Annotated in this window: 46 protein-coding genes and 1 pseudogene; 21 read left to right on the top strand and 26 right to left on the bottom strand. The window is 60.2% G+C overall.

Annotated features, from left to right (window positions below; genetic code table 11):
• Positions 1–543: substrate-binding domain-containing protein (locus AWB69_RS34965; protein ID WP_156529066.1), on the bottom strand; the 543-nt coding region annotated here is incomplete at its 3' end.
• Positions 544–834: 291 nt separating this feature from the next.
• Here AWB69_RS34965 and AWB69_RS34960 point away from each other — a divergent pair.
• Both AWB69_RS34960 and AWB69_RS34955 read left to right on the top strand, forming a co-directional pair.
• Positions 835–1,707, top strand: a complete 873-nt coding sequence (locus AWB69_RS34960) for a LysR family transcriptional regulator (RefSeq protein WP_062091362.1) — start codon at positions 835–837, stop codon at positions 1,705–1,707.
• 168 nt (positions 1,708–1,875) lie between these two features.
• Complete coding sequence (locus AWB69_RS34955; RefSeq protein ID WP_082913722.1) at positions 1,876–2,601, top strand: DUF2968 domain-containing protein; 726 nt, start codon at positions 1,876–1,878, stop codon at positions 2,599–2,601.
• 70 nt (positions 2,602–2,671) lie between these two features.
• Here the strand turns inward: AWB69_RS34955 and AWB69_RS34950 are convergent, their stop codons facing one another.
• The 5 genes from AWB69_RS34950 to AWB69_RS34930 all read right to left on the bottom strand — a co-directional run bounded on the left by AWB69_RS34950 (position 2,672) and on the right by AWB69_RS34930 (position 10,809).
• A complete protein-coding gene (locus AWB69_RS34950; protein WP_062091360.1) occupies positions 2,672–3,823 on the bottom strand; it encodes an MFS transporter in 1,152 nt (383 codons plus the stop codon).
• A complete protein-coding gene (locus tag AWB69_RS34945) occupies positions 3,820–4,626 on the bottom strand; it encodes a DeoR/GlpR family DNA-binding transcription regulator (protein WP_062091371.1) in 807 nt (268 codons plus the stop codon). Before AWB69_RS34945 ends, AWB69_RS34950 begins: the two co-directional genes overlap by 4 nt.
• 302 nt (positions 4,627–4,928) lie before the next feature.
• Complete coding sequence (gene katG / locus AWB69_RS34940) at positions 4,929–7,184, bottom strand: catalase/peroxidase HPI (protein WP_062091359.1); 2,256 nt, start codon at positions 7,182–7,184, stop codon at positions 4,929–4,931.
• A 533-nt stretch (positions 7,185–7,717) separates the two neighbouring features.
• The gene (locus AWB69_RS34935) at positions 7,718–9,652 is read right to left on the bottom strand and encodes an SMP-30/gluconolactonase/LRE family protein (protein ID WP_062091370.1); all 1,935 of its coding nucleotides are present in this window, start codon (positions 9,650–9,652) and stop codon (positions 7,718–7,720) included.
• A gap of 860 nt (positions 9,653–10,512) precedes the next feature.
• The gene (locus tag AWB69_RS34930) at positions 10,513–10,809 is read right to left on the bottom strand and encodes a hypothetical protein (protein WP_062091369.1); all 297 of its coding nucleotides are present in this window, start codon (positions 10,807–10,809) and stop codon (positions 10,513–10,515) included.
• 1,179 nt (positions 10,810–11,988) lie between these two features.
• On the opposite strand from AWB69_RS34930, the pseudogene AWB69_RS49810 reads away from it, so the two are divergent.
• The 5 genes and pseudogenes from AWB69_RS49810 to AWB69_RS34905 form a co-directional block, all read left to right on the top strand.
• Positions 11,989–12,159 (top strand): annotated as a pseudogene (locus tag AWB69_RS49810) (EamA family transporter); the annotation flags it as partial.
• Between the two features lie 116 nt (positions 12,160–12,275).
• Positions 12,276–13,256 (top strand): chromate resistance protein ChrB domain-containing protein, encoded by a 981-nt coding sequence (locus AWB69_RS34920; RefSeq protein WP_062091357.1) that lies wholly within the window; start codon positions 12,276–12,278, stop codon positions 13,254–13,256.
• Complete coding sequence (locus tag AWB69_RS34915; protein ID WP_062091356.1) at positions 13,253–14,437, top strand: chromate transporter; 1,185 nt, start codon at positions 13,253–13,255, stop codon at positions 14,435–14,437. The genes AWB69_RS34920 and AWB69_RS34915 overlap by 4 nt, the downstream gene beginning before the upstream one ends.
• A 36-nt stretch (positions 14,438–14,473) precedes the next feature.
• Complete coding sequence (locus AWB69_RS34910) at positions 14,474–15,208, top strand: superoxide dismutase (RefSeq protein WP_231937330.1); 735 nt, start codon at positions 14,474–14,476, stop codon at positions 15,206–15,208.
• 137 nt (positions 15,209–15,345) lie between these two features.
• Complete coding sequence (locus AWB69_RS34905) at positions 15,346–16,389, top strand: YncE family protein (RefSeq protein ID WP_062091355.1); 1,044 nt, start codon at positions 15,346–15,348, stop codon at positions 16,387–16,389.
• Between the two features lie 298 nt (positions 16,390–16,687).
• On the opposite strand, the gene AWB69_RS34900 is transcribed toward AWB69_RS34905, so the two are convergent.
• Entirely contained in the window at positions 16,688–17,020 is a 333-nt protein-coding gene (locus AWB69_RS34900) for a hypothetical protein (protein ID WP_062091354.1), read from the bottom strand.
• Between the two features lie 336 nt (positions 17,021–17,356).
• Here AWB69_RS34900 and AWB69_RS34895 point away from each other — a divergent pair, with 336 nt between their 5' ends.
• Together AWB69_RS34895 and AWB69_RS34890 are read left to right on the top strand one after the other, a co-directional pair.
• The gene (locus AWB69_RS34895; RefSeq protein WP_062091353.1) at positions 17,357–17,581 is read left to right on the top strand and encodes a hypothetical protein; all 225 of its coding nucleotides are present in this window, start codon (positions 17,357–17,359) and stop codon (positions 17,579–17,581) included.
• A gap of 24 nt (positions 17,582–17,605) precedes the next feature.
• A complete protein-coding gene (locus AWB69_RS34890; RefSeq protein WP_231937329.1) occupies positions 17,606–17,998 on the top strand; it encodes a DUF4260 domain-containing protein in 393 nt (130 codons plus the stop codon).
• 103 nt (positions 17,999–18,101) lie between these two features.
• Here AWB69_RS34890 and dmeF read toward each other — a convergent pair whose 3' ends face one another.
• From dmeF to AWB69_RS34850, 8 genes are all read right to left on the bottom strand, one after another.
• On the bottom strand, positions 18,102–19,397 hold the full coding sequence (gene dmeF, locus AWB69_RS34885; protein WP_062091351.1) for a CDF family Co(II)/Ni(II) efflux transporter DmeF: 1,296 nt from the start codon (positions 19,395–19,397) through the stop codon (positions 18,102–18,104).
• A gap of 8 nt (positions 19,398–19,405) precedes the next feature.
• Positions 19,406–19,681 (bottom strand): metal/formaldehyde-sensitive transcriptional repressor, encoded by a 276-nt coding sequence (locus AWB69_RS34880; RefSeq protein ID WP_062091350.1) that lies wholly within the window; start codon positions 19,679–19,681, stop codon positions 19,406–19,408.
• A gap of 396 nt (positions 19,682–20,077) precedes the next feature.
• Positions 20,078–20,473: a hypothetical protein gene (locus AWB69_RS34875; RefSeq protein ID WP_062091349.1), complete on the bottom strand. Its 396-nt coding sequence runs from the start codon at positions 20,471–20,473 to the stop codon at positions 20,078–20,080.
• Positions 20,474–20,630: 157 nt separating this feature from the next.
• Positions 20,631–21,053, bottom strand: a complete 423-nt coding sequence (locus AWB69_RS34870; RefSeq protein ID WP_062091348.1) for an alpha/beta fold hydrolase — start codon at positions 21,051–21,053, stop codon at positions 20,631–20,633.
• On the bottom strand, positions 21,035–22,936 hold the full coding sequence (locus AWB69_RS34865; RefSeq protein ID WP_062091347.1) for a putative bifunctional diguanylate cyclase/phosphodiesterase: 1,902 nt from the start codon (positions 22,934–22,936) through the stop codon (positions 21,035–21,037). The genes AWB69_RS34870 and AWB69_RS34865 overlap by 19 nt, the downstream gene beginning before the upstream one ends.
• A 685-nt stretch (positions 22,937–23,621) precedes the next feature.
• Complete coding sequence (locus AWB69_RS34860) at positions 23,622–24,833, bottom strand: porin (RefSeq protein ID WP_062091346.1); 1,212 nt, start codon at positions 24,831–24,833, stop codon at positions 23,622–23,624.
• Positions 24,834–25,020: 187 nt separating this feature from the next.
• The gene (locus AWB69_RS34855) at positions 25,021–25,929 is read right to left on the bottom strand and encodes an SMP-30/gluconolactonase/LRE family protein (RefSeq protein WP_062091367.1); all 909 of its coding nucleotides are present in this window, start codon (positions 25,927–25,929) and stop codon (positions 25,021–25,023) included.
• A gap of 179 nt (positions 25,930–26,108) precedes the next feature.
• Positions 26,109–27,404: an MFS transporter gene (locus AWB69_RS34850; RefSeq protein WP_062091345.1), complete on the bottom strand. Its 1,296-nt coding sequence runs from the start codon at positions 27,402–27,404 to the stop codon at positions 26,109–26,111.
• Between the two features lie 674 nt (positions 27,405–28,078).
• Between AWB69_RS34850 and AWB69_RS34845 the strand changes: the two genes are divergently transcribed.
• On the top strand, positions 28,079–28,819 hold the full coding sequence (locus AWB69_RS34845; RefSeq protein WP_197500385.1) for a DNA alkylation repair protein: 741 nt from the start codon (positions 28,079–28,081) through the stop codon (positions 28,817–28,819).
• Between the two features lie 75 nt (positions 28,820–28,894).
• On the opposite strand, the gene AWB69_RS34840 is transcribed toward AWB69_RS34845, so the two are convergent.
• The 7 genes from AWB69_RS34840 to AWB69_RS34810 all read right to left on the bottom strand — a co-directional run bounded on the left by AWB69_RS34840 (position 28,895) and on the right by AWB69_RS34810 (position 36,448).
• Entirely contained in the window at positions 28,895–29,686 is a 792-nt protein-coding gene (locus AWB69_RS34840; RefSeq protein WP_062091343.1) for a phytanoyl-CoA dioxygenase family protein, read from the bottom strand.
• 120 nt (positions 29,687–29,806) lie between these two features.
• Entirely contained in the window at positions 29,807–30,634 is an 828-nt protein-coding gene (locus AWB69_RS34835; RefSeq protein ID WP_062091342.1) for an ABC transporter permease, read from the bottom strand.
• A 12-nt stretch (positions 30,635–30,646) separates the two neighbouring features.
• Positions 30,647–31,915, bottom strand: coding sequence for an ABC transporter permease (locus tag AWB69_RS34830; RefSeq protein WP_407923073.1), 1,269 nt, complete (start codon positions 31,913–31,915; stop codon positions 30,647–30,649).
• Positions 31,916–31,929: 14 nt separating this feature from the next.
• Positions 31,930–32,994 (bottom strand): ABC transporter substrate-binding protein, encoded by a 1,065-nt coding sequence (locus tag AWB69_RS34825; RefSeq protein ID WP_062091341.1) that lies wholly within the window; start codon positions 32,992–32,994, stop codon positions 31,930–31,932.
• Position 32,995: 1 nt separating this feature from the next.
• Entirely contained in the window at positions 32,996–34,153 is a 1,158-nt protein-coding gene (locus AWB69_RS34820; RefSeq protein ID WP_062091340.1) for an ABC transporter ATP-binding protein, read from the bottom strand.
• A 27-nt stretch (positions 34,154–34,180) separates the two neighbouring features.
• Complete coding sequence (locus tag AWB69_RS34815) at positions 34,181–35,359, bottom strand: SRPBCC family protein (RefSeq protein ID WP_082913721.1); 1,179 nt, start codon at positions 35,357–35,359, stop codon at positions 34,181–34,183.
• 165 nt (positions 35,360–35,524) lie between these two features.
• On the bottom strand, positions 35,525–36,448 hold the full coding sequence (locus tag AWB69_RS34810) for a LysR family transcriptional regulator (protein WP_062091339.1): 924 nt from the start codon (positions 36,446–36,448) through the stop codon (positions 35,525–35,527).
• Positions 36,449–36,605: 157 nt separating this feature from the next.
• Here AWB69_RS34810 and AWB69_RS34805 point away from each other — a divergent pair, with 157 nt between their 5' ends.
• The 6 genes from AWB69_RS34805 to AWB69_RS34780 all read left to right on the top strand — a co-directional run bounded on the left by AWB69_RS34805 (position 36,606) and on the right by AWB69_RS34780 (position 41,994).
• Positions 36,606–37,163, top strand: coding sequence for a flavin reductase family protein (locus AWB69_RS34805; RefSeq protein WP_063977973.1), 558 nt, complete (start codon positions 36,606–36,608; stop codon positions 37,161–37,163).
• Positions 37,164–37,213: 50 nt separating this feature from the next.
• Positions 37,214–38,698, top strand: coding sequence for a 4-hydroxyphenylacetate 3-hydroxylase family protein (locus tag AWB69_RS34800; RefSeq protein ID WP_062091337.1), 1,485 nt, complete (start codon positions 37,214–37,216; stop codon positions 38,696–38,698).
• A 7-nt stretch (positions 38,699–38,705) separates the two neighbouring features.
• Positions 38,706–39,119 (top strand): RidA family protein, encoded by a 414-nt coding sequence (locus AWB69_RS34795; RefSeq protein ID WP_062091336.1) that lies wholly within the window; start codon positions 38,706–38,708, stop codon positions 39,117–39,119.
• A 13-nt stretch (positions 39,120–39,132) separates the two neighbouring features.
• Positions 39,133–39,804 carry a DUF1028 domain-containing protein gene (locus AWB69_RS34790; RefSeq protein ID WP_062091335.1) on the top strand — a complete coding sequence of 224 codons (672 nt, stop codon included), beginning with the start codon at positions 39,133–39,135 and terminating at the stop codon, positions 39,802–39,804.
• Between the two features lie 376 nt (positions 39,805–40,180).
• Positions 40,181–41,308, top strand: a complete 1,128-nt coding sequence (locus AWB69_RS34785; RefSeq protein ID WP_062091334.1) for a VIT1/CCC1 transporter family protein — start codon at positions 40,181–40,183, stop codon at positions 41,306–41,308.
• 65 nt (positions 41,309–41,373) lie between these two features.
• Positions 41,374–41,994, top strand: a complete 621-nt coding sequence (locus AWB69_RS34780) for a hypothetical protein (RefSeq protein ID WP_062091333.1) — start codon at positions 41,374–41,376, stop codon at positions 41,992–41,994.
• Positions 41,995–42,032: 38 nt separating this feature from the next.
• Here the strand turns inward: AWB69_RS34780 and AWB69_RS34775 are convergent, their stop codons facing one another.
• Genes AWB69_RS34775 through hpnJ form a run of 3 tightly spaced genes read right to left on the bottom strand, consistent with a single transcriptional unit; the run spans position 42,033 to position 45,813 of the window.
• A complete protein-coding gene (locus tag AWB69_RS34775) occupies positions 42,033–43,058 on the bottom strand; it encodes a lysylphosphatidylglycerol synthase domain-containing protein (RefSeq protein WP_063977972.1) in 1,026 nt (341 codons plus the stop codon).
• 32 nt (positions 43,059–43,090) lie between these two features.
• A complete protein-coding gene (gene hpnI / locus AWB69_RS34770; protein ID WP_231937327.1) occupies positions 43,091–44,395 on the bottom strand; it encodes a bacteriohopanetetrol glucosamine biosynthesis glycosyltransferase HpnI in 1,305 nt (434 codons plus the stop codon).
• Positions 44,392–45,813: a hopanoid biosynthesis associated radical SAM protein HpnJ gene (hpnJ, locus tag AWB69_RS34765; protein ID WP_062091332.1), complete on the bottom strand. Its 1,422-nt coding sequence runs from the start codon at positions 45,811–45,813 to the stop codon at positions 44,392–44,394. The genes hpnI and hpnJ overlap by 4 nt, the downstream gene beginning before the upstream one ends.
• Before the next feature lie 414 nt (positions 45,814–46,227).
• On the opposite strand from hpnJ, the gene AWB69_RS34760 reads away from it, so the two are divergent.
• From AWB69_RS34760 to AWB69_RS34745, 4 genes are all read left to right on the top strand, one after another.
• The gene (locus AWB69_RS34760) at positions 46,228–46,902 is read left to right on the top strand and encodes a response regulator transcription factor (RefSeq protein ID WP_062091331.1); all 675 of its coding nucleotides are present in this window, start codon (positions 46,228–46,230) and stop codon (positions 46,900–46,902) included.
• Positions 46,866–48,191, top strand: a complete 1,326-nt coding sequence (locus tag AWB69_RS34755) for an ATP-binding protein (RefSeq protein WP_062091330.1) — start codon at positions 46,866–46,868, stop codon at positions 48,189–48,191. Before AWB69_RS34760 ends, AWB69_RS34755 begins: the two co-directional genes overlap by 37 nt.
• A 166-nt stretch (positions 48,192–48,357) precedes the next feature.
• Positions 48,358–48,912: a cytochrome b gene (locus AWB69_RS34750; protein WP_062091329.1), complete on the top strand. Its 555-nt coding sequence runs from the start codon at positions 48,358–48,360 to the stop codon at positions 48,910–48,912.
• A 329-nt stretch (positions 48,913–49,241) separates the two neighbouring features.
• On the top strand, positions 49,242–50,807 hold the full coding sequence (locus AWB69_RS34745) for an alkaline phosphatase family protein (RefSeq protein ID WP_231937331.1): 1,566 nt from the start codon (positions 49,242–49,244) through the stop codon (positions 50,805–50,807).
• A gap of 147 nt (positions 50,808–50,954) precedes the next feature.
• On the opposite strand, the gene AWB69_RS34740 is transcribed toward AWB69_RS34745, so the two are convergent.
• Positions 50,955–51,551: an undecaprenyl-diphosphatase gene (locus AWB69_RS34740; RefSeq protein ID WP_062091328.1), complete on the bottom strand. Its 597-nt coding sequence runs from the start codon at positions 51,549–51,551 to the stop codon at positions 50,955–50,957.
• A gap of 284 nt (positions 51,552–51,835) precedes the next feature.
• Between AWB69_RS34740 and AWB69_RS34735 the strand changes: the two genes are divergently transcribed.
• On the top strand, positions 51,836–52,495 hold the full coding sequence (locus AWB69_RS34735; protein ID WP_062091327.1) for a winged helix-turn-helix domain-containing protein: 660 nt from the start codon (positions 51,836–51,838) through the stop codon (positions 52,493–52,495).
• Positions 52,496–52,656 lie beyond the last annotated feature (161 nt).

The following is a 52,656-nucleotide window of genomic DNA, read 5'->3' as shown; positions in this document are numbered from 1 at the left end:
CGTGGTCGACACGCCTTCGATAATGCCGACTTCATCGCCAGCCTTGAGTCGCTTGGCCAGATAATCGCCGACCAGCCTCGCACCCTTCCGGTTGTCCGGACCGACGAACGGCACGTTCAGGTCCTTCGACTTGAGCACATCCGGATCAAGCTGGTTGTCGATGTTCACCACAATGATCCCTGCATCCACGGCCTTCTTGATCACCGGGACAAGCGCTTTCGAATCAGCCGGAGCGATCACGAGGGCGTCGACCTTCGAGACGATCATCTGCTCGACAATGCGAATCTGGTTGGCGGTATCGGTTTCGTCCTTGATGCCATTGGAAATGAGCGTGAACTTGCTCGCGTTATGCGCCTGATAGTCCTTCGCGCCGGTTTCCATGGTGAGGAAGAACTCGTTGGCGAGTGACTTCATCACGAGGGCGACGACGGGTTTTTTCGCCGCTTGAGCGAATGCCGACGAGACTGGCAACAGCGAGAATGCAGCAAATACCGCGGTTGCAGCGAGTACACGGCGCCTTGCTGGGTTGGCCTTGCGGGTCATAAAGTCTCCATTAGTTTGCTCTTCGGTCTACTGAGGAGTAGCCGGCGAGTCGTTTAGTCGGTCAGGCAGTTAGCCGGATAATCAATTTGAAAGGACCTTCTTGTTGCCGCCTTGCTTTAACGCTGAAACGCGAAAACCCGATGCATGAGCCGCGGCGTGTATCGAGCCACAATCTGCGAGCCGCAATTTACGAACGGCGACCACGTGCGGCAAACCGGCCCATCGGGGTCTAATGCTATCCTCGCGATTCGCGATAATCTACCTCTAAAATCGAAAGCGAGCGTTTCAAAAATGGAACACGTTGACTGGGACGACCTGCGGCTTTTACTCGCCATCGCCCGCGAGGGAACCATGAGATCGGCCGCTGCGGCGTGCGATCTTAGTGCGGCCACGCTGTCGCGCCGCTTGACCGAGCTTGAAAGAAGATTAGGTGAACCCCTGATTGACCGCGTGCCTTCCGGCTGCGCAGTCACGGCGTTCGGGCAGCGTGTGCTTGCATGGGCCGAGCAGATGGAGGCGCTGGCGCACCAGATTGAGCGGGCAGGAGATGTCACGGGGTCTCATGGTCTTGAAGGCACGGTCAGGATCAATGCAGTCGAGTGGATGTCCTACATCCTGATGAAGCTGCTGGGCTCCTTCCAGGAAAGGTTTCCGGGACTGGCCATTGAAGTGCTGACCTCGCAGCAACCGTATAACCTTGCCCGGCGCGAAGCGGACATTGCCATCTGGTCGGAATGCCCGGACGAGGGTGACCTGTATGTACGCCGGATCGGCAAGGTCCGCTTTGGTTTATATGCGTCGCGAGACTATTACCTTCGCCACAAGGTAGCCATCAAGAAGAAGGAATGGAGCAAGCTGTCCTTTGTCGGTTATGACGAGCGCCGGGGCGATCATCCCGCGGCGCGCTGGCTCAGGACACTGCCGGGCGCGCCTGCGCCGAGCCTTCGGAGCAGTTATGTGCTGGGCGTGTTCGATGGCGTGCTGGGCGGCTCGGGCCTGGGTGTGCTCGCGCAACTGGCGGGCGACACGACCAGCGATCTTGTCTGCATCGAACCGCATATCAGGGAGCTGGACCAGGATGTCTGGATGGTCCTGCATCCGGCGCTGCGCGGGAGCGAGCGCATCAGGGCGGTGTCGAACCTTGTCGCCGATATTTTCAGGTGATTCGGGGCATGGCCCGACGGTTCGGCACACACCGCGACCATGGAGATTATCGGTTGCTTCGATGTCCATTTAGAGAACACGGTTCTTGAACGCAGCTAATAAATATCGGGGCATTCCATCTGCCATAATCCGGTCGGTTTCGCTTTGTTCAAAGAGCTCGGAAATTCCATGAAATCCAATAATAAATGGCGGCACGGGGTAGTTCTATTGGCAGGCGCGGTGGTCTGCACGGCGGCTTGCGCCGCAACCACTGCAACCAATGCGATAGCGGCAGGGGCTGCCGCGCAGGATTCGTCGTCGGCATCGGGGAATGCGCTTGGCGACGCAAGCGCGCGGCGCGGCTTGCTCACCAATGGCGCGGCCGACGAACCGCAAGCTCCGGGGAATGGAAGTATTACAGAGCTGCAGCAGATGATCCGCGATGGCAAGGTAATAGAAATGCGCACCACTTATAACGGCAGCTATGGTGCGAGCATGTTGTTCTATCCCGACCAGATGACGTATTACGTCGCACTGTTTCAGCAAAAGAAATTTTGGCGCGTGATCAAGACGCAGACCGATACCCGCGCTGAAGCGGTGTATGCGGACTTCGCGAAGACCACGGCCCAGCTCGCCGACTCGGAAATCCGCCGCGAGAAGTTGCAGGCTGAGAACGCCTTCTCGGACCGGCTGATTGCACTGCAGCAGAACCGGGCGAACCGCTTGCAAGCGGATGTCGATGTGGCGCGCGCGCAGCAAAGCCAGGTCGTTGATCGTCAGGCACAGCAGCAGGAAGCTATTCGGACGTTGCGGGCGCAGCAGGACGCGGCTCAAGCTGAATTGCGCGCGTTGCAGACCAGGGTGCAGGATCTTCAGCGTCAGGCGGATGGAGATTTGATGCCCGCGTCGCAGTGATTTTTGCGGGGGGGGGAATGGGGGTAGCAGTCGGAGTTGATGCACACCAACCCCGCCCGCTAGCCGGCGTTTAAATCGCCTGTTCGACGCTCGTCCGGCTCACCGCCTTGCCGCCCACCAGACACACAACCAGGGCAGCCAGCAAAAGCGCGCATAACGCCAGCCGCAAACCCAGGAAACCTGCGCCCAGCCCGATCAGCGGCGGTCCCACCAAAAAGCCGGCATAACCCGCCGTGGCTGCCATCGAAACGCCCACCGCCGGCGTCTTCGTCGAACGGCCCGCCGCACTAAAGATCACCGGCACAATGTTGGAAAGGCCAATGCCCACGAGCGCAAACCCCACGCAAGCCGTCACCACGTTTGGATAACCCAGCACCAGCGCCAGACCCAGGGCCGCAATAAGCCCCCCCGACGCAACCACCACGCTAGAGCCCAGACGTCGAACCGATACGTCGCCGACCACGCGGCATGCCGCCATCGCAAAGGCAAACGACGAATAACCGAGCGCCGCCGCGCTTGCTTGCGTGTCGAGTGCGGAGCGCAGGAACACCGCGCTCCAGTCCGCCACCGCGCCTTCCATCAGCATGCAGAGAAAGGCAAGGGCAGCGAGTTTCATGACACCCGCGCTGGGCAATACAAAGCCGCTAGCCGACGCCAATACTCGCGGTCCGATATCCCGTAGCGCCAGTAAGGCGCTTGTCACAATGAGCGCGCCGATCACGAGGTCGGGGAGCAGCAATCCGCCCATCATGCCGATGCCGTTGGCCTGAAGCGCAGCGCCTCCCGCCGCCCCCAACAGACCACCCATGCTCCAGGCCGCATGAAACGACGACATGATCGGTGCCTTCCATTCCCCTTCGATCGCGCTGGCGTGTCCGTTCATCGATACATCCAGCGCACCGTTCGCAGCGCCCAACGCAAACAGCACGGCACATAACAAAGCGAAGTCCGGAACCAGCGCAGGCAAGGGCAGGGCGATAACAAATGCAACACCGAGGAGTGCGGTGAGGCGTCCGCTGCCAAAGCGCGGCGCGAGCCGGCCGGCAAGCGGCATGGCAACAATCGCGCCCAACGCAAAACAAAACAGCGCGATTCCGAGCGATGCATCGCTTAGCGACAAAGCTTCCTTGATCCGCGGGACTTCGACAGCCCACGCGCCTATACCCAGCCCGTTAGCGAGAAACACAGCCGTGGTGGCAATACGTTCGGCAACCGGTTTCATGATCGAGCCCCCGCGTGAGCCACGATCACGCTGCCGCAGATTTTTTCGAACTCGCTTAGCCGTTGCGCGGAGACACCCGGTTCCACGATCAGATGCTCAATGCTGGACGCTCCCACCACGAAGAAGGGTGCGGCGGTCATCAACTTCTCGGACGTCATTGCGATGGCGACCTGGCCGCTTGACTTGACCATCGCACGTTTCAGCTCGGCCTCCTCCGCCTCGAACGCACCCACGCCCTCGTCCGGGTCGATGGCGCACGCGCCAAGGAAACACAGGTCGGCCTTGATCTGCTGGACCTGCAAAAGCGCGGTGGAGCCGATCGACCCCGCGCCACGCGCGCTCATCCTGCCGCCGATCAGAATGACGTCGAAGCCGGGGCGATCGAGCAAGCGCGAGCAGACATCGGGCGAATTCGTCACGACCGTGAGGCCCGCGTTATCGGGAAGCGCCGCCGCGATAGAGACGTTGGTCGACCCGGCATCGAGCAGGATGATCTGCCGCGGCCGGACAATGGACGCCGCCGCAACGGCCAGTTGGGCTTTCCGATCAACCGCTTCGCGCAGGCGGGTAGACCCGGCCGGCGCAGCAGGCGAGATCAGCAGCGCCCCGCCGTACACACGCTCGCAATGACCCGCGTCGGCCAGGTCACGCAGATGGCGGCGAACCGTGTGTTCGGAGGTGTTGAATTCGAGCGCAAGTTCGGCCGCCAGCACGCGGCCGTGCGTTCGCAGCCTGTCGAGAATCAGTTTTGCTCGTTCGTCGGGAAGCAACCCGTCTACGGCATCACGCCGGGTTCGTTGCATGTTGTCGGTCTCCGCCGGGAAATACTCGTTCGTCACTCAATCGATCATAATCGAGCATAAGTTATCGTAAACGAGCGATCGAGAGCAAATTTTTTTGACGCTGTATTTCGTGGCTGACGTGCTCGACCCTGCTGCGCTCAGCAGAATTGGCAGTTTCGGGAGGCGTGATCGATTATTTAGGACGCAAGCAAACGGTGCGGGTCCGATGTAAAGGAGTCGCACCGAGCACTGATAAATGCGTTTTCGTGGTGGCTGGGCAAGGCCCCGTCAGGGACGACAATCCCGGCGGGGCGACGCCACCTTCAGGCGAGGTCAAACCGGTCGAGGTTCATCACCTTGACCCAGGCGGCGACGAAGTCGTGGACGAATTTTTCCTGCGCGTCCTCGGTTGCATAGACTTCACTCAGGGCCCGGAGCTGGGAGTGCGATCCGAAGATCAGATCGACACGGCTGCCGGTCCACTTTTTCGCGCCGGTCTTGCGGTCACGCCCCTCGAACACGTCCCGCGCCGATGAAACCTGCTGCCATTCCGTACCCATATCGAGCAGGTTGCGGAAGAAGTCGTTGGTCAGCGTTCCGGGCCGGTCGGTGAATACGCCATGCGAGTTCTTCCCGCCGACGTTCAGGGCGCGCAAGCCTCCGATGAGCACCGTCATCTCAGGGGCGCTCAGGGTCAGCAATTGCGCCTTGTCGATCAGCAAAGCCTCGGCCGGTACCTTGTACTTGCCCCCAAGGTAATTGCGGAAGCCATCGGCGGCCGGTTCGAGCGCCTTGGCGGATTCCACGTCGGTCTGTTCCTGCGAGGCGTCCATGCGGCCCGGCGTGAAAGGCACGGTTAGCTGATGCCCGGCGTTTTTCGCCGCCTGCTCGATGCCGGCGCTCCCAGCCAGCACAATCAGGTCGGCCAGCGAGACCTTCTTGCCGCCGGACTGTGCGCTGTTGAACTCGCCCTGGATGCCTTCGAGGACCTTCAGCACCTTCGACAGCTGTTCGGGCTCGTTGACCGGCCAGTCCTTCTGCGGCGCGAGGCGAATGCGCGCGCCATTGGCGCCGCCGCGCTTGTCGGAACCACGGAAGGTGGATGCGGACGCCCAGGCGGTCGATACCAGTTCCGGCACAGACAGCCCTGACGCCAGGATCTTCTGTTTGAGCGAAGCGATGTCCGGCTCTCCGACCAGCGGGTGGTTGACCGCCGGAATGGGGTCCTGCCACAGCAGCTCTTCGGCCGGCACTTCCGGTCCAAGGTAGCGCACGCGCGGTCCCATGTCGCGGTGGGTCAGCTTGAACCAGGCGCGGGAGAAGGCGTCCGCCAACTGCTCAGGATGCTCCAGGAAGCGCCGCGAGATCTTCTCGTAGATGGGGTCGAAGCGCAGCGAGAGGTCGGTGGTGAGCATCGTCGGCACCAGCTTCTTCGACGGATCGTGAGCATGCGGGATCGTTGCGCCGGCGTCCTTGGCGACCCACTGATTGGCGCCGGCGGGGCTCTTGGTCAGCTCCCATTCGTGGCCGAACAGGTTCTGGAAGAAGCCGTTGCTCCACTTCGTCGGCGTGCCGGTCCAGGTGACCTCCAGACCGCTGGAGATTGTGTCGCCGCCGTTGCCGGCGCCGAAGCTGCTCTTCCAGCCCAGCCCCTGGTTCTCGATATCGGCGGCCTCGGGTGCGGGACCCACGTTGTCCGCAGGACCTGCTCCGTGCGTTTTCCCGAAAGTGTGGCCACCGGCAATCAGCGCGACGGTTTCCTCGTCGTTCATGGCCATGCGCGCGAAGGTTTCGCGGATATCGTGCGCCGCCGCGAGCGGGTCGGGATTGCCGTCGGGACCTTCCGGGTTGACATAGATCAGGCCCATCTGCACGGCGCCCAACGGATTCTCCAGGTTGCGTCCGCTGTCGGTGCGGCTGGTTTCGCTGCCGTGGAGTTCTGCGTCGGCCACGATTACGCCTTCGTCGTCGCTGCCGGCAGCGCCCTTGCCATAACGGACGTCGCCGCCCAGCCAGGTCTTTTCATTGCCCCAGTAAACGTCCTGATCCGGCTCCCACGTGTCTTCACGACCGCCGCCGAAACCGAAGGTCTTGAAGCCCATGGTCTCGAGCGCGACATTACCGGTGAGGATCATCAGGTCCGCCCAGGAGAGTTTCTGGCCGTACTTCTGCTTGATCGGCCAGAGCAGGCGGCGGGCCTTGTCCAGGCTGACATTGTCCGGCCAGCTGTTGAGCGGAGCGAAACGCTGCTGGCCGCGCCCGGCACCACCGCGGCCGTCGCCAATGCGGTACGTGCCGGCACTGTGCCAGGCCATGCGGATGAATAGCGGACCGTAGTGACCGAAGTCCGCCGGCCACCAGTCCTGAGAATCGGTCATGAGTGCCGCAAGATCCTTCTTCACCGCGGCCAGGTCGAGGCTCTTGAAAGCCTCGGCGTAGTTGAAGCTGTTGTCCAGGGGGTTCGACTTGCTCGAGTGCTGGCTGAGCAGGTCCACCCGCAGTTGTTTCGGCCACCAGTCGCGGTTCGTCGTGCCGCCGCCGGCGGCGTGATTGAACGGGCACTTTGCTTCATTTGACATGCGTTATCTCCTTGAGAGGACATACCCACTACTTATTTTTAGGGGTGTCAGGCTTTCATGGTGCATTGCATCGATAACCCCGCGCCCGCGGGTCTGCCGGGAAATCCCGTGGTGGGCTCTTGCTGTTGATTACCCGAGGCGCAATCCAAAATTCCCGCAAGTGATGTTGTAGCGTACATTGAAAGAGCACTGCTCGCGCTGGCGAGCCTACTCCAGTTAAATATAAGCGCGTGTGACCATCAACAGAATTAGATTCGTGCAATGCCGTTGATAGGTCGCCGCTATATCGTGGCTCGTGGCGAGCGCTTTTTCGTATCGCTTTTTGATAACCATAGGCGCAACAGGGCAGCTTCTGCAACGGCTTCGTGAAGCTCGGCATCTCGCCCACGTTTGTGGTGACGGACTACATCCGGCTGTCTGACACGGTGCAGCAATTGAAGTTGGCCGACGCTCGAACGTTGCTCTCATGGCGGCCCAAGCGTCCTCCCGTCATCTCGCGCGACGAGCTTCAGGGAGTCCAGGTCAATTTCCGCCTATGAACCGGGAGTCCAGCGATGAACAATAATGCTGGACTCGTTGTAGTTATCCTTCGTGACCACGTACTCACCGGTCGATCGCAGGTATGACCTCAGGCCGTACATGGAATCAACGTCACTGCCGACATCCACTGTGGTGGGATTGGCATTGATCAAGGTGGTGTCGAGGTTGCCCGTAGAGAGATTGAAAGCGTCGATGTTGGGCACGGTGTGCACATATCCGACGAACAGATAGTTGCCGGCTGCCGTGATCGATTTCGGATTGGCGCTGGTGAGGTTGATCACCGGATAAGGCGAGTTCTGGTTTCCTGCAAGCCAGCCGTGATACACCTCGACCCTCGTTCCTATCGACGTCCAGTCCGTGCTGCCGACTATGCCTTGCGCGAGGATCATGGTGTCGCTTTCCGGGAGGTAGATGATCCGGGTCAGTGGCAGGATGGACCTTGGCGTGGCGTATGCAATGCCTGCTCCCCAGCTCGGCTTGCCGTTGGCATCGAAGCCGGTCAACGGGTAGTAGTAAATCATGTTCGTCCGGTCCGGGCCGGCCCAGACGTTGCCGTTGCTGTCGAGACAGAATCCACCCGTTATCAATGTAGTCGAATTGAACGCCGTGCCCGGCAGGGACCCGTCCGGGATGGCGATGTAGCCATTGGCGGCGTTGAAGTGGAAGAAGTAGAAGATGCCCGGATTCTGGCCGGCTGCCACAAGGATCCGGTTCGCGCCGACGGTGGCAATTTGCGCGAAGTGCTGACCGCGCTGGGTGTCGTTCATGTTGAGTCGCGGGTCGGACGGATAGTCGATCGGGTCAACGGTGTTTGCCACGAACGTTCCGCCAGCGGTGCCGGTGTAAACGTTGAAGCCCCCATAGAAATACGCGCCGTCTGTCGCAGGGTCAGGTGCGCCGTTGCCTTCAAAATTCAGTGCCTGAAGCTTCCATCGAAGGATGCCCGAGCTGTCGTAGGCGTGGATGTCCGTATTGCCGTTGCGGCCCAGGTCCCAGGTTCCGCCCCACGGGTTGTTGAGTACATAGAGGTTGCCGGTGGAGTCCTTGCCAATGCCGGCAACGCGGGTGAAACGCTTGTCCCCGACCTGGCCTTTGATGCCAGTTGTTGTGTCGAGATATCCGCCCTGAATGCCGAACGTGCCGACCTGGGTTGGCTGAGTTGAGACGCCCGCGATCTGGTAGATCTTGATGTTCATGTCGGGCCCCTCGTCGCCGACCAGAAGCTGTCCAGCCGTTGAGTCGAAATACAGCGCGGACGGGCGGGATGTAGTGGGCATCTGGATCGTGTTCAACGCGGCGCCCGACGGACTGAATTCGGCAATCGTGCCGGCGTTCTCTTGCGCGACCCAGACGTTGCCGGCGCTGTCCAGGGCGAGCGCCCCAGGACCTGCAACATTGATATCGCTCTGCCAGACGCCGTCGGTGCTGTAAGCTCGCACGCGATTTCCAGGGAAGTCGCTTGCATAGAGGAGGGAACCCGATGTTGCGAGTCCGGTGATGACATCACCACGCGTCTGGGTCGTTGTCGCGCTGACAGAGATGGAGAGGTCGCGTGTTTTAGTGGTTCGGTTATATCGTCCTACCCAGCCACTGCCGTTGGTTCTGTCATATTGCAAGGCAGCAAAGATTGAAGTTGCATTGCCCGTAATGGCGCTGCCCTGGAACTCGTTGTGCAAACCGATGGAACCCATGTTTTGGCGATTGCCGTATATGGCGACCCCGCCTTCGTTTTCGTCCCACAGGGAAGCTGTATAAATGATTCCTTCAGGCGCTACCCACATGGAACGGGCACCATTGCCAACGTAGGTGGAACTTGTTCCATATGTGTTCGCTACCCAGTCAGTGGTGTACTGCGCCTGAGATTCCGATGTAATTGCCGCGATCAGCACAGCGGCAGTAAATACGGCACGGATGCATTTTTTTAACATGAGCGATGTTCGCCTGATGGTCGAAGGTGTGGGCGTTTGATTGTCTTTGGCGCGGGTATCAAGCAGCGTCTGGTTCGAGGCCGCGTGGATACCGGGTATGCAAGCGTTATGCGGGCTGTCGGGAGCAGTGATTGCAACGACGCCAATTGCTGCAACCCCTGCGGCGAGCGCATGCGGATTAATTGGAACGGCCGCCGGATAAAGGGAAAATGAACTCGGCGCTTGCGTCCAGCGGTCGTTTTTATTGCTTAGGGTCAACGCAGTTTTGAAGCACATATGCCATGTGCCCATTGTATCTTTCAAAGGGAAAAATTCTCGAAAAAACCATCCAGTAAGAACTTTGTAGCCTCCCGCCAAGGACATGCCGCGATAACTGATCGCAAATCTAAAATAGTCGAAAAACTGTCGATAAAAAATGAAAATAAATGGCTGGCCTTAATCCGATGTCATCGGCGTGAATGAATGCGTCGTAGTCGCCGGGAACCTCAATATCGCAGTTTGCGCAAACACGGCGAATCGATCGAGTCAATTTCACATCGGCAATCTTCAAGGTAGAACGGTCGCAGTTCGATTCACTTCGGTCCTCCGCTTTTCCGCGAAGCGGTGATTCAACGTTGGGAAAATTCTGCCATCTGGCGCGTTATGGCAGGCTAGGCCAGTCGCTGTTATTCGGCTGACCCTACAGGCACGCAATCAGTTGGTGTGCCGCAAGCCGCTGCCAGGAAGAGTCAGGAAGAGGTTAGGGAGAAACAAAAAGCCGCTGTCCGTGAGAACAGCGGCTTTTCTTATGACGGCTGGTGAATGAGACGCGCTTAGTCGTGTTGCGTTTATTTGCGCCTGGTTGTCATCCTTGATTGCTGTTATTGGGCAGCAGGCGATACGGTGCTCGGGGTCGCCAGCGTATTGTTGATCCCGTAAGCGGCGGGGGTGCCGGACGTCGAGCTATTGCTCGTGCTATTCGGCATGCCCGAGTTCGGCGACGCGGCGGCCTTGCCGCTTTCCGAGTTGGTGACGCCAGGCGTGCCGTAGCTGCTCGTTGCAGCGGCGGGCGACACGGTGCTCGGGGTCGCCAGCGTGTTGTTGGCCTGTGCATAAGCACCGCCCGACAGCGTGAGTGCAGCGACGGCCGCGATTAATGTTCTGGTTGCCTTGTTCATGACCCGTTCCTCCTTGATTGGATTGGAATTTCGATGCAAACGATCCATTTGTATTTCTCCATGGCGCTCGTTGTACGTTTGGCTCGTAGCGATCAAACTCGCGCGACCGTTACCAGTGGTGTGGTGCACGTGAAGCAAACCACAGATCGCCGCTCAGGGCTGGCACGAGACACGTACTTCATTCTTGGAAAGAATCTACGCCCACCTATAAGCCCTACCTGGGTGACCGGTACCTCGTTCAGGCACACAATGCCCTCTATGTCTCAATCAACTCAATATCAATCAACTCAAGCGACACGCGATAAGGCTTCTCAGGCCGGTATTGCAAAGTATTGACGCATACACTACGCCAACAGCACGCGATCGAACCCTTAGCAGCTAATACCAATTTTAGGGAAGCGGTCGCTGATAATTAAGCGCATTATTCGCAAGGGTTAATTGCGATTTTTGGCATTATTCCTAATGGGTCCTGGTCCCCAATCTGAGGCCGGCGTGGTTCGGCATTGTGCGGTGCATGATACGTGACCCGCGAGGAAACTGATGAGTGGCGCGCGTTCCGTTCACGCCTCCATTGCCACTTCACTTCGCATCCCGCTAGCGCTCTGTCCGGTATCGCATCAGTGCCCATTCGCATGCGGAACATGAAAGAGTTGACGGTTTTGCTGTCGAGACGGTGGCGAATTAATCGCGATCCACAGAGGTCGACGTAGTGAGTAAGAACGAGGCGTATTCCAGGCATTAAGCAGTGGCGGAATGGCACGGCATATTGCTGAGACATTTGTATTATCGAAAATAATTTCCTATTCTTTCCGAAAATTACAAATCAAGAGCAGATCGGATGGGGCTCTGAAACCTTACCGTTACGGGGGGCGACATAGCATGCGCATCGATTTCCACGTTATTCAGGTTTTTGAAAACGCTACTCTTACTGGAGACGCAGGCGTTCGGTGGTCGTGGTAATTGTCGGGCAGCGGATGAGAGATGGCCCATGGGAATCGCCGAATTGGGCTCGACTCCGGCATTGAGTGGTTAATCCGGGAGGTGAATGTTGGGAAGCTGTTGCCCAAGCCGTTTTTAACTAAGTTCGCAATGCTTGCCAAGCCTTCGAAACGCTAATGTGCGCCACCTCGATCAGTACAGCGGCGCCTGCGAATGTAGGCGATGGAAGAGATCGGTCCACTCTTCAACTGTCATAACCACCGGCACGACGAGCACCACCAGCACGCTCACGACTTTAAGCGGGACGGTGACGAGCCGCACACGCATCCGCATCAACACGCACTGGTTACCCACACGCACGCGCATTTCCCCGACATTCATCACCATCACGCTCACCGAGCCCGCCAGTGAGTTCTTGTTTCGCCCGGCCGACATCAGAATTCAGTTCCATAACGGGCAATGCGGCTACACCGAAGTCAAAACAAAATAATTTGTAAAGTACGCTACATACGTGTAGTTTACTTTACATGAATACTCTAACCACCTGGTCTGTCCTCGTTCTGACGTTCCCCACCGAGAACGCCACCGCGCGGATGCGGGCGTGGCGGGCGCTGAAAGCGAAGGGGTGCGCTGTCCTGCGTGACGGCATCTACCTGTTGCCCCACACCGCGGAGCGCGAGGACATGCTGCGCGAACTTGCCGGCAGCATTGACGAAGCCGGCGGCACCGCACATCTGTTGCGGGCACAAAGCCTGGACTCGTCCCAGGAAGTGGACTTCCGCGCGCTGTTCGATCGGAACGACGATTACGGGACTTTTGTCGCATCGCTGGGCGCTGCGCGGAAGACGCTCGGCGGCCAGGCACCAGCGGAGGTGACCCGCCTGTTACGTCGCCTGCACAAGGACTACAACGCGATCCAGACGATCGACTACTTTCCCGGCGCCGCATCGACCGATGCCGAAGTTGCCTGGGAAGACTTTGTCGCGCTCGCGGATACGGTCCTGTCGCCGGGTGAGCCGCATGCGGCCGAACGGGCCATCCGGCCGTTGCTGCGCGACGAGTACCAGGCCCGTACGTGGGCAACCCGGCAACGGCTATGGGTAGATCGCGTTGCGAGCGCATGGCTGATCCGTCGCTTCATCGACCCGAAGGCGAAGTTCCTCTGGCTGGATTCGCCGCAGGCCTGTCCGCCGGATGCACTCGGTTTCGACTTCGACGGCGCCGCATTTACACACGTCGGTGAGCGCGTGACGTTTGAGGTACTGCTCGTGAGTTTCGGTCTCGACGATGACGCGGCGCTTCTTCGGCTCGGTGAAATGGTGCACGCGCTCGACGTTGGCGGAGCACCAGTGCCCGAGGCGATCGGTTTCGAGGCGGTGATGGCCGGCGCCCGGCAACGCGCGTTGGACGACGATCAACTGCTCGACGAGATGGGTTGCGTGCTCGATTCGATCTACGCGCACTTCGCAACGAGCAAAAAAAATAACAGCGCAGAGGGCCGTTCATGAGCATCGCGACGGCGCCCGCGCCCGGCTACACGCTCGGCCAGATGGTCCTTTACATGCTGCGTCTCGGCACCTTCGGCTTCGGCGGCCCCGTGGCGCTGGTCGGCTATATGCATCGCGACCTCGTCGAGCGCCGGGACTGGATCAGCGAACAGGACTACAAGGAGGGGCTGGCGCTGGCTCAAATGATGCCGGGTCCTCTCGCCGCACAACTCGGCATTTACCTCGGCTACGTCCATTACCGCGTCGTCGGTGCAACGGTGGCCGGTATCGCTTTTGTCTTGCCGTCGTTCCTGATGGTTGTGGCGCTCGGCTGGGCCTACGCGCAGTTTGGCGGCCTCCCCTGGATGCAGGCAGTCTTCTATGGCGTAGGCGCCGCCGTGGTCGGAATCATAGCGATGAGCGCATACAAGCTGACCAGAAAGACCATCGGCAAAGACAGGCTGCTGTGGGCGATATTCCTGGCGCTCGCGGTCGTCACCGTGGTCACTGAATCCGAGATCGCATGGCTGTTTATCGGAGGCGGCCTGCTCAACTGGTTCTGGCGTGCGCCTCCGAAATGGCTCGGCAAGGGCGGACTGAATGCGCTTGCCGTAACACAGGCACCGGGTGTGAGCGGTTTCCTCAGTGGTCTCGACCTGCCGCTGCTCGGCCAGGTCGGCCTTTTCTTCGTCAAGGCCGGCGCGTTTGTGTTCGGCTCGGGACTCGCGATCGTGCCGTTCCTCTATGGCGGCGTGGTGACCGAGCATCACTGGCTTAACGACAAGCAGTTTGTCGATGCGGTGGCCGTGGCGATGATTACGCCGGGGCCGGTCGTGATCACGGTCGGCTTCATCGGTTACCTGGTCGCGGGATTTTGGGGCGCCTGTGTCGCCGCGCTCGGGACTTTCCTGCCTTGCTATCTGTTCACCGTGCTGCCGGCGCCGTACTTCAAGAAATACGGCAAGTTGCCGGCCGTCAAGGCGTTCGTCGATGGCATCACGGCCGCCGCCGTGGGCGCAATCACCGGCTCCGTGATTGTCATCGCGCGGCGCTCCATCGTTGACTGGCCGACTGTCGTGCTTGCTCTTGTGACGGTCGTGTTGCTCTGGCGTTTCAAGAAGCTGCAGGAGCCGGTGATTGTCGTTGCGGCTGCCCTGTTTGGTCTTGCTATCTATCCGCTCATCCATGCTCACGCCGTCTGACGGCACGCGTGCGCGCATTCTACGAGGAACGTAATCATGGCAACACGTCGTACCTTCCTGCACAACACCGCCGCGGTTGGCGCGGGAATCATGCTGGCTCAGGCACAAACGGCACGTGCCGCAGAAGAGCCCGGTTACACCGACAAGCTCACGGACGCGGACGGCAAGTATGCCGCTGGACCGCTGCCATTTGCCTACGACGCGCTTGAACCCGTTATCGATGCGCGCACCGTCGAACTGCACTACAACTTTCACCACAAGCCCGCGGTGGCTGCCGCGAACAAGGCTGAAGACGGCCTGGCGAAAGCCCGGGACTCAAACGACTTCGCGCTCGTGAAGTTCTACGAGAAAGAACTCGCCTTCCAGCTGTCGAGCCACATCCTGCACACCATTTACTGGACCAGCATCTCGGGGAAAGGCGGTGAACCGAAGGGCGAACTCGCCAAGGCAATCGACAGGAGTTTCGGCTCGTACGCGAAGTTCAAGGCCCAACTGGTTGCCGCGACGATTGCAGTGGAAGCATCCGGCTGGGGTGTCGTTGGCTACCATCCGGCGACGGGCAAGCTCATGATCCTGCAGTGCGAGAACCATCAGAAGCTGACCGCCTGGGGCATGCAGCCCATTCTCATCCTCGATGTTTTCGAGCACGCGTACTACCTCAAATACCAGAATCGACGTAACGAATACGTCAATCAGCTGTTTAGCCTCATCAACTGGGACAACGCCGCCATGCGGATGCAGGCAGCGTTGCCAGCGCGGAGGCTGACGTGAACTGGGTGCCGACAGCGGCAGGTGGTCGCTTGATCACTGGCTTCAAGGACATTCAAGGCGATCGGGAACTCTGAGTCCGGTCGTTGAAATGCACAAACACGTTTGATGCAACAGGACACACCCATGAAACCCGCATCATGAACGCACTTTGGACGCGGCCTGCTGCCCGTGGGCTATTTGCTGTCGCGTGCGCTATCGCTGCCGCGCTGGGGGGCGCGGTGTTCTCCGCCTCAGGTGCGGACGACGGTCTTGAAACGGGCAACCTGCCGTTGACACATCTCTCCGACGTTGCGCTGGGCGGACGGCCGACCCGACTCGACTACGCAAGCCTTGACCCGGAGCGCCACCTGCTATTCATCGCCCATCTGGGCGACGGCGAGGTGGTCGCGTTTGACACGCATGCAGCGCGCGTGATCGCCCGGATTCCAGACGTGGCCTCAGCGCACGGCGTGTTAGCGATTCCTGCAATGTCACGGCTGTATGCGTCGGCCACCGGTTCAAATGAGATCGTCGCGATCGACGAAACCACGCTAAGGATCACCGCGCGCATGCCGGGCGGCAGCTACCCGGACGGCATGGCCTACGCGCCCGATGCGCACAAACTCTATGTCTCTGACGAAACAGGTGAGACTGAGACGGTGATCGATATTCGCTCGAATACGCGAATTGCGACGATCCCGCTCTCCGGCGAGGTCGGCAATACCCAGTACGATCCGGTCTCCCGACACATCTTTGTGAACGTGCAATCCCGGCAGCAACTGGCCGAAATCGACCCGGCCACTGACTCGGTTATCGCACGGATCGACCTGCCCGGCGCGCGCGGCAATCACGGACTGCTGATCGACCCGGAACTACGTCTCGCCTTCATCGCGTGTGAAGGAAACGACAAGCTGTTGGTACTCGACATGCGCACGATGCGCGTCACGTCGTCCTTCGAGGTCGGCAACGATCCGGACGTCCTGGCCTTCGACCCGCAACTGCATCTGCTCTACGTCGCCGGTGAGGCCGGCATCGTCTCGATGTTCAAAGCCGACGCGGGCAACGTGTCGAAGATTGGTGACGGCCGCGTCGGCCCCAATGCGCACGTCGTCGCGGTGGATGAGTCGACGCATCGTGCCTACTTCCCGCTCAAAAATGTTCAGGGAAAGGCGATGTTGCGCATCATGGCGCCGCAAGGCTGAGGCGGTCGTGACGGACTCGGGGCGGTCAAATACTTCGTCGGAGGGCGGAGTCACTCCCTGCATCCGGAATGACAGGCAAGCGGCCATAAAGACAAATGCGTCGGAATACGTAGTGCCAACCTGCGTTCCTGTCCGAGTTCCCGTCCTCATTGGAGCCTCGTGAAACGGTGACGGCTGCCGTTGGGCAGAATGACCAGGGCAACGTCCGCTCGGGCGCAAATTTCGGTCATTGTCAGGCCCTGATGATCGGCCGCTTCTGGGCCGGTCACTGCCTCATACGACCGCTCCGGCCGGTCCCTCATTGAAGCCACTTCCTCACGTCTTTCTCCCACTCCGGGTCGCCGCAACCTTTCGGGTTCTCGGGCCCAAGTACGGTAATGTAGCCTTTGCTTTTCATACACGACTCGTACGCACGAACTTTCGAGCATTGATCCGGACCCGCCTTCTTCGAGACCGCTTTACATTGTGCGATTGTCCTGTCCATCGGACCGAAGTCCATATCGTTTGCCTGATTGAGCATTGGCGCATCGGCACCCGTCGCGGAAAACTCGACGGGGCTGGTCTGCGCGCAAGCGCTCAACACCAGACCAGCGATTGCGGCAATAAAGAGAAGATAAACGCGCGGTCCCATGGATCGGCTCCTGCTCGAAAGAGGTTGACGAAGCATACCGCCAAGGCGGATGCATATCGGGGGACGGTTGCCATCAGACCCGTACCGCGAACGCCTGTCCCTTGACTGCTCGCCGCCCGGAGGCGCGCCGCGGTGATCGCGGCCACGGCGGCCGCATACGGCTGAAGTTCGTGCAGTCAAAAAGGTGCGGTGCCACGGCCCGGTTCGGTTCGCGTTGGGTCGTGCTATGCATTTTTGTATAGATGCAATTCGACTATAGGCAATTTTCGTATTGATGACTATTGAGCAAACTAGGGCCTTCCGTAGCGGAACCGACCAAAATCCAGGGAGCCAAGCATGAACATCGCAGCCATTGATACCCAGACACCTCCCCACCAGGGCGACTGCGAAGCAGCCGCGTGTGCTACGCAGGTCGGCAAGGTAGTGTTCGCCGCTGCAGTCGCAGCGCTTGAGGCTCGGTTGGGGATGCCAGTTCAACCGTTTCTCGACGGTTACCTGAGGCCTGTGCTTTCTCGTGCTGTTTCGAACTCCGCTGCGATCTTCCGCTTCCGCTCGTTTTGAACTTTCACTCCTGGGAGAACCGTCATGTCCAAAGGAAAGCCAACGATGGTCCGAGCCGTCCTGTGGCAGCGTGTTGAGGGATTCATCATCTTTGCGGTCGGCGTCGCGCTCTTCTGGCACGGGAACAACGCTATGCCGTGGTGGGGCGCACTTCTGATTTTCTTCGCGCCAGATCTCAGCTTCCTGGGCTATCTCCTTGGGCCGAGAATGGGAGCGCTTTGCTACAACACGGTCCATATCTATGCTTTTGGTGCAGCTTCGCTCGCGATTGGGCTGATCATGCCGATCCCACTCCTTGTGGCGCTCGGTGCACTCTGGCTGGCCCATTCAGGATTTGACCGCATGCTTGGCTATGGTCTGAAATCGCCGGAAGGTTTTGCCTTTACGCATCTTGGCGGGATCGGAAAGCAGCCCTGAAGCAATTGGCCCCAAGCGTCAGGGTATTGCCGTCTGTCGGTGATCGACACCACACGACGCACAGCCGCCGTCTTTCTCCTAAGCGGACTCTTACCGCGTTGGCTCACACCTGATACGGTTGGACCTCAACGGTGACGTGAGACAGTCCCTTGAAGCGCGCGAGCACCGCATGATAGAAGCGCGAGTCTCGCTGGGTTTCATCTGTTGCCACCGACACCACGGCGCTCATATGACCGGGACCCACTCGCCACACATGCAGGTCGACAACCTTGTCGCCGCGGTCCTCTATAGCGTGACGCACATTCTCCGCCATGCGCCGGTCGGGGTTCATGTCGAGCAGGATCGCACCCGTGTCGCGCATCAAACCGTACGACCAGTTTGCAATCACCAGCGCACCGATGACACCGGCGAGCGGGTCCATCCAGAGCCAGCCAAATGCGCGTGCCAGTACGAGGCCGATGATAGCCAGCACGGAGACCGCCGCATCTGCCATCACATGGATATACGCAGACCTGATGTTATGGTCGCGGGTCGCTGCGTCATGCGCGTTGTCATGGTGTTCATGTTCTTCGAATTCGACTTCGTATTCGCCGTCCGGCATCCGGACAATGGCTTTGAAGGCGTGCGGCTCAGGAATGTCTTCCTTCGATTCCAGATAGTCGCCACGGTCCGCCAGCGCGAATAGCTGTTGCGTCCCATCGGGCCGCACCGTTGTAACGAACACGGCAGAAGCGTCCAGTCGTGAACCCTCCGTCGCCGGCGCAATGCGGAAAACGGGGGGCACGCCGTCCTCGAAGATGGAAACGGCAAACACGCCGGATGGGGCGAAAATCTTCTGCACTTCCTCTCCGTGAGCGTGGTCATCATGACCATGACCATGACCATGGCCGTGTCCGTGTCCGTGGCTATGACTATGACCGTGGCTGTGTCCATGATCGCCGCCGCTCAGTAGCCACACGCTCGCCAGGTTGACAAGCAGTCCGCCCACCGCGATGGGGATTGCTTCACCGAAATGGATGGGCACCGGCGACAGAAAGCGCGAGACCGCCTCGTAGCCAATCAGCACCGCAATCATCGCGAGCACGATCGCACTCGTGAACCCCGCGAGGTCACCGAGCTTGCCCGTACCGAACACGAAGCGGGAGTCGCTGGCGTGTTTGCGCGCGTAGGTGTACGCGAGGGCCGCAATTAGCATCGCCCCGGCGTGCGTCGACATATGCAAGCCGTCGGCGACAAGCGCAAGCGAACCGAACATGCTGCCGCCAATGATTTCAATCAGCATCATCGCGCTGCACAGCGCAATCACGGCCCACGTCTTGCGCTCATTCTTTTCATGACCGGCACCCAGAAAGATGTGGTCATGTCCCGCGCCGAACGCGGCGTCTTTGAAATCGCTCATTTTTAACTCTACTTGAAATAGCTGTGAACAACTTCGATGAGCTGGTCAGTCGCGCTGCCGGCCGGCTCTTCGTTAGTGTCTGCATCGACGAGGTGGGTGCGAATATGGTCCTCGATCACGACGGCGAGGAGACCGTTCATGGCCCCGCGACAACTCGTGATTTGTTGCAGCACGTCGACGCATCCGTGCTCCTGCTCGAGCGCCCGTTCAATAGCTTCAACCTGTCCTTTAATGCGGCGAACCCGGTTGAGCAGCTTCTGTTTCTCGCGAATGGTGTGGCTCATTGATGAACTCCTCTATACCGTAGGGGAGTATATTTTAATAGAGTAGGGGGGTATACCAATTTCGCTTGACGGAAAGAGAATTGAAAGCCGTTGATTGTGTCCAATCCTGCTTCGTCTTTCGGGGATTACCCTTTGCGGGAGGGATTCTTTGCGCGAAGACGGCGCGTGCGAGCGAATCCACAGCAAGTGGTCGGGCACGCGATGGGGCGTCAGTGTTTGACCGGGACGCGCCAAGCGCGGCAATCATTGCGATTAGCTCCTGCCGCGTTGGTGTCCAGTCACCAGGAGGAAGCAGGCGTTCGGTTTCCTGAAGTAATCGGCTGCCTCTGGCCGATGGCGGCGGTTCGTCCTGGTTCGCTCTCGTCAAGGCGACTTTGCCGGCCGGTTTCGGCCCAGTCAGTTTCGCTCCCCGCGATGTGCGTCGCCGGCATTCGCGTCCTCACTCTTGCCATCCGGTAGCTTGTCCGGTGGATTCTCCGACTTGCGATGCGGCGACTTCTTCCCGGTGAACACGTGTCTTCTGATTCGGTCAGCGTTGTCTCGAAGAGGGGTCCGCATGTACCAGGGCCACCAGGCAAGGTGGTAGAACAACAGGCACGCACCACGATACCCTCGCAGCCATTCCTGGCGGATTCCGTCTGTCGGAAAGGTCTCAAGTGTCCGATGCCCAACCGATATGACGCCAATCGTCATCCAGGCGATAGCAATCAGCAGGGTTGGAAGCGACAAGGCGCAGGCCGCAACGAACAGGGCGAGCGGCAAACAGATCTCAAGTGCCGAACGCTTTTTCATTATCTGTTCTCCCCGGCAAAAGCGAACTGACTTTTTTATTAGCTTACTCCACTGTGCAAGAAGGGCAAGGCCACTTGCACCGCGCGGATGGCTGTATCCGGATCTTCGGTCAGATGGCCCTTGTGGAATGCGCTTGAGGCATTTTCGACAAGACTTGCTAAGGGGCCAATGGCTGAGCAAGCCAATTCGCAATCTCGTCGTGTGCTGCAACGCTTGTGAAGATACCAAAGTGATCAAGGTCGGGGAGAATCTTGAGCTGGGTAAGAGGCGATTCTTTCGCGACCAGTTTCTGAAGGCGTCGAGCGTCTACAGCCTCGTCATGCTCCCCGATAAAAATCGCCGCTCGATTCGCCAACCTGCGCACGTCCATACCATATCGGTTGCGGGGGTGATAAGAGCTGTTGAGACGGAAGGAATATGACAACGTTTCTGTACCGTCCCAGAATTCCACCGGCTTGTTGAAATCAATCACAGGTAACGCATTGAATCCGCGGACTCCTAATGAATTCAGAACAAGCAGGCCGATTATGCGTTCCGTGGCCGAGTGATTGCGCCCGTCGTTCAGGTTTGCGAAATGCACTCCGCACGCTCCGAGCGGCCGAGGAAAAATCCCTGCGCGCTGGTACATCCGGAGGCACGGACAAAGCTCAGTTGTTCGTGCGTTTCGACACCTTCCGCCGTGGTGGGAATGCCCAGTTCGTGGGCGAGCGCCACGATCCCGCGGACCACCGCCGCCGACTCCCTTCGATGGACCGATTCACGCACAAACGAGCTGTCGATCTTCAGTGTGTCGAACGAAAAGCGGCATAGATTCGAGAGCGTTGAAAAGCCCGTTCCAAAATCGTCGAGCGCGAGCCCGATACCCATTGCGCGAAGTTTTTCCACATTGCGCCGGGTCGGGACATCGTCGCTCATGAGCACGGTTTCCGTGACCTCGATGTTCAGGCGCGACGGCGGCAACCGTGACTCTTCCATGACCGACGCAACCAGGTCCGCGAACGAATCTTCCCGCAGTTGCACAGGCGATACGTTTACCGCCACGACCACGGGTTCGCGCCAGAGCGCAGCTTCCGCACAGGAGCGCCGGAGCACCCATTCCCCCAGCGGCAGGATCAGTCCCGTCCGTTCTGCAATTGGAACGAAGGTCGTGGGCGGCAACTCGCCTCTCGTGGGATGAGCCCAGCGCACCAGCGCTTCGCGCCCGGTGACAAGGCCGCTGGCCAGGTTGACGATGGGTTGATATTCCATCCGCAAGCCGCTGCCAAACGATTGAAGCGCACCTTCCAGGTCGCTGCGCAGCAGGCTCAGGCTGTCGTCGGAGGCGTGCGTCTTGGCATCGAAGACGGCAAAGGCGCTCTTGCCGCTGCGTTTGACCGCATACAACGCCCGGTCGGCGCATATGAGGAGTTGCGGTCCCGTTTCCCCATGCTCGGGGTATTGCGAGATCCCGACACTCGCGCCAATCCGCACCAGCACCTCGTTAAGTACAAACGGGCGCGCCAGCGTCTTCACAATCTGATCCGCCAGCAGCCGGACCTCTTCGCTCATGGAGGCGTCGTTGGAAATGGCGACGAATTCATCGCCCGCGAGGCGGCCGACGACGTCGCCCTGACGCAAGACGGCCCGCAAGCGCTTGGCGGATTCCTGGAGCACCAGGTCGCCGGCCGCATGCCCCAGGCTGTCGTTGATTGCCTTGAAGCCATCCAGGTCGATCAGCAGCACCGCAAACGATCCGGGCTTGAGCGCCGGCTCGGCATCGGTGCGGTTCAGCAAGAGTTCGCTGATGCGGGCGCGATTCGGCAAACCCGTGAGACTGTCGTGCCGGGCGAGGCGGTTACTGGTTTCCTGCGCGAGCAGCAGTGCGACAGTGTCCTTGTTGCTGCGAATGGCAACCGTGAAAAAGCCGGCAGCGCAAAACGGCGCCTGGAACAGCAAGACGATTTTTCCGGAGTCTGGCGACAGCGCCGCGCCAATGCCCAGCAGCGTAAAGATGGCCGAGATCTGGATCAGGACCAGCCGGGGCGTGCCCGCGTTACGGCCGGCGAGGCCACCCACCACGCCCACGGCGCACACGTTGCCCAGCAGGAAGAGCGTCTGGTCCCCGCTGATATTGCATAAGAGGGCACCGAGCCCGAGCAGCGCGCTCCACAAGATGCTGGCAAGCAGGAACAGCGATGTGGGCGTGGGCTGGTTGCGGGCGCTACGCCTGCAGCAAATCGCGATCAACGAAAGGCGCACCGCGAGGAGCGCGATCACGGCGAGCGTCCATAACGCGTAGCCGACGCTGGGATAAAGATAAAGGGCGGTGGCGCAAACGCTGATCTCGCAAACGGACGCCATCGCAATCGACGCCGTCCTGGTGAACAGGTTTGACAGCAATATCTGTCGATTATCAGCGCTCAGGTCTTGAGCGGATCCCACTAACCATTTAAAGAATGGCAACCTCGGTTCACTAAACGCCATGGCATGCGCAATATAGGTAGGTACTTGGTTATCGGCGCGACTGGCTTTTTTTCTGAGCTCGATTATCCCGGTAATTGTGTCCGCTGCTCGAATAATCTGATGTTACGCCCGTGCGGTTACGGTGGGTATCGGGCGTATACGAGGGCGCAGCAATTGCGGCTTGTGACCAGGACTCTCACCAATCCGGCGCCGGAAGCGGGTCCGGCACGGACACCCGGAGCACGGCCTCATTCGCGAGGGGCAATGCTGCTTGCGGGAAATAGTACCGATGAACGTTCGTTTTGCGCCGAGGCATGGCAAGCCGGGACAGCATGAGGACAGACCGACGGGGTTGAGTTGTCCGGTCTGTTTTTCGATTGAAGGTAAAGTGTAAGAAATGATGCGGCGGATTTATTCTTGTCCCGGAGCGAGTGCATTAGCAGACTTGCGTCGCGCATCGTGCCGTGCGGTCTTTAACTTGAGGGACAAAACATGAAGCGTGGTATTTGCTCATTCATTGCGTTGATGGTTGCGGCTCCGGGTGTCGCGATGGCGTTTAACGAAGACGCGTCATACAACCAATGTGCGAAAACCGTATAGGCGCATTCGACCCGGCGCTTATATCGCTCCTATATCACCCGGACTCACCCGGACTCACCCGGATGCGGCGCACCACTCAAGCAGCGCGCCGCGTCACCGAAACCAATCAGAACCGGTGGATGATGCCTACGCCCGCAGCAAACTGGCTGGGAGACGATGACGGCGCGGATTGGAAGCCGTCGCCAACCGTCGCGGTCGCGTTGATGATGTTCCCCGCGCCACTTGTGCCGAGCGTCTTTCCGTTCGCGCGCTGATAGGCCTGCAATGCGTAGAGGCCGGTGCGTTTGGAGAGCGAATAATATTCGGACAGGTTGAACTGCTGGTATTGCGCGGAACTGGTAATACCGTTGGCTTTCGTCGCACGCGTATAGCTGTAGCCGGCAGCCAGGTCGACCAGCGGCAATGCCCTCCAGTGCAGCACCGCGCCGCCCGTATTGAAGATCGCCGTGGTCTTGAAGCTCGAGTTGATGCCCGGGATGTACTGCACGTTCGAGTACGAGAAGGAGATATCCAGCGTCTGCGTGAACGTATAACCGCCGGTCACGGCAATGCGCTGTTGCGCCTGAGCGGTCTGGTAACCGTTCGTGACCGCCGATACGCCTGACTGGCCCGCGGTATTGGTGGTGGAATCCGCACCAAACGCGCCGCCGCCCGGAGTCGAGTTGTTGATTCGCGTGATACCTGCGGCAATCCCGAACGGCCCGTTCAGGTACTGGACCGCGCCGCTCCACGTCGAGCCCTGGTTCACGCTGCCGGGAACGCCGGCAAACGAATACGAACCGCTGGCGGTGAACCCGAAGAGCTTGGGCGACGTGTACACCAGCGAATTGTTCGCGCGATAAACCGTGTCCAGTTCGTCGAGGTCGCCCGGATGCGCGCCGAAGAAACCGGTAAGCCAGGTCGTCGGGCTATAGGGCGAAAGCAGCGTGTAGTAGGACGTGTACTGGCGGCCGGCGGTGAGCGTACCGTAGACCGGGTTGGTCATGCCGACCCATGCTTGCCGGCCGAACATGGCGTTCGTGTATTGCTGCGCACCCGACGCCGCGTTGAAACCCGACTCCAGCTGGAAGATGGCCTTGGTGCCGCCGCCCAGGTCTTCCGCGCCCTTGAGGCCGAAGCGGCTGCCCGCCCAGATCCCCGAAGCCATTTTTATGTTGGAGGCTCCGCCCTTGGTTGAACCCAGCGACGTCTGGCTGCTCTGGTAGGCAATCGAGTCATCGACAATGCCGTACAGCGTCACGCTGTTTTGAGCGAAGACCGGCGAGGCGAGGGTAGCGAGGCTTATTAGTACGGCTTTTTTGGCGTGGTGTGACTGCATGATTTATCTCCTCTTGTTGTATCACTGATTGCGACGCGGCCAGCCGCGTCGCGGGCTTTTCCTGCTTGCTTACCTGCTTAACGAAAAATCGGGCGATGAAGTTCCTGGGTTTCACGCGGTGTGTCTGGACTGAACAATACTTTTCAGGCGATGTCTCCCGAATCGCCTGAAAAGTAATCTGTATTCCTTATAGAACTCCCGCGTAACCACAGTCCGGAGCACCACGTACACCCGGACGCACCGCAAGCAGATGACCGTCATGTTCGTTCGCGCCATTAGCGGGGCGGATCGATGTGACAAAGAGCGTGTCGAGTTCGCGGCCGCCGAACGTGCACATCGACGGCTTCGTGACGGGCAGCGCAATGCTCCGGTCCAGCATGCCGTCAGGCGTGAAACGCAGCAGCAGACCCGCGTCGTTTGCGCAGGTCCAGTAGCAGCCGTCGGCGTCGACAGCCGCGCCGTCCGGGCGGCCCGAGAACTGATTCAGGTCGGCGAAGACGCGCCGGTTGCGTAGTTCACCGGTATCGGTGTCGAAGTCGAAAGCCCAGACAAGCCTGCGCGCCGGATGCGAATCGGAGAGATACATCGTCGTGCCTTGCGGCGACCAGGCGAGTCCGTTCTGCACGATCAGGCCATCGACAATGGGTGAGGACAGCGTGCCCTCGGCGTCGTATCGGTAGAGCGAGCCCGCGGGGTTGATCGCCGCCATGTCCTGCACCATCGTGCCGGCCCAGAAGCGGCCTTGACGATCGCAGCGGCCGTCGTTGAAACGCATGCCGGGCAGCGGAAAATCCGGTGCGGCGAGCTTGCGTACGCTCGCTTCCGGCACAGTCGACAGCGTCACCGCGAAGAGTCCCGTCTCGCATCCGGCGAGCACGGTGCCGTGACGGTCGAAGGTGATGCAGGCCACTTTTTCGGGCAAGCGCCAGTCGGTCTTCTTGCCTGTGTCAATGTCCAGACGAGCGATGGTGCGTGCCGGGATATCGACCCAATAGAGCGCCTGTTCCTGTTCGCGCCAGACCGGGCTTTCGCCCACTTCACAAGGCGCCTGACCCGCGCCTTCGAGGCGTTCGACCGCCAGTGTTTCGGATTGCATGTTGTTCATGAGGGGGACCCCAGCGGCCAGTGCAGCCAACTCATGGCTACCGGTAGCTTCGTGCGAACGTGGCTCAGCGCGGCGTTCAACGCGGGCGATGGGCCATGGTGGAAGACGGCTTGCTGCAAGACGGGCAGGATGCCCGTGGTTCGCGCATGACAACGCGCCGTAACCGTACGCTAGGCACCGGCCGGACTCGGCATGTTGGCGTCTGTGCGGCGATTGACCAGCGCAGGCCGCACAAGCGTCCAGAGCAGGGCCACGCCGATCAGGTCGCCAAAACCGAGCGCAACGAAGAACGGCGCATAGCCGATGGTCGCGGCCAACCCGCCGATCATGAGCGTGAAAATCAGGTTGCCGATTCCCGCTGACAGTCCTGCGAAGCCCGTGACCGTTGCCACTTCGCTGCGGGGGAACAAGTCGGCGGACATCGAAATGACGGCGATGGAAAGCGTCTGGTGCGCGAAGCCGCCGAGGCACAGCAGAAAGATCGCCATGCCCGGGTCTTTCACGTAGCCCACGCCCGCCATGGCGGTCATGATCACCGCGCCGATCGTGAAGACAATGCGCTTGCCGTTGATTATTTCAAGGTTGAAGCGCTTGTTGAGGTACAGCGAGATCGATCCACCCATCATGCAGCCCACGTCCGCCGTCACGAACGGCAGCCATGCTGTCATTGCAATGGTCTTGAGGTCGAAGCCACGTGCCTGGTGAAGGTACAACGGCATCCAGAACACGAGGGTGGTCCACACCGGATCGGCGAAAAACCGCGGCAGGGCAATGCCCCAGAAGTTGCGTTGCCTGAAGATCGAACGCAGGTCGGGTTTGGCGCCGCTGTCGGAGAGTTCGGCGTGTTCGCCTTCGACAATATAAGCAGCTTCCGTCGCGGTGAGTGCTTTGTGTTCGTCGGGGTGCCGGTAGAAGATGATCCAAAGCACGGCCCAGACGAGGCCAAGGCAGCCCGCGATCACGAAGGCCATCTCCCAGTTGTACTTGAGGATCGACCACGCGATCAGCGGCGGCGCGGCGATCGCGCCAACCGACGTGCCCATGTTGAAGATGCCCGCAGCCAACCCGCGCTCACGCGCCGGGAACCAGAATGCGGCCATGCGCATGCCGGCCGGGCCGAACGAGGCTTCGGCCAGCCCGAGCAGACCGCGCAGCACGAAGAGGCCAACCCAGCCGCTTGCAAAGCCGTGGGCGATACACACGACCGACCACATGACGCCGCAGATCAGGAAGCCGAAGCGCAGGCCGATTCGATCCATCAGGTAGCCCGTTATCGGGCCGCCAAGCGGGTACATCACGAAAAACGCGCCGGTGATCCAACCGTACTGCGCGGTGCTGATATGCAGGTCCTGCATGACCGTGGGCGCGGCGACGCTCAGCGAACTGCGAGCCAGGTAGTTCATGACCGTGCCGAGGGTCAGCAGGGCGATCATCCACCAGCGCAGCCCTCTCAATTTGATCGCCATGTCGGTTCGTCTCCGTTCGTTATTTGTTAGCCGCGCGACCGGCTGCGGCCCCTGCGTGCAGGCTCGTCATTCTTCGTTCGATCTTCGTTCGATCGACCCGGACAGCGATGACGATGCGCAACATGTGCAGCAGTAAGGTATGTTATGCATCGTGAACGCATCGTATGTCAGATGACTAATCTCGCGCAATACACAAGGCATCCACGTTTACACCAGCAAAAACCTCGGCAAGTTCTTGAATGTTGGACTTTTGGGGGGGGGCGGTGGGTGATGAGATGCGTCAGGAGAGGTTTGAAACCGGTGAATATTGATTTATTGTCAGATGACGTCAGACAACAAGGGGCTTGTGCTGAGGCTTTCAAATAGGTGCTGCCGGTAACTTGGGGCTGAGATTGAGGGATCTAGGACGCGGGCAGAAAGTCATTTTTTATGCAGCTTCAACCGCTGAATAACGTTTCCTGCATGAGTGAGCGCTCCGTGTCCTATCGATAAATACGCATGATCGGGCTGTTGCACAAAATTTGACGGTTCCGCATAGCTGCGCCCATCTTGGGATCCACCTGAGATTTCCGAAGGCCGCCCTGCGTTCTATCGATTTCTCTCTTGCGCGGTCATTGATATTGACGCCTCATGTCGCCACTTGGCGTGGACTCGCTGAACGGGAGGAGGTGGATTTGGCAATCGCTTTGCAGAGAATGGAAGAGTTGAACAGTGGGGACAGTGAAAGTCGGACGCTTGCGGAGATTGTTGCCGTCGACTTCAACAGGCTGATGGCCAATCTCAATCTGCTGGATGCGGCTGGAATACGAGCGTTGCCGCAGCTGGGGGATATTGGTATTTCCCAGCGCATGCGCGTGGCAGCCAGTCATTTGATCCGTTACGCCGACGAGTCGGCTGTAAGAGCACTGAGTCATCATCGAAGCGACACGGTGCGCGGCATAGCCGCTTTTGCGGTGGCGGAATTGGGCAGAGGGGCGGGAGTCTCAAACATCCTGTCGTCGATCGAGAGCTTTGCCAATGATCAACATTTCGGCGTGCGCGAGTGGGCCTGGATGGCGGTGAGAGACGAATTGGCTGCGTCTCTGGGCGAGGCAATTGAGGCGCTCGTCTCGTGGACCTCGTCACCGCAACCGTTCATTCGCCGTTTCGCGATAGAGGTATTGCGGCCTCGCGGCGTATGGGCCAAGCATATTGCTGTGCTACGGGCGCAACCGGAGCTCGGGATACCACTTCTCGATCCGCTGAACCGTGAGCGGGAAAAATACGTTCAGGACTCGGTCGCGAACTGGTTGAACGACGCAGCCAAAGACCAGCCCGCGTGGGTGCTTGCCGTATGCGAACGTTGGTTGAACGAATGCGACGGAGATTCGGCAACCCGGCGCATCTGCATGCGTGCCCGACGTTCACTAAAGTGAAATATCCGAACGGAGACTGGTGCCGCACTCTGCCGAACCCAGCCTAGGCAGCACCATCGCGTCCGTCAACCGACCCTAAACAATAAACGGAAACTCCGCCTCGGGCAGCGGATCGCCGGAAGCAAGCCGGCCGGCCAGTTCAGGATACGGCGGAGACGTCTCGCCGCCCCGGTCCACGTAGTGCGCGCCATCGCCGAGCCATCGGAACGAAACCACTCGCCGTGATTGCTGACCTCCTACGTTACCCGGCGCTCCATGCACCGTATGAAAGTCAAACGCTATGGCATCGCCGGGTTCCAGATCCCAGCCGAGGATCCGATAAGCATCGCGGTTCGCATCGATATCCGGCAATTCTTCCAGCCGATCCGACTTGTGGTCATACGCCACGCCGCTGAACTTGCGCGGCCGGAAGAGCTTCCCCCACTTGTGCGACCCGGCCACGAATTCAACGCACGTCTCACGAGGCACCGGATCGAGGGGAATCCACAGGCTGACCGCTTGCTCGGCGCTGACACAGTAGTAGGGCTCATCGTGATGCCAGGGCGTGAACTTGGCCGCACCCGCTTCCTTCACGAGCACATGTTCATGGAAGATGCGCGCCCGCTGCGAGCCCATCAAGGCCTGAGCCACCGACGCGGCCGGACTGTGCGTGACAAAATCCCTGAACGGTTCAATGCGCTGCCAGTTGCAGTAGTCGCCGAAAAAGCGCCCGGTCGTTTTCTCGGGCGTGTAGTTCCTGAACGAAGGTCCCGGATGAGTGGCGTTATATTCCACGCCTTCACGCAGGGGCTCGACCCAGTCCTTGAACACCCCGCGCAAGACGGCGGCGCCGTCAATCTCAAACGCTTCCCGTTCTTCTGCCAGCATGTTTATCTCCTTCAATGTTTAATCAAGCGGCACAACGCGTGGGGTCTTCTCCTCTCAACGCGATCGCCACTGGCGATGCAAGCGAGCCGATAAATACTATCGCGGGCTCTCTTGAAGTCTTCAGCTTCCCGGCAACGCCGCAGCCGCGCTGCGTCCGCGAAGCCAGTTGATGCTGGTGAACAGCGCCACCGCGAACAGGATCAGCATGGTGGCCACGGCGAGAATGGATGGATCGATCGAATCGCGAATGCCGCTCCACATCTGCCGCGGTACGGTCCGCTGATCCGGCCCGCCGATAAAAAGAATCACGATGACTTCATCGAACGAGGTAGCGAACGCAAACACGCTGCCTGTCGCCACGGCCGGAGCGATCAACGGCAGCGTTACCCGTCGAAACGCGATCCACGGCGTCGCCCCAAGTCCCGACGCCGCGCGAATCAGGCTCTGGTCAAACGAGAGCAGGGACGCCGTCACGGTGATCACCACGAACGGCGTGCCAAGCGCCGCATGCGCGAGCACCACGCCCACGTAGGAGTTGACGAGCCCGAGCGGCGCGAAGACCAGATAGAACCCGGCGGCAACGACCACGATCGGGATGATCATCGGCGAGATGAGCAGCGGCATGATGACCGCGCGAAACGGAAAGTTCGCCCGGCTCAGGCCCAGTGCCGCGAGCGTGCCGAGGCAGGTGGCAAGCACCGTGGATGCGGCGCCAATGCCGATGCTGTTGAGGAACGCGCGTTGCCAGTCGCTGCTGCCAAGCGCTTTCGCATACCAATGCAGCGAGAAGCCTTGCATCGGATAAGAAAAGTACGAGCCGGTGTTGAATGACAACGGCACGATGGCCAGGATAGGCGCAATCAGGAAGAACAGGATGAGCGCTGAATGCACGCGCAACCATTTCGACGCAATGCGTTCCGAGAGCACGAGATGGCGCTGGCTTTGCATGAGTCTTTCCCTTTAGCCGAAGCGCAGCCGGTCGATACCGACGAGCCGGTTGAACACGAAATAAAACACAGCCGTGAAGATCACCAGATACGCCGACAACGCGCCGGCAAGCCCCCAATTGAGTTGTTCGTTGGTCTGCGCCGCAATCAACTGGCTGATCATTTCGTCACCGGCGCCGCCCAGCAATGCAGGCGTGATGTAGTAGCCCAGCGCGAGCACGAATACGAGGAAGCAGCCTGCGCCGACACCGGGCAGGGTCTGCGGCACATAGATGCGGACGAACGCCGTGACCGGATGCGCGCCCAGCGATTGCGCCGCGCGCATGTACATCGGCGACACGCTTTTCATGACCGAATAGATGGCGAGGATCATGTAGGGCAGCAGGATATGCGTCATGCCGATCAGCACGCCGGTTCGATTGAACAGGAGCGGCAAGGGATGGCTGACGAGACCCATCCCCATGAGCAGGCTGTTGATGACCCCGCCTGGTTGCAACAGCACGTACCACGCGGTCGTGCGCACGAGCAGCGAGGTCCAGAACGGCACGATCACCAGCAGCATCAGGCGATTGCTTTTGTCCGCCGGCAGGGTGGCGAGCAAATACGCGACCGGGTAGCCCAGCACGAGGCACAGCAAGGTGACCGATGCACTGATCCATACGGTGCGCGCAAACGCGTTGACGAACACAGAACTGTCAGCGGGCAGGGCGGTGACGCGACCGTCAGGCGTGACGGTCGCGTCGACTGCGGCTAACAGATAGTCGGGCGTAGGCGACACGGCAGAGCGCTTCAGGATGCGCCAGATGTCATGCGTGCCCCAGCGCGGATCAAGTTCGATCAGTGCCGGCTTCCAGGCGGGTGGCGCCGTTTCGGGCAACTGGCGCGCGGTCCGCATCAGCAAGCTGCGAAACTCAGGCAGGTAGAAATTCAGCCGCCGCGCAACGGTTCCCAATTGCCCTTCCGCGGACGCACGGCGCATATCCGCTGCGAGGATGGCGAAGGTGTGCTCGTCGGGCAGACCTTCGCCATTCCATGCCTTGAGCGCCTGCGAAAGCGCCGGGAGGTTGACCGGCACCTCGCGATTCTCGACACTCCGTGACAGCAGGATCGCGATGGGTGCAATAAAGGTGGCGAGCAGGAACAACAGCAGCGGCAGCGCAAGCAGGAGCGCCTGGGCCGAAGCCCGGCGGCGGGTTCTCGCGTACGCCGCACGGCCGTCGGCCCCGGAGCCGGAACCGGTGGATGCATCAGCCGGCTCCCGCAGATTGCTGGTCACTGTCACGGTCACGAGTCGCCTTACTGTGTCAGCCAGACCTGGAAGCGCTTGTTGATCTGATCGGCGTTATCCGCCCAGAAGCTCGCGTTGATCTGCAGTGCATGCTTGAAGTTGGCGGGGGCCGTCGGCAGGTCGTTCAGGCGGTCCTTCGCAATCAGCGGAATGGCATCCTTGCGCGGCGGCGCATAAGCAATGTACTTCGTCAGGTCTGCGTAGCTTTTTGCGCTCGATGCCGAAACGATGAACTTCGCCGCGGCGTCGCCGTTCTTCGCGCCCATTGGAATGCCCCACCATTCGAAGTCATAGACCTGGCCGTCCCACACGGATTCGAACGGCTTGTGGTCCTTGTGCACGGCGTCGTCAATGCGGCCGTTATAGGCCTGCGTCATGACCACCGCGCCGTCGGAGAGCAATTGCGGCGGCTGCGCGCCGGCTTCCCACCAGACAATGCTCGGCTTGATCGTGTCGAGCTTCTTGAACGCGCGGTCGACGCCCGCGGGTGTGCCGAGCACCTTGTATACGTCGGCGGGTTTCACGCCGTCGGCGAGCAATGCCCATTCGAGCGTCACCTTAGGCGATTTGCGCAAGCCGCGTTTTCCGGGGTATTTCTTCAGGTCGAAGAAGTCGTTGATCGTGGTCGGCGGGGTCTTGAGCTTGGTCGTGTCGTAGGCGTACACGGTGGACCACACCATGGCGGCTACCGCGCAATCCATGATCGAGCCGGGGATGAAGTCGCTGGTGTTGCCCAGCGACTTGCGGTCGATCTTGCGCAGCAGGCCTTCGTCGCAACCGGTGATGGCGTCATTGGATTCGAGGTCGATAAGATCCCATGTCGGGTTCTTGGCCTGTTCCATCGCGGACAGCTTGGCGAGGCCGCCATCGTACGATTCAGTCGAGAAGCCGATGCCGGTGGCAGCCGTGAACGGTTCGAAGAACGCTTTTTTCGCTGCGGCTTCATAAGCGCCGCCGAAGGTCACGACCGAGATGGTATCGGCTGCATGCGCGGTGGCGGCGAACAGGCTTGCCGCTGCGAGAGTGAGTCCGGCGATGCCCGTCAGACCGGTTCGAACGAGTGTTGCTTTCATGTCAGTGGACTCCTGCGGTGAAGGACGGAGCAGGGCCGCGGGTAACAGTAACGGCCGTTGCGAGGATCTTGCAGTCGTCGTGGCGCCATGCCACGGCGGTTGCACTGCCGAGTGACGGAAGATCGTGGTGCTGCGTATTCGGGACTTTGACAATGAGGTTGTCGCCATGGCCAAGCTCCCCGAGTTTCAAGTGAACGCGGTGGTGATCGCCGCAATACACGAGTTCTTCCACGCGCGCGCTCACCACATTGGTGTCCACGGCGTTCTGCGCGGCGTCAACGGACGCTATGTGCGCGCGCTCAGGGCGCAACGCGAGCATTGCTTCCTCGCCGTTCCTGAGACCCCGCCCGCAGCGGCCGCGAATGATCGCGCCGCCCGGCAGTTCCAGCGTCGCCCAGCTTGTGTCCTGTCCGAGCACCCGGCCCGTCAAGCCGTTGTTCTCGCCAACAAAATTCGCCACGAACGCGTTGTACGCGTTTTCATAAAGTTCGGTGGGGGTTGCCGCCTGCTGGATGCGTCCGTCGGAGAACACGGCTACGCGATCGGACATGGTCAGCGCCTCCGCCTGGTCGTGCGTCACATAAACCACCGTCAATCCCAGCTCGCGATGCAGCCGCATGATTTCGTATTGCATGGTTTCGCGCAGACGTTTGTCGAGCGCACCCAGCGGTTCATCCATCAGCACCACGCTTGGCTCGAACACGAGCGCGCGGGCGAGAGCGACACGCTGTTGCTGTCCGCCTGACAACTGCGACGGCCGGCGGGAAGCCAGTTGCGGCAACTCGACCATCTCCAGCGCCCGCTTCACGCGCGCCTTTTGTTCCGCTTTGCTGACGCCTCTTACCGACAACGGAAACGCAACGTTCTGTTCGATCGTCAGGTGAGGAAAAAGCGCGTAGTTCTGGAACACCATGCCGATGTCGCGCTGATGCGGCGGTTTATCGTCAAGGCGTTTCCCGTTCAGGCAGATCTCGCCCTGCGTCGCCGATTCAAACCCCGCGAGCATCATCAGCGTGGTTGTCTTGCCTGAACCGGACGGTCCGAGCAGCGAGACGAACTCGCCTTTCGCCACCTCGAGATCGAGCCCTTCCACGACGTAATGAACGCCGTCATACGTCTTGCTCACACCCGCGAAGGAGATGAAGGAGTGGGTTGACATCGTGTCGTGCTCTAGTGAGTGAGTTTGTCAGGCAAGCTGCTGTGCGAGGTAATGCGCGAAGTCGTAGTTCGGTCGTTCGAGATGACTGAGATGGCCGGGTTTTGCCAGCGGCGCCTGCACCCCGCGGAACACGGCCTGCACACCACGCCGGTCTTCCTCGTTGACCGCATCGAGCAACTCCTTGAGCGACGCCATGTATTGCGTAGCCAACGGATCCGCGATGAACTCAGGCGCCAGCCCGCCGCCGAAGCGGATATGGACGCGGCTTATGCCGAGCGGTTGCAGCACGAGGTACCAGAAGTAACCCGGCGTCAGCGTAACCAGATGAGTCGGGTAGATCGCGAGCAGCGCGGTTGTCTTGCGCCAGTGCCCTTGAAGACGCTGGTTATCCGGATGCGCCTGGCCGATGGGCAGCGACGCTTCCTTGGTGATCCAGTGGTAATTGAACGCATCGCTGCCGGGTGGGCATTCCATCTCGTCCAGACGCGAATGCGGCCCGACGGTTGCCCGATGCAGCATGGGCAGGTGGTAACTCTCCATGAAGTTTTCGGCCAGGATTTTCCAGTTCGTATTCCAGACGTGCTCTTCGTAGAATGTTTCCTTGTAATCAGTCATGCCGTAGTCGGCGATCAGATCCGTGAGGGCGGCAAGCTGCTCCGCCACCGGCTGTGCTTCCGGGTCGAGCGTGACATAGATCCAGCCTTGCCAGGCTTCGCATCGCACCGTGGGTAATCGGTAGTTTTCCTTACAAAATCCGCTTTGGCGCTCCATCATGGGGGCGCCGTGGAGCTGGCCGTCGAGCGTGTAGTTCCATGCGTGGTACGGACAGACGATGCGGCGGGTGTTGCCGCGCCCTTCGAGCAACACCGACATCCTGTGAAGGCACACGTTGGAAAATGCCTTCAATGCCAGATGCTCGTCACGCAACACGACAATCGGCTGACCGTCTATTTCCGCTGTGAGATAGTCGCCCGCTTCAGCGAGCGCACTCGCGCGGCCAACGCACAGCCACTCGCGCCGGAAGATGCGTTCCTGTTCCAGCGCCAGGAAATCAGGCGAGGTGTAGACGGCAGGCGGCATCGAGCGTGCGTCGCTGAACGGGCGTTCGCAGTTGGCCTGCAACTGACGGACGATGTCCAGGCCAGCGCCGGATGCTGTCGACGCTGTTATCGACGCCGCCGCCGAGGATGCCGTTGAAGAACCCATCGCGCCTCCTTGTCCCATTCATCGCCATTCATTGACGGTGGCAACCCTCTCAAGCCTGGCTACTGGTTGCTCGCCGCATGGACATCAATCTATCAAGTCAAATTACCAGCCAAAATATTGTTTTTGCATGTAGAACCAAGCTTTTTCCTATCTAGCAGGATTGCTTCAACGGCCGTGCTGGCGCTTGATTTCCGCCTCGCAGAACGCGGCGAAATGCTGGACGACCTGCCGGGGCTTCATGCTGCTGGACTGCGCGATGCCCAGGGTAGTCGCGTTCACTTCATCCTTGAACTGCTTGATCACGAAATCCTCGCCGTCCACGGTGCGGTTTGATTTGAGCGGAAAGTTGAGGATGCTGTAGCCCAGGCCGTTCGCCACCATGCCGCGTACGACTTCGGGCTGCGACGACTTGAACGCGGGGATCGGCCGCGCGCCGACCGCGTCGAAGAGTCCGGCGAAGTATTCGCGGCTGTGCGGCAGGTCGAGCATCACGTAAGGCTCGTCGCGCAGGTCGGCCAAGGCGACGCTGCGCGCGCGGGCAAGCCTGTGGGTCTTGGGCAAAATCACATAGGGCGGCAGCGAGAGCAGCGGCGTGAAGGCGATGTCATCAGTCAGGTCGAGGTTGTAAGTGAGCGCCATATCCAGCGAACCGTCGTGCAGGCCCCGCAGCAAATCCTCCTGATGCGCCTCGAGCGTACGGAACGCAATGCCCGCATGGTCGGCGAGAAAGCGGCTCATCATGGCGGGCATAAGCGGCGGCGCAAGCGAGACAAGGCAGCCGAGCGTGATGGCGCCGGACATGCCGCCGTCCATTTCCTTGGCGGCCGTCTGCAGGTCCTCCGCGTTCTTCAGCAGGTCGCGTGCGCGCCCCAGCATGTCCCGGCCCGCCTGCGTCAGGGATAACCCGCTCGCATGATGGCGGATAAAAAGCTGCACCCCGAACGACACCTCCAGGTCCGCCAGCGCCGTGGAAATGGACGGCTGCGAGATATGCAGCAGCTTGGCCGCGGCGGTGAACGACAAGACTTCCGCGGTGACGACGAAGTACCTCAACTGTCGCAGCGAATAACGCAATTGCGCAGGTTCCATGGTTCACCCCCGTGGCGTTTCCAGCGCTTATTGTGCGTGGACATAAATCGGCTTGCATAGGCAAAAGCGATGATTTGCATTTTTGAAATATGTTTTTCGGATGCGTCGCCCGAGCGTAGATTTTGCGAAAGGCTAGTGCAAACGCGAGGGGGACGACATGCAACGAGACAGCGGTTTATTGGAATCTGCAGCGGAAGGTAGAGGCAAGGCAGTCACTGAAGAAGATACCTTGCGCGCTGCGTTCCTGGATTCCATGGCGTCGAACTCCACCTCGGTTCACGTGGTGACGACCGGCGCCGGCGACCAGCGCTTCGGCGTCACGGTCAGCGCCTGCAGTTCAGTGTGCGCGGACCCGCCCACGTTGCTGGTCTGCATCAACACACGCAGCCCGGCGAATGCGGCACTGGCAGCAAACGAGGTGTTCGCGGTGAACCTGCTGAACGTGGCGCAGCGCGGTATAGCGGATACGTTCGCCGGACGCTCGGCAACGGCCAAACCCTTTGACTTTTCCTGCTGCACGCATACGGCCGGCACGCTGGGCGTACCGCTTATCGACGGTGCGGTGGCGGCGCTTGAATGCCGGGTGGTCGCGCAGCAGGTTATTGGCACGCATACGGTGTTTTTCGGCGAAGTGGCGGCCATCAAGCGCGCGCCGGTGACGCATATGCCCTTGCTCTATTGCAAGCGCGATTACGGTCAGTTCCTGGCATTTTGAACGATCCTGTTTTAGACGCACGACATTCCCAACGGACCGAGGCACAGTAAATGATCAGAACCGGCGAGCAGTATCGCGATTCCATTCGTGACGGACGGCAAGTCTGGATCAACGGCGAACGCGTGAACGACGTGACCACGCACCCCATGTTCAAGCCTATCGTCGACATCCGTGCGCGTATCTACGACATGGCGCACGAGAAAGCGACGCAGGGCGTGATGAGTTATGTCGATGAAACCACGGGCGAGCGCAACGCTATCGGCCTGAAGCTGCCGTACACGCAGCAGGATTGGCACGACAAGCGGCTGGCGGTGGATACCGTGCTGGATGATGTTGGCGGCATTGCCACGCGGGTGGGTGATGAAACCATCGGCGAGATGTGGTCGCTGTACGACGGCAAGGATGTGCTCAACGAAGTGGACCCGCGTTTTGCGGAGAACATCGAGCGCCACATTCATCGCACGCTGCATGAAGACCTGTTCCACGTGTCCGCCAACACGGACCCGAAGGGCGATCGCTCGAAGCCACCCCAGGAGCAGGACCCGGACATGCTGTTGCATGTGGTCAAAGAGACCGACGCCGGCATTGTGGTGCGTGGCGCCAAGTATGAAACGGCTGCCGCGTATGCGAACCAGGCGTTCGTCAAGCCGACTATTGCCAACTGGGGCGACGCGAAGCTCTCCGACTACGCGGTGGGTTTCATCGTCAACATGTCCGCGCCGGGGCTCAAGTTCATCTGCCGCACGGGCTTCGCGGGCCGCGCGAATCCGGAGGACTATCCGCTCTCCAACCGCTGCGATGAGATCGACACGCTGCTGATCTTCGACAACGTCCTGATCCCGTGGGAAGACGTGTTGTTCTATCAGCACACGAAAGCGGCTACGTTTATTCGCGCCACCCTGCATCGCTATAGCGCGTTCGCATTCGTTCAGCGCAACCTGCGACTGGCCGACCTGATGATTGGCGCCGCGCTGTTCAATGCGCGTCAGACGGGGCTCGAAAAGCAGCAGGCCGTGCAGGAAAAGCTGTCGACCCTCGCGGTGTACAGGGAGACGATCAACGCCCATTTGACGGCGTCCATTGCCTGCGGCGAGCGTAGTCCCGCGGGGTTGATGATGCCCAACCAGTCGCTGCTTTATACCGGCCGCGTGCAGGCGTGTTCGCGGCTTCACGAGATGATGCATCTTGCCCGCGAGTTGTGCGGCGGCCAGATTTGCGTGACGCCGGATGCTGCATCATTTGCGAATCCCGAGATCAGCGACTGGCTCGACAAGTACTATACCGTCAATGAAAACTGGGTCTCCGACGACCGGCGCAAGTTGCTTGCCTTCGCCCGCGACCTGCTGAATTCCGACTACGCCGGACATCGGCTGACGTTCCAGTTGTTTGCCCAGTCGCCGCCGTTCGCGCATCTGGGCGCCGTGTTCCGCAACTTCGATTTCGACAGTACGCTTGGTTACGTGAAGAAGGCTGCGAACCTGTCGGACCGTGTTGGTCAATCCAGCGCAGAGCCGCGGCTCAAGCGCGTTGTGTGAGGTGTCCATGAGCCATACCCGCATCCGCAAATTCAATACTCGCGAAACCTACCCCGAGCAGAAACTGGATAATGACTTGTGCCAGGCGGTGGTCGCGAACGGCACGGTGTACTTGCGCGGCCAGATTGGCCAGGACCTGGATACGCGCGAATCGGTAGGCGTAGGCAATGTCGCCGCCCAGACCGAAAAGGCCATGGCGAACATTGCCATGCTGCTGGACGAAGCCGGCAGCAAGCTCGAGGATATCTGCAAGATCACGGTCTATCTCGTCGATGTCCGCTATCGCGAGGCAGTCTATACGGTGGTGGGCAAGTGGTTGAAGGGCGTGTACCCCGTCTCCACCGGGCTCGTGATTTCAGCACTCGCACGGCCCGAGTGGCTGGTTGAGATCGATGTGATCGCCGTCATTCCAAACAGCTGAACGGAGCCTTCTCATGACCTTTTCACTGGCTGGCCGATGCGAGCGCACAGGCATGGTCGGCGGTATCGTGTGCAGTTCGAGCATTGCAGTCCCCAGCCGTTGCTTGTGGGCCAGTCCGCATGGCGTGGTGCTGAGCCAGAACGTGACCGACCCGCGCCTTGGCGTGCTTGGCCTGCAATTGCTGGCGCAGGGATTCGGCGCGCAGAGCACCCTGCGGCAGTTGCAGGACGCACGGCCCTACGCCGAGTGGCGACAGCTTGCGGTACTGGACGCCGATGGTTCGCGAGAAGCGGTGACCGGCGCGAGAGGGCTTGGCGTTATTGCAACGAAGGCGGGGCGCGACTGCATCGCGGCGGGCAATCTGCTTGCCCACGATGGCATCCCGGCCGCCATGGCCGCCGCCTTCGAAGCCTCTCATGCCAGTTCGCTGGCCGAGCGCTTGATCCTTGCGCTGGAAGCGGGCGCGGCGGCAGGCGGTGAGGCGGGACCGGTGCATTCAGCGGGATTTTGCGTTTACGGACGGGACGTCTGGCCGCTTGCGGAATTGCGGGTGGACTGGTCAGATGAACCCATCGCCGACTTGCGTGCGCTCTGGCAGCGCTACGAACCGCAGATGAACGACTATGCGACGCGTGCAAAACGTCCCGGGCAGGCGCCGTCGTATAGCGTACCCGGAGACCTCTAGCTCATTACGTTTGCCTTGCCGCTTGATCGGGCTAAGCACTAGCCCGCATTAACCTGCATTAACCCGACCCTCGCTCCCAAGCGATTCCGTGTGACATCCGCGTTAAGCGATGTCCCGCGCGATCGCCTTCTCTCAACGTCCATCGTCTCCTTCTTTCAGCGCTAGCGCTGACCCTGCGCATTGTCCGCGCACTGAAAGGCGTGACTAATTCTTGTCTAAGGATGGCGGCATAGCCTTTAGCCAAGCCAGTCGAACGTCGTACAAACCATTGCTATTCGCAGTTACTCGCACGTTAAGGGTCTTTAACCAGTTGGTACGCTTGATCCGTTAGGATTTACTGAGAAATTTTCCGTAATCCAGCGAGGAGAGCAATCCTTTGGCATCCAGGACAGAGTTAAAGAGGTTCAGGTCGAACCTGGCCGACGAACTCGACAGCGCGGCGCTTTACGAAACGCTGGCAAGCGTCGAGAAGGATGGTTCGAAGAAGGCCATCTATGCGGAACTCGCCGCGTCCGAGTTCGAGCATGCGCAGGTGTGGCGGGAGAAACTTCGGGCGAACGGCGTCAAGGTCCGGGCGCATCAGTACAGCACCAAGACCCGGGTCATGCGGGCGCTCGTGCGACTCTTCGGACCGGATTTTGTGTTGCGCACCGTCGCTGCCGCAGAATACGCGGACAGGGACAAATACGCGGGGCAGCCGGACGCTGCGCAGATGGCCGAAGAAGAGCATCGGCACGCGGACATGGTGCAAAGCGTGGCCAATCACAAGCGCCCCGAGCGGTCGAAGGGCGCCGAGATTGCCGAAGCGGAATCGTGGCACAAGGGCGTCTCGTCCGGCAATGATCTGCGGGCCGCGGTCCTTGGGGCGAACGACGGGCTGGTATCGAATTTTTGTCTGATCATGGGGGTGGCAGGCGCGGGGACCAACAACAAGACGATCCTGCTGACGGCCTTCGCCGGTCTGATCGCGGGTGCATGTTCCATGGCGCTGGGCGAGTGGCTTTCGGTGACCAACGCGCGGGAGCTCGCACGCACCCAGATCGCGAAGGAAGCGGACGAGCTTGAACACACGCCTGACGCTGAGCGGCACGAACTCGCGCTCATCTATCAGGCAAAGGGTCTGGATGGCGATGAAGCCCGGCGGGTTGCCGCGCAGATCATGCGAGACAAGGACAAGGCGCTCGACACGCTCACGCGGGAAGAACTCGGCCTTGATCCTGCGGAGTTGGGCGGGAATCCGTGGTCGGCTGCCGGCGTGTCGTTTTGTCTGTTTTCGATGGGCGCGATTTTTCCGGCTATGCCTTTCTTGTGGAGCAGCGGGCTAGCGGCAATCGCCCAGTGCGTGGCGCTAAGCGCGCTGGCGCTCGCTGCGATCGGGGTGTTCACGTCGCTTTTCAATGGACGTAGCGCGGCGTTTTCGGCGATGAGGCAAATCGTTATCGGGTGTATCGCAGCGAGCTTCACGTTCTGTGTGGGGCACCTGCTGGGCGTGTCAATATCCTGAGGGTTGCATGGGTTCGAATGCAGTAAGCGGCTGGTTGGACCACGGGGTTTTCGCGGAGCAACGTGATGAGCGTTAAAGCGGCGAAGGTGAGCCTGATGCCGGCTGCCGGCATCACGGCCTTTGCGCTTGTAGCGGGTTTTTACGCGTACGGAACGTCGACGGGCACGGTCGCTTCCCTCTACAGCACACTGGGGAAGGTCGTCGGCGTTGGCGTGGGTCTTGCGTTACCGGCTCTGCAGGCAATCCGAGCGAGACGTGCGATGCACATGCTCAGGCTCGAGCGCTTGCGTGAGACGGTCACTGTAGTCAACATCAGCCGCGGACTCGCCGACCAGGCGAACGCCGCGCTGTGCAACGGTGCGTGCGACAACAGCTACTTTCAGCAGACCTACAACCACTCCCGGATCGAACACGCATGCCGGCTTGTCGACCAGATCGAGCCGGTTTCATCGACACGACACGCCAACGATGCTGTTGTGGACACCCGGCGTGACCTGCGCACGTTTTTCTCGCTTCTCCATAGTGCGGCGTCCGATTTCCGGGACTGTCAGGCGGTGCCGGAGCGGGTGATCGGGAGTCTGCGAGCGTCGTACGGCAAGGTGGCGCACGACATCGATTGCCTCGAAACCGAGTGCCGGCGGCTGCAGGAAAAAATCGACTTCTGGCACGTTGCGCGCAAGGCTTGAACGCTGATGTTCAACACGCGCAGCGGGAGGGAAAACGCCTAACGGTCCGCATATTGGTGTTCAACGCCGCGTCCTGGACTATCGACGCCGGACGATCCCAGCTTGCGCGCCACCGCAAGCTGCCATGCGAACAATCCGGGAACGAAGACGAGCAGGTCGCGCAAACGTCTTGCACCCGCGAGTGCGAGACTCACGGACGGATCGAGACCCAACGCGCCTCCGATCAGCACAAAGCCGCCTTCCTGAATGCCCAGTGCACCGGGCACGAAAAACGCGGCGCTGCTGAGTGCCTGAATCAGCGATTCGAGCACGACAGCTTCGGCGAAACTGATCGGCGAACCTAGAAAGTAGAGCGCCAGCCAGATCTCGAGAGACGTGGCGAGGCATTGCAACGGCTGCCAGATAAACAGATAACGCAGGACGACCCCGTGTCTTCTCCAGATCCGCCTGATCGACTGGTCGATGCGTAGCGACGAACCGGCTAGTGCTGCAATCTGGCCGCTGGTCAACCGATTGAACAAGCGGGTCATTCTTTCGAACAGGTTCACGTGCTGGATCAGTGCAAAGCCCGCCAGGAGCGGTGCGAGCAGGCCCAGTCCCCAGAGCACGTCCACGGCAAGCTGGCGTTCGCCGGGTGTGGCGTGGCCCATCAGGAATGCGATGCCGACCAGCGTGAACACGAGCTGGCTGATCAGCGTGAGCTGCATGTCGACGACCAGGCTCGCTGCGGCAGTAGATGCCCGCAAACCGGCGCGGGTCAGGAGCCGGAACGAAACGATCTCGCCACCGACCCGTGCAACCGGAAGCAGGCTGTTGACGGACTCGCGAATCCACACCAGCCGCAGCATGGCCAGCAGACGCGGCCGGCTGGGTCCGATAATGAGCGTTTGCCAGTCCCGGGCATTGGCCAGCATTGGCAGCACATGGACGGCGGCGGCCAGGACAAGGCCGGGACCCGCGGTGCGCAACAGCGCGAACACCGAGCGTGGATCTTCGCGCCACACCAGCGCCAGCGCCACGATCAGTCCAAGTGCCGCGACGACACGGCCGAGATATTTAGTCATGCGATTCAAATCAAGGAATTAAGCTGCAACGATCACTTTTCCCCAAGCGGATAGAGCAGGCCATCGCGGCCGACTTTGAACTGGAAACCTCGCCAGAGTACGCGCGTCGAGAAAAAGCTGCTGACGAAAATGGCGAAGCAGACGAGATCCCAGATTGGCAATAGCCATAGATCTCCCGAGGCCTGGCCAAGCGCGTGGTCCAGTTGCAGTTTCAGCGCGAGCCGTGTGAACAATGCAGCTAGCGTGAGCGGCCAGGTCCACGTGGCGGCGCCGGATAATGCAATCGCGAACAACGCGAACACAAGCGGATGCGTGAGCGCCGAGCCGAGGTGACCGGCCGGGTCGATTGTCCGGATAGTACGACTCCAGCGCAGTTCATGGGAGATCAGTTGCGCTGCACTGGTTTCAACGCAAGCATGCGTCACGATGATGGGCGGAACAACGACCTTTTCTCCCAGTTGCCGTACTGCTTCACCAATTGCATGGTCCTCGGCAAGATGGTGAGTGAACTGTGAGAAGCCGCCAATCTTTTCAAGCGTTGCCCGGCGCAACGCAATGGTCTGCCCGAAACAGGGGCGCGCAAGCCGAAGCGCCATGCCGACGACCACGCTGGGAAGAAACTGGTAGTTGCTCGCCTTGGCGGACAGTCGGGGCCAGAAACCGGCATCCGGCAATCCGCGATAAAGACAGGTGACCAGGCCGACTCCCGGCTTTTGCAATTCGCCGACAATACCGCGCAGGTAGTCGGGACTGACCCCCACGTCGCTGTCGGCGAACACCAGGATGTCATGCCGCGCGTTGGGCAGCATATTGAGGATATTGCTCATCTTGCGGTTCGGGCCATACAGCCGGGAATCGACCACGATCGCAATCTCAGCCTGAGGATGCAACTGCCGCAAGCGCTCTACTACGTCCAGCGCGGGGTCCGTCTTGTCGTGAACACCGAACAGGTACTGCACGAGCCCGGGATAATCCTGCTTGCAAAATCCCGACAGGTTTTCGAGCAGCGCCTGCTCGTTCCCATGCAAGGGCTTGATGATCGTCACACCCGGAAAGGAACTGGGCTCCGCGCAAGTGCGCGCGAGAAAGCGCCTCGTCAACGCTGCGGCAGCCAGCATGTACACGATCCCGAAGACTGCGCTCGCGCCGCACACATAGGCTGCCCAGTGCAACGTTGCGCGCGCCACAGGCGGGCTGACTGCATAGATAGCGAAGGCGACCAGCAGGCTGGCGCCTGCCAGCCACGCGGATCGCACATAGAGCCTTCGAAGCCGTCTGCGTTTCGCATGTGACACGTCGGGAAACTGACCGGGCATGTCGGGCACGTCCGGGGTCATGCCTCGTGAGCCCGGAGAAACTTGAAGAACTCCACGCCTTCGCGCAAGCGCCGCTTCATCATCTCCCAGCTCATCAGCATCTCGCGGACGATTTCCCAGATCTTCGACGGCCTGAAATAGAAGCGCTTATAGAACTCTTCGAGGCCGTGATAAATCTCCTCGCGCGACAGATGCGGGTAGCCGATCGCCGAAAGCTGGACGCCCTTTGAACTGACGAGGTTGATGACCTTGTTTTCCTGCAGCCAGCCGTTGTCGACCGCCTGCTTGTAAAGCGTGGTGCCCGGATAGGGCGCGGCAAGCGACACCTGGATGGTGTGCGGGTTGATGTCCTTCGCGTATTCAATGGTCTTCTGGATCGTTTCGCGGGTTTCGCCCGGAAGGCCAAGGATGAACGTGCCGTGGATCTTGATGTCGAGCTTGCGGCAATCTTCACTGAAGCGCCGCGCGATATCGGTGCGCAGGCCTTTCTTGATGTTGAGCAGGATCTGGTCGTCGCCCGACTCGTAGCCGACCAGCAACAAACGCAGGCCGTTCTCCTTCATGATCTTGAGCGTGGCGTAAGGCACATTCGCTTTCGCATTGCAGGACCACGTGACACCAAGCTTGCCGAGTCCGCGGGCAATCTCTTCCACGCGCGGCTTGAAGTCGGTGAAGGTGTCGTCGTCGAACATGATCTCCTTCACTTCGGGCATGTTGTCCCTGATCCACTTCACTTCTTCGAGCACGTTTTCAACCGAACGCGTGCGGTACCGATGCCCCCCGACCGTCTGCGGCCAGAGACAGAAGGTGCACTTCGACCGGCAGCCGCGCCCGGTGTAGATCGATACATACGGATGTTTCAGGTAGCCAATGAAATAGTTCTCGATCTTCAGGTCGCGCTTGTAGATGGGTGCAACAAACGGCAGCTCGTCCATGTTCTCGAGAATCGGCCGGGCCTCGTTGTGCATGATCCCGCCGTCCGGCTGGCGGTAGCTCAAGCCTGGAATCGAGGCAAGCGGCAGGCCCTGCGCAATGTCCCTGCAGGTGAAGTCGAATTCCTCGCGGCACACGAAATCGATCGCCTCGCTGGCCACGAGCGAATCGTGCGGGTCGACGGCGACCTTTGCGCCCACCATGCCGACGAGGACTGCAGGATTACGTTGCTTCAAGTGTTCGGCGAATAGCGTGTCGGTCGGAAACGAGGGTGTACTCGTATGAATCACGACGAGATCGTATTGCTGTGCGATGTCAAGCGACGCTTCCACCGAGAGGCCATCGGCAGGTGCATCGAGCAAACGGCTTCCTTCAATCAGGGCGGCCGGCTGCGCGAGCCATGTCGGGTACCAGAACGAACGGACTTCGCGCTTGGCCTGATATCGCGAGCCCGCTCCGCCGTCAAAACCGTCATAGGAGGGGGCCTGCAGGAACAGTGTTTTCATGGGTACTCCGGGATGGCGCGATGTGGGTAAATACAGGGACCGATTGGACGGAACGAACGTTACCGCCGTGTGATGAAGGGCTTGATCATGTCGAATAGAGCGGAGATTCCGCGGCCGGCATATTGAACATGGGTCTTGAGAGAAGGAACTGTCTTTCAAATACAAATGAAAGTTAGCCGATAGCCTTTAGTTATTTCTATCGGGGCGCGCTCCTGACGAAGGGCGCACAGAGCTGGCACGCGCTGCGAACATGTCGAAGGCGTGACAGACAGGGAAAATATTGACCGTGGATCTGTAAAAAATGTCGAGGTGATGACCATCAAAGTAAAATAGACCGGCATACTTAGCCGATAGTTAGGCAACCCTAACAGTTTGTAATGTTGTTGCCAATCTTGTTCAACGGAAGACATTCGAATGCGCATCCTGGTGGTAGAGGACGACGAGCTGATCGGTACCGCGATTGCTCGTGCACTGCGCGACGCGGCTTATGTCGCGGACTGGGTCATGGACGCACCCTCGGCAATGGGCGCCTTGCTCGGCCATGAGCATGACGCCGTGCTGCTCGACCTGAACCTTCCTCAAGGAGACGGCCTGAGCATCCTGCGTGACCTTCGAAAGCGGGACGCGGATACGCCGGTCCTCATCATGACCGCGCGCGACGGCGTGGATGACCGCATAGAAGGGCTGGACAGCGGGGCGGACGATTACCTGGTCAAGCCATTCAACCTGAACGAAATGCTGGCGCGGCTCCGCGCCGCAACACGCAAGCTCGGTCACCATCCTGACGCCACGCTTTCAAGCGGCAAGCTGTCGCTTGATCCCCGCACGCTGGTCGCGGTGTATAACAATGTCGAGTGCCGTTTGTCGGGCCGCGAGTTCGCGGTGCTGAGGGCGCTGCTCTCGCGCCCCGGCATCATCCTGTCGAGGAGCGAGCTGGAGGACCGGGTCTACGGCTGGAACGAGCAGGTCGACAGCAACGCCGTCGAATACCTGATCCATACAATTCGAAAGAAGATCGGGCATAGCGCGATCCGCAATATACGAGGTGTGGGATGGATGGTCGACAGGGACGAAAGCCACGCTCGCTGACAAGACAGCTCACGTGGTCGATCATCGGCATCATTGTGGTGTTCGCATTGATGGGGGGCGCGCTGTCATTCGCTGGCGGGTACCGCGAGGCGAGCCGGCTGCAGGACAACCATCTGTATGACATCGGGGTTTTGATCAACAGCGGCAAGCTGATGCTCACGGCCCCCACCGTGACGTGGCCCGATGCGCATGGCAACGGTATGTCGATGATCATTTCACGCGTGAGTCCGGGGGCGCCCGGTACGCCGATTGACGTGCCTCTGCCGCGAATTGAAACGCTTGCTGACGGGTTCCAGAACGTCGACTTCGAGGGCAGGCGCTGGCGGGTCAACGTGCAGACGCTGCAAGGCGGCGACCGCCTCCTGGTAGCGGAGCGCGCGACCATGCGGGACGAGATCGCTCATGACGGCTCGCTGCGAACCCTGTTGCCCATGCTTGCGCTGACGCCGCTTCTGCTGATTGTCATCGCGCTGATTACTCGCGGTGCGCTAGCGCCTGTACGGCGCCTTGCCGCAATCGTGGATGAACAGGACGAGGTCACGCTCGGCGCGTTGTCGGAGGTGGGAATCCCGAAGGAGTTGCTGCCTTTCATCCGCTCGATCAATCGCCTGATCGACAGGCTCAAGGACGCCATGGCGCAGCAGCGGCGGTTTATCGCCGACGCCGCGCACGAACTGCGCTCACCGCTGGCCGCCCTGACGTTGCAGGCTGAAAGTCTGACGGCGGCTACCGATCCGGAGGACGCGCGCGGTCGGCTGACGGCCTTGCAGGCCGCCGTGCATCGCACCGCCAGGCTGGTCGAGCAACTGCTGGCGCTGGCTCGTTCACAACATCTGGCCGCGCCAGTCCGTTCGCAAGTCTCGCTTCACAAGCTCGCTGCGGACGCGATCCAGGATGCAGTCAACGTAGCCAATGCGAAAAACGTGGATCTTGGACTCAAGCAGGTGGACGACATCCAGGTCGATATCGATGCATCGGCTGTCACCATTGCACTGCGCAACCTGGTCGACAATGCGGTGAGGTATGTGCCCGCAGGCGGCAAGGTCGACGTTGCTCTGGTGAACCGCGAAGGTTATCTCGTTTGCAGCGTCAAGGACTCGGGACGGGGTGTGCCCGATGACCAGCTTGTCCGCGTGACCGAGCGGTTTTATCGCGTGCCGGGAACCGCGTCCAGCGGAAGCGGGCTTGGGCTTTCGATCGTTTCCGAGATCGCTCGCCGTAACGGCGGCCGCCTGGAATTGCAGAACGCCAGCGATGGTTTTCATGCGACTTATTATCATTTGCTTTAGCGCTCGATTCTTGCCTTCCTCGCGTTCGCAGCGCTGGGGAGGCAAGAGTCGGGTGCCGCCTAAGTCTGTGCTAAGGCGTTTGTTCTATTAACCTCTGGCCGGTCACGACGCAAGTCAATCACGTGAACGGCCACCTACCCGTCAACTTTCTCCTGGCGCTCTATCAATGCAAACAAGCCAACCTCCTGCCTTCAGCGCGCCCGCCAAGCTCTTCCACTGGCTTACCGTACTGTTGCTAGCCGCGCAGTACGCGATCGGATGGCTGATGCCCGATGTCCATCATGACACGCAGCCTGTTGGTTTGATCGGGTTGCATGTGTCTTTGGGCGCGACGATCGTGTTGCTGGTACTGGTGCGGCTCGCCTGGCGTTTCAGTCACAAGCCACCCGCGGAATCGAGCGTCTTGCCGGCGTCGATGCGACTGGCCGCGAGGCTCACCCACGGGTTGCTTTACCTGTTGCTGATCGCGCTGCCGTTGATGGGATGGGCGAACGCTTCGGCAAGAGGCTGGGCCGTGTCGCTGTTCCATGTCGTGCCGCTGCCCGCACTCGCCGCCACGGGCTCGGCGTTCGGGCATACGCTTGGCGACGTCCACAAACTCACCGCGTGGGTCCTGCTGGTTCTCATTGGACTGCACGTGGCTGCTGCGTTGTTCCACCAGTTCGTCATTCGTGACGGCACCCTCGGCAGGATGTTGCCCGGCGCGCGGAAGATACGCTGAGAACGGCTGACGTTCCTGTTTTCATCGCTCTGCTGACCTTGGGCCCCGGGAGGTCAGGCAGCATCACGCTCGCCGAAATCAGAGTGCGCTCTCCCGCGGCCGGGTGGTCCATCTGCATGAGCGGTGAAGGTAATCGAAATAATTCGGTAATAGCGATGACTCGTTGCTCACCCAGACTAATGAGAAGTACGCCGGTTGAATCGGCATACATGCTGCTCATTAAAATGATTCGATAGTCTGGAGATACGGGAATGGAAATTCGATTTCGCCTTGCAGGGGTTACCAGTTTGCTGGGCGCGGCCATGGTGGCTGGCTGCGGCACCAGCAACATGCTTGCCGGCACGCCTGCAAACGGGATTGCCAATGCCGGGCACGTGCTGCTGGTCAGCATCGACGGCCTGCATGAGCAGGACCTTGCGTACTGCGTGGCAGCGAAGACCTGCCCCAACATTGCATTGCTCGCCCAAACCGGCGTGACGTATTCGAATGCGTACACGCCGGGATTGTCCGATTCGTTCCCGGGGCTGGCGGCGATCCTGACTGGCGGCTCGCCGAAGACAGCGGGCTTGTTCTACGATGTCTCGTATGACCGCACGCTCTACGCGCCGGGCGATACGCAATGCACCGGTCCCCAGGGCTGGAACGTCGCATTCGATCAAACCACCGGTATTGACGCGATCAACGGCGGCGCGCTGACCCATCTCGACGGCGGCGGTGCGTTCAACCCGCAGGCCATTCCGAACGCAAAGATCAATGGCGTCTGCACGCCGGGCTATCCCCATAACTACCTGAAGACCAACACCGTTTTCGAAGTGGTGAAGCAACAGCTTGCGAACTCGCGCACCGCGTGGGCCGACAAACATGCCTGGGGCTACGACTGGGTGAACGGACCGTCCGGCAAGGGCGTGGACGACCTCACGCGCACCGAGATCAACTCGGTGGACCCGGCCACGAAAACCGACTACACCGACGTCTACACGCACACGGAAAAATTTGACAACCTTCATGTGCAGGCCATCATCAACCAGATCGACGGCAAGGATTCGAGTGGTGCGAACAGCGCCAGTGTGCCGACACTGTTCGGGGCCAATTTCCAGACCTTGAGCGTGGCGCAAAAGGAACCGAATGCGAGCGGAGGCGGTTACACGGACGCGCGGTTCACACCCGGCCCGCAGGTGGCTGCCGCGATCGCCTACACGGACGATGCGCTGGGAAAGATCGTGGCTGAACTGAAGGCGAAGAACCTGTACGCCTCGACGGTCATGATCGTTACGTCGAAGCATGGCCAGTCGCCAGCTGATCACACGAAACTGGTCAAGAATGGTGACACGCTGACGGCGTTGCTCGAAGCGAATAACTACCTCGACCGGCAAGGCAAGTTCGGACAGGCGGTGACCCGAAGCGGCAACATGAACGACGGCTCGGGCCTGGCCGGAACGGGCCTCGCGCAGACCGACGACCTTGGCCTCATCTGGTTGCGGGATCAGTCGCAGACGGGCGCTGTTGTCGCGTCCCTGCAGGCCAATCTTGGATGTACACCGAAGGGTATTTGCGCCAATGGCCCGCAAGCGTCGATCCTTTCAGGCGCGGCGCTCGCCGCGAAGTTCGGCGATCCCGCGCAGGGCCGCACGCCCGACATCATCGTGCAACCGAATCCGGGCGTGATCTATACGAAGAGCAAGAAGAAGGATGCGGAACACGGCGGCAATGCGCCTGACGACAGTCATCTGGGCCTGCTTGTGTCGTATCCCACGCTGCAGCCCGTCACCAACACCAGCACGGTCAGCATGACGCAGGTTGCGCCGACCATCCTGAAGTCACTGAACATCAATCCCGCACTATTGCAGTCGGTTGCGGCCGAAGGGACGCCGGTGCTGCCAGGCCTGGGCTTTTGATGGGGTGTGAAGGTGAAGGAAACGGCGCCCGGTACCGGCAGCTTGTGGGAGCGTGCGAGCCAGCCGCTTCCCGGCAACTCGTCCGGCAAGCTGGCGAGTCGTACCGGGAGAAGCGGGTTATCGCGGGTTACCGCGGGTTACCGCGGGTTATCGGGTCACCCAGCCGCGCCGGATCAGCGGTGCGAACAGCGGCCGGTAAGCGATCATCGAGGCGCGCACGACCGGAGGCGCGAACCAGCGTCCGGTAAGTGCGCATAGCCATGCACTGATTCCCGAGACCAGCGCCGCGCCCACGATATCGAAGGGAAAATGCACGCCGATATAGATCCGCGCCCATGCCATAGGCAGACCCAGAAGCGCGAGTACCCAGCCCGCGCGACGCGCTTCGGGGTGCATCATGAGGCCGAAGGCGACCGCCCAGCAGAACGTCAAATGGTCGCTCGGAAAGGATGAGTCCGCTCCGTGCACGATCAACGTATGCCCCAGGCCGATCATGAACGGCCGGGGATGCGGCCACATCACGCCGATTATCTGTGCCGCCAGCAAGGCAAGCAGTGCCGACGCGCTGGCTTCGACCAGCCGCTGCCGCAGTGTGTCGTTGCCGCGCAGCCAGCCAAGGACGAGCGTGGCGGGCACCAGCCAGATGGCGTATTCGCCGAACAGCATGGCCAATGCAACGACAGCCGGGTACGGTTGCGCCGATGCGTTGATCAGCAAGAAAAGAGTCTGGTTGAGTGCTTCCATAACCCGTCGATAGATTTGTGAACGACCGACGAGTTTATCGAAGAAGGCTTAGCTGATGCTTATGACTTTTCTGATAAAGCTGCAATTTTCTGTTGCAGAATATGAGTGACGGGGTGCAGTGAACCCGGCCTGAACCTTGGGTTCGCTGGTTGGATTATCGCTGTCCGGTTCATGTCGTAAACGTAATCTCGCAGTCACTTTGACGTTATCTGCTTAACGCAACAATGCTTTCAGTCGGATTGACTTGTCCCGGTTAAAGGGACGCTTCTGGAGAGTCAAGAAAGATGCGAGTATTGTTGATGGATGCGGGCGAGCTCGACACCGATGTGTCGGTGTCCTTGCGTCGTGAAGGTTACGTAGTCGACTGTGTGCAGGGAAGGGAAGCGGCTGGGCGAGCGTTCGGCTGCGCGCAGTACGATCTTTTTATTGTCGACGTCTGCCGTGACAGGCGCGAAGGCATTGTTGCGTTGACGCAGTATCGGAGGCTTGGCGGGGAAGCGCCGGTCATCCTTGTTACTGAAGCTGAGGCTATTGAAGACGCCTTGGTCGGGCTCGACGCGGGGGCTAACGACTATCTTTGCAAGCCGTTGGTCATGGGGCAATTGTCCATGCGGATACAGACGTGGCTGCGCCGGCATCGAATTGGCCGGAACCCTGTCTATACCCACGGTCTGCTTGAACTCGACCCGGCCGCTCGTAGTGCAAGCAAGGACGGTGTAGGCATACACCTCTCACCCCGCGAGTTCTCGCTGCTGCAAGCCTTGCTGGAAGAACCTGATCGGGTGTTTTCGCGGACGGAACTCGCGCAGAGGCTTTATAAGCGCGGTGAGGCGATTCGGAGCAAGGCGGTCGAAGTGCACGTGCATTACCTTCGTCAAAAACTGGGTAATGACGAGATCATCACGATTCGGGGTAACGGGTATCGACTCAAGATGCTGGCTTGAGAAGCCATTGGGAAATTGTTTTCGTTCGCGCCGGTGGACGGGTTTTGGTTGGGGTTGGCCGAGTGCGAACGAGAAGAGTCTCATGGGGGTGTCCCGGATTTTGTGTAAACGGGTTTTGGTTTAACCCGGCGACATCCGGTCTTCGAACTGGATAGCGAAGC

This window comes from Caballeronia udeis (assembly GCF_001544555.2).
Lineage (GTDB): Bacteria > Pseudomonadota > Gammaproteobacteria > Burkholderiales > Burkholderiaceae > Caballeronia > Caballeronia udeis.
Note: the sequence above shows the minus strand (reverse complement) of the source record. Positions and strands in the feature narration are given on the sequence as shown.

Bases quoted from the DNA above. Each gene is read 5' to 3' on its own strand.
- AWB69_RS34960 (WP_062091362.1), top strand. From the start codon at position 835: ATGGAACACGTTGACTGGGACGACCTGCGGCTTTTACTCGCCATCGCC.
- AWB69_RS34955 (WP_082913722.1), top strand. From the start codon at position 1,876: ATGAAATCCAATAATAAATGGCGGCACGGGGTAGTTCTATTGGCAGGC.
- AWB69_RS34950 (WP_062091360.1), bottom strand. From the start codon at position 3,823: ATGAAACCGGTTGCCGAACGTATTGCCACCACGGCTGTGTTTCTCGCT.
- AWB69_RS34945 (WP_062091371.1), bottom strand. From the start codon at position 4,626: ATGCAACGAACCCGGCGTGATGCCGTAGACGGGTTGCTTCCCGACGAA.
- katG (WP_062091359.1), bottom strand. From the start codon at position 7,184: ATGTCAAATGAAGCAAAGTGCCCGTTCAATCACGCCGCCGGCGGCGGC.
- AWB69_RS34935 (WP_062091370.1), bottom strand. From the start codon at position 9,652: ATGTTAAAAAAATGCATCCGTGCCGTATTTACTGCCGCTGTGCTGATC.
- AWB69_RS34930 (WP_062091369.1), bottom strand. From the start codon at position 10,809: ATGAACAAGGCAACCAGAACATTAATCGCGGCCGTCGCTGCACTCACG.
- AWB69_RS34920 (WP_062091357.1), top strand. From the start codon at position 12,276: ATGAATACTCTAACCACCTGGTCTGTCCTCGTTCTGACGTTCCCCACC.
- AWB69_RS34915 (WP_062091356.1), top strand. From the start codon at position 13,253: ATGAGCATCGCGACGGCGCCCGCGCCCGGCTACACGCTCGGCCAGATG.
- AWB69_RS34910 (WP_231937330.1), top strand. From the start codon at position 14,474: ATGGCAACACGTCGTACCTTCCTGCACAACACCGCCGCGGTTGGCGCG.
- AWB69_RS34905 (WP_062091355.1), top strand. From the start codon at position 15,346: ATGAACGCACTTTGGACGCGGCCTGCTGCCCGTGGGCTATTTGCTGTC.
- AWB69_RS34900 (WP_062091354.1), bottom strand. From the start codon at position 17,020: ATGGGACCGCGCGTTTATCTTCTCTTTATTGCCGCAATCGCTGGTCTG.
- AWB69_RS34895 (WP_062091353.1), top strand. From the start codon at position 17,357: ATGAACATCGCAGCCATTGATACCCAGACACCTCCCCACCAGGGCGAC.
- AWB69_RS34890 (WP_231937329.1), top strand. From the start codon at position 17,606: ATGTCCAAAGGAAAGCCAACGATGGTCCGAGCCGTCCTGTGGCAGCGT.
- dmeF (WP_062091351.1), bottom strand. From the start codon at position 19,397: ATGAGCGATTTCAAAGACGCCGCGTTCGGCGCGGGACATGACCACATC.
- AWB69_RS34880 (WP_062091350.1), bottom strand. From the start codon at position 19,681: ATGAGCCACACCATTCGCGAGAAACAGAAGCTGCTCAACCGGGTTCGC.
- AWB69_RS34875 (WP_062091349.1), bottom strand. From the start codon at position 20,473: ATGAAAAAGCGTTCGGCACTTGAGATCTGTTTGCCGCTCGCCCTGTTC.
- AWB69_RS34865 (WP_062091347.1), bottom strand. From the start codon at position 22,936: ATGGCGTTTAGTGAACCGAGGTTGCCATTCTTTAAATGGTTAGTGGGA.
- AWB69_RS34860 (WP_062091346.1), bottom strand. From the start codon at position 24,833: ATGCAGTCACACCACGCCAAAAAAGCCGTACTAATAAGCCTCGCTACC.
- AWB69_RS34855 (WP_062091367.1), bottom strand. From the start codon at position 25,929: ATGCAATCCGAAACACTGGCGGTCGAACGCCTCGAAGGCGCGGGTCAG.
- AWB69_RS34850 (WP_062091345.1), bottom strand. From the start codon at position 27,404: ATGGCGATCAAATTGAGAGGGCTGCGCTGGTGGATGATCGCCCTGCTG.
- AWB69_RS34840 (WP_062091343.1), bottom strand. From the start codon at position 29,686: ATGCTGGCAGAAGAACGGGAAGCGTTTGAGATTGACGGCGCCGCCGTC.
- AWB69_RS34835 (WP_062091342.1), bottom strand. From the start codon at position 30,634: ATGCAAAGCCAGCGCCATCTCGTGCTCTCGGAACGCATTGCGTCGAAA.
- AWB69_RS34825 (WP_062091341.1), bottom strand. From the start codon at position 32,994: ATGAAAGCAACACTCGTTCGAACCGGTCTGACGGGCATCGCCGGACTC.
- AWB69_RS34820 (WP_062091340.1), bottom strand. From the start codon at position 34,153: ATGTCAACCCACTCCTTCATCTCCTTCGCGGGTGTGAGCAAGACGTAT.
- AWB69_RS34815 (WP_082913721.1), bottom strand. From the start codon at position 35,359: ATGGGTTCTTCAACGGCATCCTCGGCGGCGGCGTCGATAACAGCGTCG.
- AWB69_RS34810 (WP_062091339.1), bottom strand. From the start codon at position 36,448: ATGGAACCTGCGCAATTGCGTTATTCGCTGCGACAGTTGAGGTACTTC.
- AWB69_RS34805 (WP_063977973.1), top strand. From the start codon at position 36,606: ATGCAACGAGACAGCGGTTTATTGGAATCTGCAGCGGAAGGTAGAGGC.
- AWB69_RS34800 (WP_062091337.1), top strand. From the start codon at position 37,214: ATGATCAGAACCGGCGAGCAGTATCGCGATTCCATTCGTGACGGACGG.
- AWB69_RS34795 (WP_062091336.1), top strand. From the start codon at position 38,706: ATGAGCCATACCCGCATCCGCAAATTCAATACTCGCGAAACCTACCCC.
- AWB69_RS34790 (WP_062091335.1), top strand. From the start codon at position 39,133: ATGACCTTTTCACTGGCTGGCCGATGCGAGCGCACAGGCATGGTCGGC.
- AWB69_RS34780 (WP_062091333.1), top strand. From the start codon at position 41,374: ATGAGCGTTAAAGCGGCGAAGGTGAGCCTGATGCCGGCTGCCGGCATC.
- AWB69_RS34775 (WP_063977972.1), bottom strand. From the start codon at position 43,058: ATGACTAAATATCTCGGCCGTGTCGTCGCGGCACTTGGACTGATCGTG.
- hpnI (WP_231937327.1), bottom strand. From the start codon at position 44,395: ATGACCCCGGACGTGCCCGACATGCCCGGTCAGTTTCCCGACGTGTCA.
- hpnJ (WP_062091332.1), bottom strand. From the start codon at position 45,813: ATGAAAACACTGTTCCTGCAGGCCCCCTCCTATGACGGTTTTGACGGC.
- AWB69_RS34760 (WP_062091331.1), top strand. From the start codon at position 46,228: ATGCGCATCCTGGTGGTAGAGGACGACGAGCTGATCGGTACCGCGATT.
- AWB69_RS34755 (WP_062091330.1), top strand. From the start codon at position 46,866: ATGGATGGTCGACAGGGACGAAAGCCACGCTCGCTGACAAGACAGCTC.
- AWB69_RS34750 (WP_062091329.1), top strand. From the start codon at position 48,358: ATGCAAACAAGCCAACCTCCTGCCTTCAGCGCGCCCGCCAAGCTCTTC.
- AWB69_RS34745 (WP_231937331.1), top strand. From the start codon at position 49,242: ATGCTTGCCGGCACGCCTGCAAACGGGATTGCCAATGCCGGGCACGTG.
- AWB69_RS34740 (WP_062091328.1), bottom strand. From the start codon at position 51,551: ATGGAAGCACTCAACCAGACTCTTTTCTTGCTGATCAACGCATCGGCG.
- AWB69_RS34735 (WP_062091327.1), top strand. From the start codon at position 51,836: ATGCGAGTATTGTTGATGGATGCGGGCGAGCTCGACACCGATGTGTCG.